Below are 57,398 nucleotides of genomic sequence, written 5' to 3' on the forward strand. Positions count from 1 at the left end.
GATGGCGGTTTCCTGCTCACGGGTCATGGCAATCGGGTTCTCGTGGGAGTACCCGTGCACACCAATCTCGTGGCCCGCAGAGACGATCATTCGGGTCAGCTCGGGAAACGTCTCGATTGAATGCCCCGGAACAAACCAGGTGGCGGGCAGGTCGTACTTGTCGAACAGGCGAATAAGCCTCGGCCCCCCGACCTCGCCGCTGAACATGCCGCGGGAAATATCGCACGGGGAGTCTTCACCGCCATAGGAGCCGAGCATTCCGGCGACGGCGTCGACGTCCACTCCAAATGCGATTTGAATATCTTTCTTCATGAATGTGCCTTTCGTGTGGAGTGAACGTACAGAGAATCGGAGGTTTTGTCTGGCGCTGGAGCGGCGCCGTGCACGGCGAAAGCTTGGGCAATGTCGTCGTGGTCGCGGCCGAGCAGCAGGAGCAGGCTGAGCAGAATCATCGACTGCGACGGCCGCAGGAGGCCAGACGGGATAGCCCCAGCCGCGACCAGGTCGCGCCCCCCGCCGGCACCATAAACCGGGATAACAGGGCCGGCGCTCACCCGTGTGCTCGTCACAACCACGGTTCCGTGACCTGCGGCTTCGGCGACGGCGGAGCACAGGGCGGGGTTGGCATTGCCGCTGCCCGTCGCCTGCAGCACAATTCCGCCAGCCCCCGCAGCAACGGATGCCCGCAGCAAGACGCCGTCAGCCCCCGGGTAGGCAGAGATCACGTCGACTCGCAGGGCCTGGTCACGCGGGACGGCTGGGAGCGGAAGTGGCGGCATCCGCTCGTTCGAGCCAGTAATGACGACGTCACCGACGGCGGTCACGACACCCGCCGAGCCGAAATCGGGGTTGGTGAAGGCATCCAGGGCGAAGGTGTGCGCCTTACGCACGCCACGCGCCGCAAAGATTTCGCCGGCAAAGACGATGAGCGCTCCGAGGCCAGCCGCGTCGGGCGACCCGGCCACCGCTATTGCAGCGGCCAGATTGGCGGGACCGTCGGGATCGGCTGCGTCGGCGGATTTCTGGGCCCCGGTGAATACCACCGGGCTCAGATCGTCATGGGTGAGGTCGGCCAGATAGGCAGTCTCTTCCATGGTGTCGGTGCCGTGCGTGACGACGACGCCGCGCACGGTTGGATCGGCGAGGGCGATCTTGATCTGCGCGCAGATCGCGATCATGTCGTGGAGGGTCAGCAGGTACGACCCCTCACAGGCGACATCAATGACCCGAACCGGGTAGGCAAGCGGGGCGTCGAGGGCGTCGAGAATCTGCGATCCAGCGTCGGCGGCGACGGCCGCACCACCTTCGGCCGGGAAGGCTCGCGACGAGATCGTTCCCCCGGTCGCCAGCAGCACCACGTGGGTGCCGGCACGATCTGTCATGTTTTCTCCGAAAGTCGTTACCCAATCGATTGGGTTATTGGTGAAAAGAATATTTACCCAATGTTTCAGCCGACTGCACGCTTCGTTGCGGGTAAGTAACGTCTGCTACCCAATCGTTTGGGTAGCGAGGTGCTCAAACTATAGAATGGGATCAGCAGGCGCGTCAAGCTTCAGCTCGGGAATGGAAACTGGAGACAGCGACATGACAGACATCAGACCGGGGTCGGTCACCCTCAAAGACCTGGCCGCTGAACTCGGTCTGCATCCGTCGACGGTGTCTCGAATTCTGCACGGGGAATCCGACACAGCGCGGGGGGCTGCCGCTCCAGCTACGGCCCAGCGCGTGCGGGATTTGGCTAAGAAGGTGGGATACTCCCCCGACCCTCAGGCCGCCAGCCTTCGCACCCGGCGCACGCACCTTCTGGGCGTGATCGTTCCGCGGCTCTCCGACCTCGTTCTGGCCGTTATGTATGAGGGAATCGAGGAAGCGGCAGACGACGCCAACTACTCCACCTTCGTCATGAACTCCCGCGACGATACGGCGATGCAGCGGCGCAAGGTGGAGGTGATGCTGTCGCGGCGGGTGGACGGCCTGATCATCGGCGACGCGCACCTCGATGGAAACATTCTCGACGAGCTCAGCGTACGCCAGGTGCCCTTCGTGCTCATGAACCGTGCGATTGCCGGATTCACCTCGGCGACCTGCGACGACACCCTCGGCGGCGCACTGGTGGCCCAGCACCTGTGGGACCGAGGTCACCGAGTTGTCTCCGTCATCGCCGGTGAGAAATATGCCAGTACCGCGGTCGATCGAACCAGCGGTTTCATCTCACGTTTTCGCGCTCTGGGCGGGGCGATTCCCGAGAGCGCGATTGTCTGGGCTCCCTTTGACACGATGGGCGGTCGGGCCGCGGCCGACACCATTCTGCGCAACACAAATCGTCGACCAAGTGCGATCTTTGCGGTCAATGACTTCGCCGCCATCGGTGCCATGGGCGCGGCGAACTCTCTCGGGCTGCTCGTGGGCCGGGATCTGGCGATTGTGGGATTCAATGACACGTCGCTGGCAGCGCAACTGCCCATCGCGCTGTCGTCGGTGCGGTCACCGATGCTCGACATTGGCCGGGAGGCAGTGAAACTGCTCCTCGGCGTACTCAATGCCGACCGGGTAGAGTCGGTTCGACTTGCCCCCACCCTGTGTGTGCGCGCCAGCAGCGATTTTGAGCGGACTGCGACGTAGGGACGGCCGCTCGCATTCCTGGGCGCTGCACCGGTGCTGGCGGCTGGTCGGCATCCGCTGGGACTGGTCGTTCTGATCGGTAAACTGAGTTCGGCTGGCAGCGACGCCTCGTGAGGGCAACGATCGGCTTTACCTGGGGGTTCAATGGTGTCTGCAGCAATTTCGAGCTCGCGAGTGGCCGGGGGCGCGCTGGTCGCGGGCCGACGTCGGAGGGTCGCGTAGCGGCACCCGCTTGCCGCGCCCAGGTCGCCGCACGGCCGCTATTGCCCACCGGTATGCTCGGAAGATATGAGATCACGGTTTCCGCGCAAGGTCTTTGAGGTGGGCGACGAGCCCGATCCGCGCTTCAGCCTCGCCAACGAGCGCACCTTTCTGGCCTGGATTCGAACGTCGCTCGCGCTGCTGCTCGCTGGCGTTGCGTTGGAAGCGCTGGATGCCCCGATTCAGGCCGAGATTCGCCTCGCCTCCGCGCTCATCTTCATCGCCCTAGGTCTGGTGTCGATCGTGCACGCCTGGTGGTCGTGGGCCGCAACCGAGCGGTCCATGCGGCTGATGCAGCCGCTGCCCGGCCTTGCCGTCGGAGCCATCATCACCAGTGGCGCGGCCATCGCCATCGTCGGCATCATCGTCGGGAGCCTGCTGGTGTGAGCGGGATGCGAATTTTCGAGTCGGGGCTGCAGCCGGAGCGCACGCTTCTAGCGTGGCGACGCACCTGCCTCGTACTCGCGCTGGGAGTCGCCGTCTCGATTCGATTCGGTGCCATCGCCGACCCGCTGCTGGCACTGCTGATCGGCCTGCCCGCTCTCGCGCTCGTCGGCGCTGCCTATGCGCTCACGTCGATTCGCTACCACCGGGCCACACGGGCCCTGGTGGACAACCCGACCGCGGCCATCAGCGGGGGCAAGGCCGTGGCCGCGGTGACGCTCACCGCCCTGCTGATCGGGCTCGCTGCGCTCGTCTTTGTCGTCTCCCAGTCGGCTGTGCTGGCGGGCTGGGGCTAGATATCGACGAACTCGTGCGTCGCGCCTACTCGGATGCGGGGAGGACCGCCACCACGTCGATCTCGACCAGAATGTTGGCCAACTGGGAGCCGACCGTGGTGCGCACCGGGAACGGCGCGGTGAAGAACTCCTTGTAGGCCTCATTGAACTCGGCGAAGTCCTCGTTGAGGTGCTGCAGGTGCACGGTGACCTTGACGGAGTCGTCGAGGGTGAGTCCGCGCTCGGCGAGCACAGCGGAGATGTTGCGCAGCACCTGGCGGGTCTGCTCACCGACCGTGGCTGCCTTCTCGCCGGTCTCGGGGTTCTGCGGGCCAAAACCGGCACTGTAGAAGAACCCGTTGGCTACGATGCCCTGGCTGTAGGGGCCAGCCGGCTGGGGAGCGTTGGCGGTTCTGATGGTGATTTTCGTCATGGTGTTCCTTTCGTGGTGGGCGCGCGCCACGACAGCGGCGCGACACCCGTGATCATCCGAGCTCGCGAGAAATGAGCTCGGCAGTCTGTTGCATCAAGGGCAGGTGAGTTTTGAGTTGGGGCAGGTTTTGCACCATGCGGATAGCGGTCACCGACAAGGCACCGACGACACCCATCGACGAGTGGATGGGGACGGCAACGCAGTTGACGAAGTCCTCGAACTCCCGGTCGTCGGCCGCCCACCGCTGCTTCTTGACGATCTCGAGCTCGCGGTCGAGCGCGTCTCGAGAGGTGATGGTGTGCTCGGTGAATTTCTCCCAGGTCGACCCGGCCAGTACCGCGTTGCGGCCGCCCTCGTCGAGATCGGCCAGGATGGCCTTGCCGACGCCGCTGCAGTAGGGCAGCACGGCTTTGCCGATGCGCGAGTACATGCGCACACCGTTGGGATCTTCGACCTTGTCGACGTAGACGATGCTGCTCTCCATGAGCGCGGCCAGGTGCACGGTATTGCCGACCACCTTGTGCAAGCGGCGGATATGGTCGTGCGCTGCCTCTCTCAGGTCGAGGTTGTCGAAGGCCAGTTTGGAGAGCGAGATGAGGTGCAGGCCCAGGGTGTACTGGCCCGACTTGCGTCGGTGCACGTAGCCCACCTCTTCGAGTGATTGCAGCTCGCGGAACATGGTGGAGCGGTGCAGCTCGAACATTTGCGACAGTTCCACGACCGTCTTCGGCCCCTCCGCGATGGAGTCGATGATGAGCGCGGCGCGACGAACGCTTTTCGACATGTGACTACTTTCTCGTCTGAGGACCGAACCGGTTGATGCAAATACTGCAACACTGCGACGTTATCGCCCTATCGGGACCCGTCGTAATCCCCGACCGGCCAATTCGGAGGTGAGCTGGCCGTCGCGCAGCACCGGCCGGCCCGCGACGAAGACATCGTCGATGCCGGTGGCCAGCGCGAGCGGCGCTTCGTAGGTGGCATGATCGGCCACCGCGGCCCCGTCGACGACAATGATGTCGGCGATCTGCCCGGGTGCCAACCGCCCGCGCTCACCGAGTTCGAAGGTGTCGACCGGCCGGGTGGCGAGGTGCGCCACGGCCGCGGTCCAGGTGTAGAAGCCGTGTTCACGCACGAATTCGCGCAGGTAGCGGGCGAAGGTTCCGTGGGCTCGCGGATGCGGGTGCGCACCCACAAAGATGCCGTCCGACCCGCCGACGTGCCGCTCGTGCGAGAGGATGCGACCCAGCTCCTCGACCGGACGGGCGTAGCGCACAGCCATGATGGCGTTCACTTCAAGCCGCGAGGCCAGGAGCAGGTCGAGCGCGAAGTCGATCGTGTCGACGCCTGCCCGCGCGGCTCCCTCAGCGATCGTGAGGCCGTGCGCCCAGGCGTATTCGGGCGCCCGGATGTGGCCGAGGGTAATCATGGTGGGCCAGTCCGGCCCGAGACTTGGCTTCTGGTCGATCTGCGGGAACCACTCCCGGCGGAGCGCCTCGCGCGCTTCGGGCCGGGCCAGCTCGAGCAGAATCTCGTGCACCGGGCGAATCGCCAATTCCGGCGGCAACAGCGGCATGGCCAGCAGCGTGCATCCGCGGGTATAGGGGTACGCGTCAAAAGTGGTGTCGATGCCGGCGCCCCGCAACCGATCCAGCAGGGGAAGGAGCGTGTCGGCTTCGGCGTGAAAGTGCGAGATGTGGGTGCGCACCCCCGAGTGCCGGCTAATCGCGGCGATCTCGTCGACTCCGGCGGCCGAATTGGCCTCATAGCCGCCGCGCATATGGGTGACATACACCGCGCCGACGGCCGCGACCGGCTCGCACAGGGCAGCCAGTTCGGCGGTGTCCGAGTAGATCCCCGGCACGTAGTCGAGCCCGCTCGACAGGCCGATAGCGCCGTCACGCAGCCCCTCGGTGACGAGGTCGCGCATGCGGCCCAGCTGCTCCGGGGTGGCGGGCTCGGTACTGCGCGCCATCACCTCGTGCCGCACGGTTCCTGCCGGCACGAGGTAGGCCACGTTCAGCCGGGTGGTGTGATCGTAGGTGGCGAGCAGGTGGGCAACGCGCGGGCCCCGATAGGTCGGGTGCTCGCCGTTAATCGCGGCGAAGTACTCCGACGCGTAGGCGCCGTCTCCGGGCGCGTAGGAGATGCCGTCCTGGCCGCCGATGATGGTCGTCACGCCCTGGCGCAGCAGCGCGAGCTGCACCGCTGGATCGAAGACCTTGCCGTCGCCGTGCGAGTGAGCGTCGACGAAACCGGGCAGCAGGAGCCGGCCGGTGCAGTCCACATCTATGTCTCCGGGCTCGGCCGGGACCTCGCCGACGGCTTCGATGCGGTCGCCGCGCATCGCGAGGTCGCCGCGGTACGGCTCCGTCGCGCTGCCGTCGACGATCGTGCCGTTACGCAGCACCAGTCGGGTCATGTCAGGGCTCCAGTCGTTTGCCGGTCTCGGGGTCAAACAGGTGAACGGCGTCGCTGGCGAAGGTGATGCGGCATCCGCTATTGGTCGTGAACTGCTCTTCACCGGCGATGCGGGCGTAGTGCAGGCCGCGGCTGGCACCGACCCCCACGTCGACGGTGCTACCGACCGGCCCGGTCTTGACGCCCACGATGGTTTCGGCACCGAGGTGTTCCACCACAAGGGTGTGCGCCTCGATCGAGAGCAGGTCGCCGCTTGGCGAATCGAGCCCGATCTTCTCGGCCCGCACCCCCAGCGACACCGTCTGCAACCCCAGCGCCACAACGGATGCCGCCCAGCCGGCGGAATTTAGCACCGGCACATCGCCGACATAGAGCAGTCCGTCGCGCACCGTCGCCGCGAAGATGTTCATCGGCGGGGAGCCGATGAACCGGGCGACGAATTCGTTGGCGGGAGCGCTGTAGATCTCGGCGGGGGTGCCGTATTGCTGCACGACGCCCTCGTTCATGACGATGATACGGGTGCCCATGGTCATCGCCTCGACCTGGTCGTGGGTGACGTAGACGAAGGTTTTCTGCACGCGCGCGTGCAGGGCCGAAATTTCGGCGCGCATCTGCATGCGCAGTTTGGCGTCGAGGTTCGACAGTGGTTCGTCGAACAGGTAGATCGCGGGTTCGCGAATGATCGAGCGGGCAACGGCCACCCGCTGACGCTGGCCGCCGGAGAGTGCTTTCGGGCGGCGTTCGAGGTAGTCGGTGAGTTCGAGCATCTCGGCGGTGCGCTCGATCTTGGCCTTGATGTCGGGGCGCTTCAGTAGCCGTGACCGCATCAACGCACCCCAGAACGGCAGGTGGTGCCACCAGCGAAAGTTGTCCATGATGAGCGGAAATGCGATGTTTGCCCGCACGGTCATGTGCGGGTACAGCGCGTAAGACTGGAACACGAACGCGATATTGCGCTGCTTCGGGGTGAGGGCGTTCACAACGTCGTCGCCGAATTTCAGGGTGCCGGAGCTGATGTCGGTGAGCCCGGCGACCATGCGCAGCATGGTGGATTTGCCGCAGCCCGACGGGCCGAGCAGAACCAGGAATTCCTTGTCGTCGACCGTGGCGCTGAAGTCGCTGATGACGGTGTTGGCGCCATAGCTCTTGGACAGGGCGTCAAATGTGAGCGATGCCATCGGGGTCAGCCTTTCACAGAGCCGGCGGTGAGACCGGCGACGATCTTGCGTTGCATTAGAAGGAAAAAGATGGCTGCGGGAATCGTGAAGACGATCGCCCCGCTGAAGACCATGTCGAGCGGCGTGGTGAATTCGCCGATGAAGGAGGCGAGCCCGGTGGAGGCGACCCAATTCGCGGTGTCGTGAATGAAGGTGGTCGCGAACAGGTATTCATTCCAGCCGTCGAAGAAGGTGATGACGGCTGCCGCCGCGAGGGAGGGCGCGATCAGCGGGATGAACATGACCTGCAGAATCGTGAGGGCGTTGCAGCCGTCGACCCGCGCAGATTCTTCGATCTCGTAGGGCACCGTGTCCATCGCCGATTTCAGCAGGAACACCGCGACCGGCATGGCGAAGGCCGTGTTCACGAGCACGAGCCCGTAGAGCTCGTTGAGCAGCCCGAGGGTCATGAACATGGAATAGAGGGGAACGATGAGCAGGGCTTCGGGCAGCATCTGGGTGGCGAAGAAGCCGAAGGTCATCAGGCCCTTGCCGACGAACTTGTAGCGGGAGAGCGCGTAGGCGGCCAGGCAGGCCAGCAGCAGACTCAGCAGTGTGGTTCCCCCGGCCACCAGGGCGGAGTTGCCGAGCCAGCGCAAAAAGGGCGAGTCGCTCACGAGCACCTGGAAGATGTTCAGCGTGCGGCTGAAGTCGGGGATTATGCGCTGGTTGTTGGAGTAGAGATCGCCGACCGGCGTCATGGCCGTGTTGATCATCCAGAACACGGGGAAGCCCGCGAGGATGACGAGCACGAGGGCGAGCAGGCTGCGCACCCCGATGCTGAGATTGCGCCTGCCGATCATGATTCGATCCCGTTCGCTTTGGTCGCGCGTTGTTCGACGAAGAAGTAGACGACGGTGACGATGAGCGAGAGCAGCAGCCCCAGCACGCCGGCCGCCGCGGCCAGTCCCAGGTTTCCGTTATTGAAGGCCTGGCGGTACACGTTAATGACGATCGTCGTCGTCGCGTCGACCGGGCCTCCTCCGGTGAGCAGCCAGATGATCTCAAAGCGACGGAACGACCAGATCGTCATGAGCAGGGCGACGACGCGCATGGTGGGCGCAATCTGCGGCAGGACGATCTGTTTGAAGGTGGTGAAGGCATCCGCCCCGTCGACCCGGGTGGCTTCGTAGAGTTCCTCGGGAACGGACTGCAGGGCAGCGAGCACGATGAGCATGACGAAGGGTGCGAGCTTCCAGACCGTGGCAATGACCACGGCCAGCATGCCGTAATTGGGGTCGATGAGCCAGCCGACCTGACCGAGGCCGAGCCCCTGGGTGACGTCGCCGGCGATGCCGTTGGTGTCGTTGTAAATCCAGCGAAAGACCAGTGCGAGGGCAACGGTCGGCACAGCCCAGGGCAGCACCATGATGGTGCGGGCGATCGCGCGGCCGGGCAGAAACCCGTTGATGACGAGCGCAGAGGCCGTGCCGAGAACGAGGCAGCCGATCACGGTCGCCACCGTGTAGATGAGCGTCGTGTAGACGCTCTTCATGAAGGCACCGCTCGTGATGAGAGCGGTGTAGTTGTCGAAGCCCACGTAAGAACCGGCCGAGGGGTTGAGCAGTTTGCTGTTCGTGAAGCTGAGGTTCACCCCGGTCAGCAGCGGGAACGCCGTGAAGAAGAGCAGGTAGAGCACGGCGAGGCCGATGAAGATGTAGGGCGCCGAGCGCACGCGTTTCTTGGTACGAGCGGGCCGCGCCTGGGGCATTACGGAGACCATGCGACTCCTCGAAAAGTCGGGTGGAGAGCGACCCTGCTCGGGTGCGGCGGCTAAAAGCCACCACACCCGAGCAGGCTGTTTTACTGGGTAAGTGCTTCAGCCTGTTTCTGGGCTTCGGCGAGCGCTTCTTCAGCGGAGATGCCCTCGGTGAGCACGCGTTCGATCTGCGTGAGCACGATCGTGCGAATGGCCGCGGTGTCGGCCTCGAATCCGGCGATGATGACGCTGCTGGCGTCGTTGACCTGCTCGTGGAACGCGGCAACCCAGGGGTTGGCGCCCAGCAGTTCGTCGGAGGCGGCAACCTCGGTGGCGATGGCCGACGGGAAGAGCGTATCGGCGAGGCCCTGCTGGGCGTCGTCGGTGAGCATCCACTTGATAAAGTCTTTGGCCGCTTCCTTGTTCTTGGAGTTGGCGTTGACACCGATGGAGAAGCCGGCGTAGGCCGAGCCGCCCTCGGGGAAGGGCAGCACGGCGGAACCGATCTTGTCGGCCGGAACCGCGTCGCCGACCAGGGTCATGACGGCCGAGGAGTTGTCGATGGCCATTCCCAGTTCGCCGGCTGCGAAAGCCGAGCGGTAGGTGGAGGCGTCCTGGCCCTTGCCGAAGCCCGGGGAGTCGTAGACCGACTTGAAGGCCTCGACCGCTTCGATGTTCTCGTCGGAGTCGATGGTGAGCTTCTCACCGTCTGACCACTCGCCGCCGTAGCCGAATTCCCAGTTGGACTGGTCGGTCCACCACGGGGTTTCCTCGTTCATCTGGTGGCGAACCGAGAAGCCGGTCTTGCCGGTGGTTTCGGTGATTGTGGCGGCAGCGGTGATCAGTTCGTCGACGGTGGTGGGCGCTTCGACACCGGCAGCGGCGAGGATGTCGGTGTTCCAGAACAGGGAGTAGGGAACGACCTCCCAGACCAGGCCGAGCTGGCTGCCATCGACGACGTAGTTGTCGTTGATGTTGCGCAACTCGGTTGCTTCGCTGACGACATCGTCGAGCGGTTCGAGCAGGCCGGCATCGGCCAGCTGGGGAAAGTAGGCGTCGGGGATGACGAACACGTCGGGGCCAGCGCCGGCGCCGAACTGCGTGCTCAGAGTCTTCTCGTAGTCGGCGCGAGCGATCTCGACCTTTTCGAGCGTCACATCGGGGTTGTCGGCCGTGTAGCCGTTGATCGTGTCGAACAGTGCGTCACCGCGGGTGGGCTCCAGAAACTGCCAGGTGGCCACGGATAACGTGCCAGCGGCCGCGGCAGTGTTGGCGGCTTCATCGCCACCGCCTGCACAGCCCGAGAGTGCGAGTGCGGCGACCGCTATGACGGCGACCGGGACTGTCTTTTGAACTTTCACGTTTCCTCCTAGTGCAAATGACGCTTGTGCATATGTTGCAACGCATGTTGCAGATGATGTGAATTCAGTATTGTGCAGCCCGAAGTCGGGCGGAAGAGCGGCATGTTGCGGGTTTGTAACATTTGCACGCCATTGTGCGTATATTGCACACTATTTAGAAGTAGGTGCGAACCAGACCCACCACGAGGTCGGACTCCCAGTTCTGCACGACGGGGATACAGCGCCACTTGTCGAACGCGGTGCACGGGTGCGACAACCCGAGCGTCACGACCGAGCCGATCGCGAGCTCCTGCGCCGGGGCCAGCCGCAGAAAACTGTGCTGGTCATTCATCGCGCTGACCGAGGCCCCGGTCAGCGGCGTTGCGGCCGCGCCGAGGTCGATCGCGCTGGTCTGGGGAATGGGAAGCCCCTCGTCGTAGGGAAAGTCGCGCTTGCCAGCGTCGAGCAGGGCGAGCTGCGGTTCCGGGCGCGACAGCACCCGGGCGAGGCCGCGCATGGCCGGTCGCAGCACGTGCGCCGGGTCGGCGTCGCCCAGCCGCGACGCGTCGAGCGGGGAGATTCCCCGATAGAAGCCGTCATCGTGGGTGAGATAGGCACCGGAGCGCAGCACATAGCGAGTGTTCGGCACGGGGTTGTCGATGGGGCCGAAGACTTCATCGACGAGGTCAAAGTAGGCGCTACCGCCGGCCGTGAGAATGACCTCCTGGTCGTCATAGTCATCGGCCAGGCTCGTGTGCAGTTCGAGCATTGCTTCGAGATAGTCGCGCACCGCGGCGAGTCCCTGCTCGTTGCGGTCATGGGCAAGACAGCCCTCGTAACCCGCAACGCCGGCCAGACGCAGCACCGACGACCGACGGATGCGTTCAGCTACGCCCCGCGCGTCGGCCAGCGTGCGCGCCCCCGTGCGTCCGCCGTCGGCGCCAAGCTCAACGCAGACATTGATCGGTCGTGCGATTTCGACGCCGTCGAGCGCGCGCTCCATGACCTCGACGGTGTCGACGGAGTCTGCCCAGCAGCTGAACGAGAAGCTCGGGTCGGCGAGCTGGGCGGCCACGAAACGCAAGGCGCGGGCATCCGTCAGCGCGTTGGCGAGCATGATCGATTCGAAGCCGAAGTCGCGGGCCACTCGCACCTGGCCGGCCGTGGCGAGGGTGATGCCGAAGGAGCCGGTGTCGATCTGGCGCCGCCAGAGGTCGGGTGCCATGGTGGTCTTGCCGTGGGGCATGAGCGAGAAGCCGTGGCGCGCAGTCCAGTCGGCCATGACGCCGAGGTTGTGGGCAAGGGCGTCGTCGCTGAGCACGAGGAGCGGGGTCCAGAACTCGGACAGCGTCGGGCGTGTGGCCAGGAACTGTTCTACGGTGAGGCCGGCCGCGCGAGCCGGGAGGCCCTTATCGCGGGGCGACAGCTGGTTGTTGTCTACTCTGATTTCTGCACCGTACCGATCGAATTGTTGCATGTCGTGCACATGCAGTTGCAATTTCTGTTATCGATTATCTAATCAGAAGCGTCGCCGACTTGCGAGCATGTTGCAGTATTTGCAACAGTGTTGCAATATATGCTCAGATAGTCAACTATGGAGCCATGAGCCAGACTGTGATCACCATTGGCGAGACCATGGTGCTCGTCACGCCCGTTGAGGCCGAGCCGTTGGAGACCGCGAGCGCGTTTCGCCTCGATGTCGGCGGTGCCGAGTCGAACGTGGCGTCACACCTGTGCAATCTGGGCACCCCCACCGCGTGGGTGAGCCAGCTCGGCGACGACGCCCTCGGGCGGCGGGTCGAACGGCTGCTGCGTGAACGCCAGGTCGACACCGGCTGGGTGCGCCGGGTCGCGTCAGCGCCCACGGGCGCGTATTTCAAGGACCCCGGTAACGGCGTGCAATACTTTCGCGCCGGCTCTGCGGCGTCACTCATGAATGCTGTGACTGTCGCTGAGGTTCCGCTCGAAAGCGCTCGGCTCGTGCACCTGTCCGGCATTACCGAGGCACTGTCGGCGAGCTGTGCCGAGCTGGTTGCCACCGTCATCGCTCGGGTTGCCGCCGCGCCAACGCTGCTGAGCTTCGACGTGAACTATCGCGGCGCCCTGTGGAGCGTGACTGATGCTGCTCCCGCGCTCGCACACTCAGCCGGCGGCGCCGACATTGTTTTCGTGGGCCTCGACGAAGCTCACACCCTCTGGGACACGCGCACTCCCGACGACGTTCGGACAAAGTTGGCCCACGTGCCGTACCTGATCGTGAAAGACGGTGACGTCGGCGCGACCGAGTACTCCCCCGCGGGAACCGTGTTCGTTCCGGCTACTCCGACGGCCGTCGTCGAGGCGGTCGGGGCCGGTGACGCCTTCGCCGCCGGGTACCTGCACGCCTTCTTACAGGGCCAGGGCAGCGCCGAGCGCCTGCAGGCCGGGCATGACCGTGCCGTGCTGGTTTTGCAATCGACGAGTGACTTTCTGCACATCCACTGACCGCTTTTGAGAGGCACACATGACCGCACTATCGAATGAATCGCTCAGCCCCCTGCTCGACGGCCAGCCGTTGATGGCCATCCTGCGCGGCTTCGGCGTTGCGCGCAGCCTGGAGTTGGCACGCCAGGCCTGGGATCTCGGCATCGACTGCGTCGAGCTGCCGATTCAGTCCAGCCGCGACATCGACGCGCTTCGCGCCGTGGTGGCGGCCGGGGCAGACCGCGGCAAATCGGTCGGGGCCGGAACCGTCGTGACGCTCGAACATGTGCGCCAGGCCCACGAAGCTGGGGCTGCCTTCACGGTGAGCCCCGGCTACGACCCGGTTATCGTGCGTGCCTCGTTCGATGCCGGCATGCCGCCCCTGCCGGGCGTGGCCACCGCTTCGGAGGTGCAGGCCGCCCTCGCCTCTGGCCTGACCTGGCTCAAGGCTTTTCCGGCCAGCCTGCTCGGGCCGACCTGGTTCACCGCCATGGCCGGTCCGTTTCCGCAAGCCAAATTCGTAGCGACCGGCGGCATGGACGCCGCAAACGCGTCATTCTTTCTCGCCAACGGCGTGCGCACCGTGGCCGTGGGCTCGGCCCTCGGCGACCCAGCCCAGCTGGAGCTGCTCGCCGCCATCGCCCATGCTTGACTACCTGCAGGCCAAGCTCGCCTACGAGGTGGACGTGCTCGATGCCGCCGCGGGGCTGGACTCGGGGGAATTCATTCTCGTGGACACGCGCATGCGGGCATCGTGGGACCACGGGCATGCCCTGGGCGCGATTCGCCTGCGGGATGACATTCCGGCGGGGCGCACCGTGGTCGTCTACGGCTGGGGTCCGGGCTGTAACGGCGCCACCAGAGCGGCCGTTGCGCTCATCGCGCAGGGCCATTCGGTGCGGGAAATGATCGGTGGCTTCGAGTACTGGTACCGTTCAGGCCTCGCCGTCGAAACCGCCACCGGCATCGTGCGTCCGCCGGTGGATCCGCTGGTCGGGGCCTCGGGCGAGTCGCTCTAACTTTCGGGCTTGGAAGTGACGAACGGCGGCGGGAGGGGCCGCTCCGAGATCAGCCCTCTGGCTGAGACCAGCTTTGTGGGGGCACCGCTCGGGTTTGCCGTACTACTGCTGATTCTGGCCGGGGCCGCGGTGGTCGTGAGCCGTCGCCGGAACGTTGCGTGGGGCATCCGCTTGTAGCAACTGACAAAGCGGCCGTCACCACGTTGTATCAACGGGTGGCGGCCGCCTTATTGCGGGCTCGGCGGGGTTAGGCGGGCCGGGCTGCGCGCCAGTGCGTGATTTCGGCCAGCAGCTCGGCCCGGCGATCGTCGTCGATGAAGGCAGCACGCACGCCGTTGCGCGCGAGCACGGCGAGCTGGTCGACGGTGAGGTTGAAGGTGCGCGTGATCGCCGCAAACGTGTCGTCGAGGTAGCCGCCGAAGTAGGCCGGGTCGTCCGAATTGATCGTGACGAGCAAACCACGCTCCAGCATGGCCTGCAACGGGTGATCGGCCAGCGTGTCCACGACACGCAGACGCACGTTGGAGAGCGGGCAGACCGTGAGCGGAATGGCATTCTGCACCAGGTAGTCCACGAGCAGCGGATCCTCCAGGCTGCGAATTCCATGGTCAACGCGCGATACCTGCAGCAGTTGCAGGGCCTGCCACACGTACTCGGGCGGGCCCTCCTCACCGGCGTGGGCAACACACTTGAGCCCGTGCGCGCGGGCCAGGTCGAAGACCTCGACGAAATCGATCGGCGGGTGCCCGACCTCCGCCGAGTCGAGCCCGATTCCGATGATGGGTGCGTTCATGGCGATCAGCTGGGTAAGAGTGTCGAGCGCCTCGGCGGCAGGCTGATCGCGCAGAAATGTGATGATGAGCGCCGACGACAGGCCGAACTGCGCCTGGCTGTCACGCAGGGCCCCCGCCACGCCGTTTACGCAGGCAGCGAGGGAAACACCGCGCACGGTGTGCGCCTGCGGGTCCAGAAAGATTTCCGCATGGCGCACGCCGGCTGCGCTCGCACGACGCAGGTAGGCGCGGGTGAGGTCGGCAAAGTCCTGCGCGGTTTGCAGCACGGCCATATTGGCGTAGTAGAGCGTGAGAAAGGACTGCAGGTCAGTGAACTCGTATCGACTCTTCAGATCGGCGATGTCCCTGTAAGGCAGCGTCACCTTGTTGCGGGCAGCCAACTCGAAGATGAGTTCCGGCTCGAGGGTTCCCTCAATGTGTAGGTGTAGTTCAACGGATGGCAGGTGGGTTGAGGGCATGAGCGGGGTGCTTTCACGTTGAGCGAACGGCTTGCGTTGACAGGTTTCGGTATTACTCAGGCGAGTATACGTTTGGCTCGCTGAACTGTTGCGGCGTCGGGAACGCGAGCAACACCCTGCCGGGGTCGCCGAATCGACGGCTCCGAACAGGCCGCGCGCGGGTGGCGTGGGGCTACTGACCCGAGATCGTGAGGGTCGCGCGCGGGCGCGTGGCCTCGATGAGCTCGGCGTTCTTTCCGTCGACGGACTCGGCCCAGGCCAGCGCGGCCTCGGGGCTGCGTCCGTGGCGCTCGTGCCGGTCGACCAGGCGGCGGAGACGCTCGTTGTCGCTGGTCTCACAGAACCAGGATTCGGCGAGGAGCGAGTCGATCTGCACCCACGGCTCGGTGTCGGCGAGCAGGTAGTTGCCCTCCACCATGACCACACGAGCGCTCGGCAGCACGGCGATCTCGGCAGCGATTCCCTCGTCGACGTTGCGATTAAAGCTTGGCGCATAGACCGTGTGGTCGTACTCGGTGAGGAGGCGACGGAGCAAGGCGACGAATCCCCAGCCGTCGAAGGTGTCGATCGCGCCCTTGCGATCGTGCCGGCCGAGGCGGTCGAGGGTGGAGTTGGCGAGGTGGAAACCGTCCATGGGGAGGTGCACGGCGACATCCGTGCTGCCGAGCAGATCGTTCACCGTCGCGGCGACCTGCATCGCGAGGGTAGTCTTGCCGGCGCCGGGGCTGCCGGCAATCCCGACCAGAATGCGCCCGTGCTCGGGCAGAAGATCGATGACCCGGCGGGCGAGGTCGGTCAGTTGAGCGGATGCTGTGGGCTCGAGGCCGCGGTTCGACATGAGTTGACTATAGGGGGCGGCGGGAGCGCGAGCTGTTCAACACGCGTTAGCTGCTGGGCGGGGGCGCTGACGGGGGGGGGGGGCTGCGGCGGCTGCGGGCGGGACGGGGCGCTGCGAGCGCTGACTGTGGCGGTGGGGGGTCAGGAGCCGGTGGGAGGCCAGATGCCGTCGCATCCGCTTTGCGCACAGGCGAATTGCCAGGTCTCGCCGTCGGGCACGATTTGCATGGGCATGAGGCAGCGCGGGCAGTTGGGGGCACGCACCTCGGCCGGTACAGCGCTGGCCAGCTCGGCCTCGGAGTACGGCGGACCAAAGTACAGCTGCGGGCACGCGAAGTTGGCGCAGCCGTAGTCGTAACCCGTGCCGTGCCAAGTGACTTCCAGGGGATCGCCGCATTGCGGGCAGAGGCGCGGCTGATCGACGTCTTTCTTTTCGAAGACCCATGCGACGTTATCGTCCATGCGCTGAGAATAGTCCCGCCGGCCGGGGTGTGGTGGGCATTTGACGATTTGTGGAAAATCGGGCGACTCGTACTCGGAGCCTCGTGTATAACTGCGGAGAATTTACCATCCGGCGCCGAAGACCATTGGAGGTGACCCGGTTTTCCGGGGTCGGGGCCGCTATCTCGGCAGTTACGAACGGGACGCCCAACGGCCGGGCTAGAGCCAGGTGCGGCCGGCGTCGGTGGAACGGAGGGTGGCGTCGCCGATCCAGAGCCAGAGCGTGTCATCGGCGGCGGCGACGGCGACGTTGCCGGCCAGGGCGGCGGGAGTTTGCTCGGTCGGGTAACAGCCGGTGACCGTGGGCGTGAGATCGGCGGTGAGGGCGACGAGGTTCACACCGATGCAGTCGGTGGCTGTGGTTGTGCCGGTGGTGGTCGCGACGGCCAGGTAGCCGGTGGACGTGGCAGTGACGGTGACTATTCCGGCGACGGTTACCGGCGGCGACCAGGTGGTGGCGGCATCCGTTGTGGCGAACAAGCGGCCGTCGGCGCAGAGCACGGCTGCCGAGTCCGCGTCGCTGCTGGGCGCGAGGGACACAACCGCATCGCACGGGGCTGGCTGGAATCCCGCTGGCCCGTGCAGTTCGGAGCGGTCGGCCGGGTCGACAAACCACATGGTGTCGAGCTCGTCTTCGGAAGATGAGTAGTTATCGCCCGCAACGAAGGTGCGCACGACCTGGGGCGAGCAGTCTTCTTCGGCGAATCCAACGAACTGGGCGACCGACTCGTTGGTTGCGTCGATGCTCTGCAATGCGGTCACCTCGGTGGGACCGTTCGCGTCGGTCGCGGTCCAGGAGGCACCACCGTCGGTGCTGACGGCGGGCTCGGCGAGCGGGTCAGGGCAGGTGCCAGTGACGGCCCGCCAGGCGATGGTCGACGACACAGCAGAGAGAATGCGCGTGAGCGGCACGGGGCTGACGCTGGCGGCCACCGAGCCGGTCGGGCTGGGAACGGGAGTGGCGGTGGGAACAAGCGCAGCGGGCGGCGGGGAGTCGGGGAGGCTGGTCTCGGCCCGGGTCGAGGTGAGAGCGGTGGCGACAAGATAGATGTCAGCCAGGAGGAACAACCCGACGGCGAGATAAACCCAGAGGCGACGACGCGAGGAATCGCGCGGGCTCGTGCGGTGAAAACGGCGCATATCAGCTCTGCCGCAGGGCGGGGGCCAGAGCCGCCGCGATCGTCGTGACCGAGTCGTCGATGATGGCGGCGACTCGGGTGTACACCACCACCGACTGCCGGAATGGGTCATCGATATCGTCGAGGGTGGCGGGAGTCGGCGACGGGTGCAGGCCGCGCGTCGCGGCGATCGAGGCCACGAATGCCGAGAAAGCGGATGCCGCCGGCTGGGTCGCCGAAGCGGGTTGCGGCGCAGCCTCAACCGGTTGCCGATCCTGTTGAGACACGACCGGAAGAGGGGACTCGGCGGTGGCGGCCGAGGTCGGTACATCCGCTCGCCGGGCCCAGGTTGGGGAACCGGGCCCAGGTTCTAAACTCGGCCCGGTTTCCGGGCCCGGGCCCGGAATGGAAGAAGAAGGAGGGTCGGAGGGGGATTCCACGGCGGAAACCAGACGGGCGAACTGGTTCAGAGTGAAGGTGTACCGGGTGGCCTTGGGGAGCAGCGTGACGACCTCACGGCGGTGGTCCCGGGTAGCCGTGAGAATGAGGTCGGCCTCGCCAACGAGCTGCTCGGTGACCTGCCGGGCCGCATGCTCGGTGTCATGGGCGCCGTGCTTGAGCGAGAGCGCGGCCGCCTCGGCCGTCATGGGGCTCGCCACCATGGCCCGGGTGCCGGCGCTGTGCACCTCGACCAGAAGGCCGAGCGCGTCACAACGAGCTCGCAACAACTGCTCAGCGAGCGGAGAGCGGCAAATGTTGCCCGTGCAGACCAGAAGAATGCGGGGGGCGCTCATGCTTTGGCTCTCGATCGGCGGGCGTAGGACGGCGGGACCATGTCAGGTTCGGCCCCGACTTCACCATAGCTGTGACCGTAGCCGTACGGACCATAGTGTCCGTAACCATAGGCATCCGGCCCGGTGATTTGCAGCATGGTGAGGACGAGCCCGCTGATCGGCGCTCCGACGCTGTGCAGGGCGGCGATCGCCCCCTTGAGCTGGTTCTTCTGGGTACGGCCAGCGGCAACGATGAGAATGGCAGCGCCGACGCTCTTGGCGAGGATAGCGGCATCCGTCACGGGCAGCAGGGGCGGGGAGTCGAAGATGACGACGTCGAAGGTGCTGTTGAATTCATCGATCAGCGTGGCCATGCCGGCTGAGCCGAGCAACTCGCTCGGGTTCGGCGGAATGCGACCGGCGGGAAGCACGAACAACTGCCCGAGGCCCCACGGCTGGATGACATCGCTGAGCTCAGCCCGCCCGATCAGCACGTCGGTGAGGCCGACCCCGCCCTCGATATCCATGTATTCGGCGATTTTCGGGCGACGCAGGTCGGCGTCGACGAGCAGCACCCGGGCGCCGGCATCGGCCAGGGCAATGGCCAGGTTGGCACTCGAGGTGCTCTTGCCCTCGCTGCCGATCGACGACGTGATGACGAACGAACGGTCAGCGCGGCCCAGATCGAGGTATTGCAGGTTGGTGCGCAGGGTGCGAAACGATTCGGCTCGGGGGCTGCGCGGGTCCGCGTGCACGATGAGCGGGCGCTCGGTGGCTTTCGGGTCGAACACGATGCCGCCGATGACGGGCATGTCGGTGACCTGTTCCACGTCGCGCTGGCTGCGGATGCGGATGTCGAGAGTTTCGCGCAGCACGGCCAGCCCCACGCCGAGGGCGAGGCCCACGAGCGCGCCGAGCGCGAGGTTGAGCGGCACGTTCGGGCTCACCGGCGCGTTCGGCACACTGGCCACCTGCACCCGGGTGAGTTTGACCGGCGCGGCCGCACCCGGGTCGTCGGGCTTCTCGATCTGCTGCACGTTCTCGGTGAGGCTCTGCGACACCGCGTTGGCGATATCCGCAGCCCGCACGGGGTCGGCGTCGGTGACCGTGATGTCGATAATGGACGTGTCGAGCGGTGCAGAAACGGAAATCGCATCAGCGAGAGCGGCCGGTATGAGGTCGAGGTTCAGGCCCTCAATGACCGGCAGCAACACGAGCGGCGTGGTGGCGAGGCCGGAGTACGTCTTGACCCTCGCCACGGTGAAGCTGTTGCCCTGCACCAGGTCAGAGGTGGTGCCGCTCGATTGCGTCGACACGAAAACCTTCGAGATGGCGCTGAACTTGGGCGTCGTCGTGATCGAGAAAACGGATGCCGCGGCGACGGCAACGAGCGTCAGCGCGACAATGAGAAGCCAGCTCTTGCGCAGGATGCGAATGTAGTCGCGGAGTTCCACGTGGCGACCTTTCGTTGCGATACATAACTGCTCTCCGTAGTCTCCCACAGAAAGAACGCCCCTTTACTCCCACGCCTGCCCCGTAATCAGGGGTGCAAAACCCTAATTCAGGCGTGCTGGCCGCGCACCCAACGGCGGCCGATCAGCACGAACGCCAGGCCCAGCGCGAGTACACCGGCGACGGAATAGAGCACCAGCGCTGGCACCCCGAAGCCGGCTGACGGCAGGGTCGCCGAGCCATCGGCGGCGACAACCGTGATCGTCGCCGTGCCCACACTTTGCGATTTTAGGCCGGTGGCGGTGAGAGTGTAGGAACCGACGGCATCAGCCGGCAGCACGATGGTGAGTTCGAGTGCGCCGAGGTTGGTCGCCGTGCGCTCCGTGTCGGTGGTCACGGCACGCACGATGCCGATCGTCACGGCGCCGTCGCCGGTGACGGCCACGGCCACCCGCTCCGCCTTCTCGAATGCACCGCTTTGGAACCCGACGCTGACCTCGCCACCGGGCTGCTGGTCGCCACTGACCGAGACGAGGTCGGCAGCGACGTAGCCCGCCGCCTGCGCGGCGACCGGCACAGCGAGCAGGGCGACGGCAGCGATCGCGAGTGTGGCGAGAAGTTTCTTGAGCACGTGCTTACCCCCCGGGGTGGTGCTGAATTAGATCATTGTGACGAACCCTGACAACTGAAGTCTAGTTGTGTCGCCTCGTGCAGCGCGATGAGGGGGGTGCTGCGCAGCTCGAGGGCACCGCTGAATGGCCGAGCGCCGAGCCAGTTGAAGCGCAGCACGGTACTCTCCCCCGGGGCCAGTTCGACGCCCACCGTGCTGACCGGAAAGGTCGCATCGGTGGCCGGATGGTAGGGAACGGTGGCCCCGTCGCGGGTGACGCCGAGATTTTGCACCTCGGGAGTGCCGTACCCGCTCACCATGGTCTTGATATTGCCGAGCGGCACGCCGAAGGAACCGCCGCCGGTGACATAAGCGGGAAGGCTGGTGGCGGCATCCGCTGGGGCAGTGTTGGTGAGGGTGACCTCGACCGCGTACTGCGGGCGCTGGTCTGCGCGGCAGGTCTGCTGGCCGATGGCGGTGTGCACGTCGAGGTAGAGGTCCATTTTGGCACCGGTGGCGTCGTTCAGGTAGAGGCCGAAACGGTTCGTGGTGCTGTCGCTGACCGGGCGCGCTCCGGCGAGGGTAGTGCCGGCGAGAACGGCCTGCTCGCCCTCGTCGGCGTTCCAGACCAGTACCCGGTTTTCTGCGCCGGCGCGGACGAGCGCGGTGAGCAGTTTGGTCGGATCGGCGCGGCCACTCTTGACAGCGTCGAAGACCGCGCCGGCGGCGGCGGCGAAGAAGGCATCCTGCTGGGCCGGCACCTCGTAGCGTGCGTAGACGTCGCTGAGCAGCAACTGCACGGCGTTGTCGGCGGTGAGCTCATCGCCAGTGGCCAGCGTGATCGGCCCGGTGGCATCGAGCAGGTAGCTGAGCGCGACCGGATCGACCGAGAGTACGCCGTTGGTCTCGACGCCGAATGCGAGGCGCCACATTTCACGCGTCAGGGCGCCGCTCTGGGCGAAATCGGGCGTCATGGTGACGTTCTGGATGAACTGACCGGTGATGTCCCCGTAAATGCTGCGAATCTCGTCGCCGAGAGGGAGTACCGGCTCGTCCGGCTGCGCGAACGATCCGGAACTCGCCTGCTGCGTGAGCTCGATGCTGCCCTGGTCGGTGTGCAGCAGGGCGAGGGCGCCGGGGATGCCGCCGGTGGAGCGCAGCTCGGCGGGATTCTGAAACAGCAGAATGTAGTCGCGGGGTGCGTCGGCGCCGAGCATGGCCGGCACCAGGGTGACGGCACGTTGCATGCCGTCGAGGGTGACCGCGGTGTCGACCGTGACGGTTTGCAGCTGGGTGACCGAGCTGCGCACGACCTCGAGCACGTTGCCGGTGTCGATGCGGTCGACGTTGGCGGCCGCGCGGGTGAGAGCAGTGTTGGCCGCGGCGACCTGCGGTTGCGAATCGATCAGGGGCTGCAGGGCGATTTTTCCGTCAACCGGTTTGAAGGCGTTCAGGTCGAGGGTGCCGGCGAGTGCGGCGAGGGGCATCACGGCATTCCGGGCGACGTCGTCGACCACCGCGGCGACCTCGCGCACGGCCACCAGGTTGGGTCCGAGAAACGGGAGCAGCTCATAGGCGCGCCAGACGGGGTCGCTCGTGCGGGACCGGGCGGTGTCGGCGAATTCGGCCAACTCGGCCGCGCTCAGGGCAGCGGCAGCACCGTTACCGGCGACGACCTGGTCTTTGAGGCTCATGGCGAGCGGCACGGCCGCCTCGAGGGCGTCCTTCGCCTGCAAGCCGCGAATACCCACCCAGGCGGTGGCGGCGATAAAGACAACGAGCAGCCCGAGCACAACCGGGCCCACGGTGGTGCGCGTTCGGGAGCGCTTCGGCCGCGCTGCGTGTGCCGATCGGGGAGAAGACATTGCCCTATTCAAGCAGAACGCGGGCCGGTCACGGCTTGACGCGCGAGCCGCGGGTTCGCTCCGCGGTGGGTGTCGGCACGACGGCCGGTACCGTGGTGTCGCCGTAACCATAGCCATACCCGTAGTGGCCGTACCCGTAGGCATCGGGGCCCTTGGTCGGCAGCATCGTGAGCACGAGTCCCGAGACGGGAGCGCCCACGTTGTCGAGCGCGGCGATAGCCCCCTTGAGCTGGTTCTTGTGGGTGCGACCGGCCGCCACGACGATCAGCGCCCCGCCCACGTTCTTGGCGAGAATCGCGGCATCCGTCACCGGAAGCAGCGGGGGTGAGTCGAAGATGACCACGTCGAAGGCCCGGTTGAACTCGGTGATGAGTTGGGTCATGCGGGTGGAGCCGAGCAGCTCGCTCGGGTTCGGCGGCACGTGGCCGGCCGGCAGTACGAAGAGCTGCGCTTTTCCCCAGGGCTGGATGACGTCGGCCAGGTCGGCCCGTCCGATCAGCACGTCGGTGAGCCCGACCGCGCCTTCCACGTCCATATAATCGGCAACCTTGGGGCGACGCAGGTCGGCGTCGACGAGCAGAACGCGCGAGCCGGCATCTGCTAGGGCGATTGCGAGGTTGGCGCCGGTCGTGCTCTTGCCCTCGCTCTCGATCGAGGAGGTGATGACGAAGGAGCGGTCGGTGCGGCCCACATCGAGATACTGCAGGTTGGTGCGCAGCGTGCGGAACGACTCGGCGCGGGGGCTGCGCGGGTCGACGTGCACGATCAGCGGCCGATCCTTGGCCTTCGGGTCGAACACGATACCGCCGAGAATGGGCAGGTCGGTAAGCTGTTCGACATCGCGGGTGTTGCGAATGCGGGTTTCGAGGGTTTCTCTCAGTACCGCGAAGCCCACGCCGAGGGCGAGGCCCACGAGGGCGCCGAGGGCGATGTTGAGCGGCACGTTCGGGCTGACCGGGGCGGTCGCGACGGTCGCTTCCTGTGCGCGCGCCAGCTTGACCGGCGAGGTCGCGTCGGTCGTGTCTGGTGTTTCGATTTCTTCGACCACGAGGGTGAGGCTGGCCAGAACAGCGTTGGCCGTGTCGGCGGCCCGCACCGGATCGGTGTCGGTAACGGTCACTTCGATGATCGAGGTCTCCAACTGCGACGACGCGGTGACCTTCGTGGCGAGTTCCTCGGCCGTGACACCGAGGTCGAGCGCGGCCACAACGGGCAGCAGCACGATGGGTGTGGTCACGAGGGCCGAATAGGTCTTCACGCGCGCCACCGAAAAGTTATTGCCCTGGGCCAGGTCGGCGGTCGAACCACTCGACTGAATCGAGACGAACACTTTGGACGTGGCGCTGTACTGGGGCGTCTGCAAAATCGACAAAGCGGATGCCGCGCCGACGGCCACGAGAGTGCACAACACAATGAGCACCCAACTCTTGCGCAGCATGCGAATGTAGTCGCGAAGTTCCATTCGACGGCGTTCCCCTCAGGTGTTCTGTGGGAATTTCAGCTGGCACCAGCGCTTTGTGCACCGCACGATCGCACGGCTCCCCTCACCTTAGGATATCGAACTTTAGTCGCCAACTCTGACCGTGCACCCCTAACGGGTATTTGGGTAGCTTTACCGTATGGGTATAACAACAGAAACAGCTGGGCCGTCGAGGGTTCGACCGCGCCACGTCGGGTCAGCACTCACGCCGGCCGCCATCGGCATCGTGCTGGCGATGGTGCTCATCGTGGTTGTCGACAGCACGCAATTCGCCGATGCCCGGTGGGCACTGCCGCTTAGCTACCTGTGCGTGTGGATACCCCTGCTCGGAGCCATCGTGGTGGCCGGCTGGGCCCACGGTGCGAGCTTCTGGCGGTGGCTGCGATTCTCGGTTCGGGGGATCGACCTGATCTGGGGGCTCGGCGTTGGACTGCTGGCGCGCACCGTCGCGAGCCTCATCGAAATTCTGGGCTATGGCAGCATCGGCTCGGCCGGAGTTCGCCTGGGCGACACTGTCTACGACGCCTGGTGGCTGTTCGGTGCACTACTCGCGCCCGTACTGCTCGCCCCCGTCATCGAAGAGCTCTTCTTTCGTGGTCTCGTGCTGCGGGCCGTCTACGGCCGCGTGGCGGCACGATGGGCGGCGCCGATCGCGATTGCCGTGAGCGGCCTCACGTTCGCCCTTATGCACCTCGTTGCCCTCGACCTCAGCGACCTGGCCACCGTCGCGGTGGTGGGGAGCTCGACGCTGATCTTTGGCCTGGCTGCAGCCTCGCTGTCGCTGGCCACCGGGCGAATCGGCGGCGCGATGATCGCGCACGTGACGTTCAATGCTCTCGTAATTGTGCCGGCTCTGCTGTAGTTCGTGGGGTTCGGATGCGCTGCCCCCTGCTTTGGGGATAGGTTTAAGCTAACTTGGCGAGGGACTTTGCAAATGCCTTTACTAGTATCAGCACGAACAGCACTTACCCGCGCTCTGAAAGAGTGATCAACACCCGAGGTTTTTCTGCGATACGGCCTGCCCGCCGGTCGGAGTGACCTGCGAACGATAAGGCCAGAACATGGGCAAGCTAACCTACGATTCGTACCTGACGGCCGACTTCGATGACCGCGTTCTGGCGCACATCCAGCTCGTCATCGGAGCCAAACTGCGCCGCGGTGAATCGTTCTACTTCTCGTGGCGCGACGACCCCCTCACCGGCGGCGGTCGCAGCACAGTGTGGATCCACCCGGGAATTGCCCTGGCCTACAAGTATTTCGGCAGCAAGATTCCCACACTTAACCGGGAGTGGGTCGAAGCACTGTCGCTCTCGGCGAACTCAGCCACCGGGCTGCAGGTCGTTGCCGAACCGCCGTCGAGCACTGCGTAGCCGGTAACCACGGCCCTGCTGCCGTGGCCCTGGGCGCGCCCGGGTACGTCGCGCGCGCCGGCAGCGGCCCGCCCACGTACCCTCGTGGGCGCACAAAACGCCCCGACACCAGACGGCAGTCGAGGCGTTCCGTGCGAGCAGCCAGGGCTGCCCGGAAAAGCTGGTTACGCGGTGGCCTGCTGACGGCGAACCGAGATGCGCACGACGACGAGGGCGACACCGAGCACGAGGATGCCAGCGGCACCCCAGATGACGAGAACCGGAGCATTGTAGCCGGTCGACGGGAGGCCCGTTCCGGATCCGGCGTCGGCTGCAACGATGTCGAGGGTTGCGGTGTAAGTAGCGGAGGCCGCGGAGGCGGTGACCGTGTAGTTGCCGACGGCCTCATCGGGAATCAGAACTTTGACCGAGGAAGAGCCGTCTAGCTCAGCACGCTTGGTGAGCGACTGGGTGACGGCAGCCTTCACGACGCTCAGCGTGGCGGCGTGCGACCCGGTGACTGTGTACTTGACGCTTTCGCTTTGCTCGAACGCGTTTGCGGCAAAGGCGATGACGGCAGTTTCGCCGGCGATGGGCGGAGCCGTAATGGTCACAACCGCAGGGTCCGACACGTAGTCGGCGGCGACAGCGGCTGGCGCGAACGCGAAGACGGCAATGACGGCGAGTGCGGCCGTGGCTAGGCTTTTCTTGAACATAGTGAGGTTCCCCCTGGGTGCTAGATGGTTGCGACGTCGGTTTCAACGCTTCCCGGCACATCGTCATGAAATACCTAGGCTGCTTCTACGCTAGCGGCCATCTGGTGCAATACATAGGTAGATTGGGGATCAATCTCAGCAAAACGCCGTCATCGCACCCGAAGTGGGGGTGATTAATGCAGAACGCGCGTTCATACCTCCCGCACCAGGCCGTTCCGGGAGATGACCAGCAGCCGGCTCATCGTGATGGCGTTCACGGTGGTCTCCACGATGATCGTCGCGAATTCCGGCCGGCCGGGCGGCAGTACCCGCACCGTCAGTCGCCCCTGCATCAGTCGGTCGAGCTCGCCGCCCACGATCGCGGCCGTCAGCGCAACGGATGCCGGTGGCCGATCGCCGCTGTCGTCGAGCAGCACGACCTCGACCCCGCGGGCGCGTGCCGCCCAGGCTGCCCCGATGATGGGTTCGACGAACAGACAGCGCGCGCGAATGGCGTCGCGCAGGCTGGCCTCCACCAGCAGGAACTCGTCGCGCTGAAAATCCGTCACCGGGTCGATGCGGGTGAGACGTTCGAGCGAGGGTCGCGCCAACGCGTTCAGTCGGGCGACCTGCACCTGACGTTCGGAGGTGGTCGCGCCGGTGCGGGCCACAAAGGTTTCCCTCTGCAACCGATCGCGGTACAACTCGTCGAGATTGCGTGAGTAGTGCCGCAGGGCCACGGCGAACAAGGTGCCCACCAGGAGGGTACCCGCGTGGCGGCTTGCCTGCAGGAGGCCGTCGCCGACGGTGAGCCCCGTGTGCACCGCCACAGCGATGGAGCTGAAAGCCATCATGGCGTATCCCGCCCAGGCCCAACCGGTGCGTCCGCGGGCGACCAACACGACGAGCAGCAGCGTGATGGCGCCCAGGTGCCAGTGGGCGAACGGTCCAACCGGCCCGCTCGGAATGTGGAAGAACATCAGGACGGCAGCGACCGTGCAGAGCAGGAGAACACCTACCGTGCGGATCATCGGCATCGGATCAGCGGCGTCACCGGTGACCAGAATCGCCGCGCTGGAGAGCGCGAGAAAAGCAAAGATGCCCAGCGGCATGATGGTGATGCGATCGGAGTTGGCGGCGGCGAGCACCGAGTGCACGACGATGAAGAGCACGACGTCGAGCCGGGACAGGCGCACGGAAAGACCGAGCGACGCCGAGAACGACAGGGGACGCGGTGCCGCCCCTGGTATGCGGGCGAAAAGAGCCGTCGCCGCGGTCACGGCCGCCGGAGTGGCCGCTGGCGAGGCCCCGATCGGCGTTATCGTTCGAACCCAGAACAGATCGACAGTGACTCCGTGACCCGGCCGGCTCGTGATGACGGCGCTTCCGCCCGGCACGCGTTCCATGCGACCGACGATGCTCTCCACGATTCCCAGCCGGTTGTCGGGCACGCGGGCGCTGTCGAAACCTACCCCGTCGTCGGTGACCGCCAGGTGAATCGCATTCCGGTCGGCGCTCAGCGTCACCCGACGGCGCACCTGATGCGGATGCCCAACTCCGGCGGCGGCGACCGAGTTGCGCAGTGCCTCGCCGGCGGCACCGAGCAGCGCGAGTACGACCGGAGCGGGGATCGGCTTGAGATCGTTCTGCAGAATCGTGACGTGCACCGCGGCCGCGAGCTGCTGGCACTGGTGCCGCAATTGATTGGCGAAGTCAGCCCCGCTGACGGGGGCCGTCCGGGCATCCGTGCCGAGAGCGTCGAGCTGGTCCAGCGTGAAACGCGCTTGGCGGGCGACCACGGTGGGCGAGGCCCGGTTCAGGCCCGCCATCAGCAGGGTGGAGAGCACGCTGTCGTGCACGAGGGCATTGATGGTCTGCCGCTCCGCGCGCCGGGCAAGCCGGGCGGCCTGCTCGGATTCGGCGGCCCGTCGCACGTATTCCTCCCCGTCGACTCGAGCGGCGCTGCGTCGGATGGTCAGCGTCAGCCCCACCAGAACGCTCGACAGAAGGAGCATATAGAGAGCGTCCTGCAACCCCACGAGCAGTGGGTCGGCTTCCGGCGAGGTCGCGCCGCGAATAAGTCCGCTCGCGATAGACGCCAGCACGGCATAGATTCGCGCTGTCCAGGGCCGCACGCTGATGGCGATGGTAACCGTGGGAATGCCCGACAGCATGAGCACCCACGGCACATCGGTGCCGGCCGGGAGGGGTTCGAGCCGCATGACCAGCCACCAGCAGAGGATGAACGAAAAGGTGAAGCCTTCAGTGAGAGCGATGCGCCGTAATACCCGCAGCGGCACCAGATGGGAGAGAAAACCGAGGGCGGCCGGCAACCCCACGATGAACAACCAGCCGACGGTCGACGCGACCGGGAACGGGTTGTAGACCTGGCGCAGGAACACGTCGAGGGACAGCACGCCGAAGATCAGCGCGGTGGCGCCGACGCCGAGGTAGAGCATGCGGGTGAGACGTTCGGTGGCGGATACGTCGTCGAGCTCGGTGGCGCAGGCGCTGGCGGCCGTGTCGGCGTCGGGACGCGCTCTCGGCGGGCGAGGCGGAGCATCCGCTTCGTGCGAATTTCGCTGGGGCATTAGGAGCGGCCGGGAACGGGCAGGATGCCGTCTTCCAGAGCGCGCTTGTATAGGTCGATCTTGGTGTTGGCCGGGCGTCCGACGCGCTCGTACTTGGAGCGAACGCGGCGGATGTAGTCGATGACGGTGGCCTCGGAGAGTGCGGTGCGGGACGCGACGAGGGGCGCTTTCGCGCCGGCCGCGTAGAGCGCGAGTACCTCGCGCTCGCGCGGGCTGAGGCCCGCGTCAGCGAGGTCGGGGTCGCCGTCGAGGGCGGCGGCCCAGTCGGTGGAGGCGATGGTTTCACCGCGCGCGGCCCGGGTGATGGCGTCGAGCAGCACGGCGGCCGGCTCGGATTTGCGCACGACGCCGAGCACCCCGGCGCGGGCTGCGGCCCGCATGAGCTGTGCGTCGTCTCCCCCGGTGAAGGCGAGTACGGCCGCACCCCGGGCGCGAAGCCGGTCGACATTGCTCATGACCGTTGAGCCGTCGGAGAGACGCAGGTCGAGGATGACCAGGTCGATGCGGGTGCCGTGCGGCGTGGTTTCAAGCAGTTCGGTCACCGTGGCGACGGTGCCAGCAACGTGGATCTCGGGGATAGTGGAAAACAACTCGGCGAATCCGCGCGCGACGATCTCGTGATCGTCGATGAGGGCCACTCGATAGCGGTACATGGATTTTACCCTAATGTCTCCTTTCACATCCGACCGCACCCCATTGTGGGCTTTGGGCGCTGTGCCCTGTTTGGGGGCCCACAGAACTGGCGGCTGGACCGGTCTGCTTCGAATTTCTAAGCTGGAAGCGGGGAACTGGGGGGACAGGGGGTGCTCGCGACGACGACGAGCGTCCCGACCGCGTCAGGCGGGCTGTGCGCTCGGCGCTTTATTCGGGCGGATTATTCGGGCGCTGGCCGGCTGCGATTGTTGAGCACTCCGTGGCTCTCGTCGAGATAGCAGCTGCCGCAGAGCGACTCGTAGGTGACCTCTTCGCCGTCGATGGCCACCTGGTCGCCGTCGAACACAAACGCGCCGTCGATCTTGCGCCCGTTGAACACCGCTTTGCGCCCGCAGCGGCAGATGGTTTTGAGCTCTTCGAGGCTGTGGGCAACCTCGAGCAGGCGGCGGCTTCCGGGAAAAGCGACGGTTTGAAAGTCCGTGCGAATACCGTAGGCCAACACGGGCACGTTCTCGAGAATCGCGATGCGCAGCAGGTCGTCGACCTGGGTTTCGGTGAGAAACTGGGCCTCGTCGAGCAGTAGGGCGCTTACGTCACGGCCGGACTGTTTTAAGACCTCGCCGCGGTGCTGCTGGAACGCGGCGTAGGCATCCGTTTCGGGAGTGAGCAGAAAGTCGACGGCGCGGGTGACGCCCAGCCGGGAGAGGATGCCGCGGTCACCCTTGGTATCGACGCTCGGCTTGGCGAGCAGCACGTGGTGGCCGCGCTCCTCATAGTTATAGGCCGCCTGCAGCATGGACGTGCTTTTACCGCTGTTCATGGCGCCGTATCGAAAGTACAGTTTCGCCATTATTTGATGCCTTTGGTCGTGGTGCGCTCAGCGTCAAATTCTAGCGTGAGCAGCGGATGCCGGCTGGTCACCCGCACCCGGGTGAACACGGCGCGCAGCACACTGAGGTACGGGCGCAGGGCTCGGCGGCGGTGAAACGGCGGCAGGGAGATGCCGGCCTGGATCGTGATGGTGTCGATGGCGCTCAACCCCGTTGTGCGCGGCCTGGGGGCGGTGGCGGCGTGCACCTGGGCCTGCGCGCGGGCCTGGGCCTTGGCCTGGGTCGCGGCCTGCTCTTCGGCGGCGGTGACGATGGCAATGGTCGTGGTGTCGGCGGCCGGTGTCGGCCGGGCTCCGCGGTGGCCGAAGGCCTGGGTGATCTGGTCGGTGTCGGCGGGGGCTTCGCCGGATCCGTCGATCTGTACGACCAGGCTGGTGGGGTCGAAGCCCTTGAGTCGGCAGAGGGCCACGATCAGGGCACCGACGGCGGCGCGCTGATCGGAGTCGAAGCCGGTCGCGCGGCGCTCGGGGTCGGCGATCACGCACAGCGGGTTGAGGCCGCGCTCGGTGAGTTTGAGGCGTTCGCGGTCGATGAGGTCGTCGAGCCAGGTGTGGTCGACCTCGGCCACGAGCACCCGCCGCACCTGGAAGGCGAGGGAGCGCGCCCGTTTGATGTCGGCTGCTGTCAGGGTTTCTCGCTCGAGTACGTCGGCCAGAAAGGGGAGCACATCGGCGCCGAGGTTTTTCAGACGCTGATCGACGACCTCGGTGGCGAGGAGACCCCGGCTCTCTTCGGTGCGCGCGCGGATGGCGCGGCGGGCATCCGTTTGCCAGCGGTGAATGGAGTTGACGACCTGGCGCGAATACGCCGCCGAGGCGAGCGCGGGGGCGAGCACCTGGGTCATGGCGATGATGGCGAAAAGGAAAGGCGGGGTCTGGATGCCGAGAAACGGAGACTGGGCCAGGGCCGTGACGCCGACGACGACGGCGGAGGAGACGCCGAGCGTGAGGATTTCTTTCCACGGACGGAATGGGGCAAGGGCGAGGAGCAGCAGGCCGAGTCCGATCGGGGCGAAGTCGTCCTGGATCATGCCGTTGAACTGCCAGGTGCTCGCCGCGGCGAGCAGGTGCGCCGCGAGGCCGAGGGCCACGATCACGACGGCGCGGGTGCGGGTGAACGGCGCCAGATCGGGGCGGGCGGCCCACACCAGCACGGCGGCCGCGATCATGAGCACGGCAACGGAGGCCGCGGCGAGCTCAGTGATCTGGATCTCGTGCATGCGCGATATCGTCGCGACGATGGCGTAGGTCACGACGATGAGGGCGACGACCGGGGCGAGGGGCCACGCGGCGAGGCCGCCGATGGGGTCGAGGCGCTGCTGCGAAGCGGATGCCGGCGCGCGCGGCCGGCGCGGGGTGGGGGTCGCGCGGGTCATCGGGGGTTCCGTGGGGTCGCCGGGTTGTGGCTGGGCGGGGTCGCGCGGGTCATCGGGGGGTTTCGCGGGGTCGGGCGGTTTCGCGCGGTCTGGCTGGTGGCAGGGTTCGTGGGCGTGTGTGTGGCGGCCGGAACCGTCAGGCGCACGCTCGTGCCGGCGCCGGGGCGGCTCCAGATCAGCACGGATCCGCCGAGCTGTTCGATGCGGCGCCGCACCGACTGCCGCAGACCGAGGCGGTCGGAGGCGGATTCCGATTCGGTGAAGCCGCGGCCGGCATCCGTTATGAGCAGTGAGATTGTGCTCAGGTCGGATTCGATGGCGACCTCGGCGGAGGCGACTCCAGCGTGCAGGATGACGTTGACGAGGCACTGCTCAACGGCGAGGCCCACGTCGCGGTCGCTGCCGGCGTCGAGGCACGCGAGGGCATCGCGGTCGCCGGTGACTTCGACAACGAGTCCGCGGTCGCGTGTGCGTTCGATGGCGGTGTAGACGGCGCTCGACAGCCAGGCGTCGCTGACGGGTGATTTCGGCGTGTTCTCAGTGGCTGTGCCGGTGACGGTTGGTCGCGGGGCGGTGTTGGTGCGGGCGTCGATGTCGGTGAGCCAGTTGGTGTCGTGCAGGGTGGCCAGCGTGTAGTTGAGGCTCGCCCGGAGGCCCGGCGAGAGGGCGCCGGGTTCGGCCAGGGACAGGGCGACGAGCTGGGCCACGGTCGTGTCATTGAGTAGGGCGATAGCGCGGGTGTCGAGGGCGTCGCGGAGCTGGCGGTTGGATCCGTCTTGCACGGCACGGTGGATTGCGGGCTGGGCGGCGTTGCTCGCGCGGCGGTCGATTCCGGCGAGCACCATGACGCCGACGAGCACGAGGTAGGTGGAGAGGGTGAACAGGTCGGGCCGGTACGGCACTGCGGTACCCAGGATGGCGAGGAACGCGGCGGTCTCGGCGAGGATGAACGCCGCGGTGCTCCAGAGCACGCCGGCGAGGGCGGTGGTTCCGGCGCCGCCGACCATGACGAGTGCCATCTTCGGCAGGGCAACGAGGAACATATTCGACGCGGGGAATACGTCGGGAACGCCGAGCACGGTCGTGGTGAAGACGTAGACGCCGAGGGTTCCGACGATGAGATAGGCGACCGCCAAAGTGATGCGGCGGTGCCGGGTGAAAAGAATGAGCAGGGCCCCCATGGCGGCCACGACCACGATGGTGATCCAGAGTTCGGGGCTGCGGGTGAGGCTGAGAATGCCGACGGACACGACCGCGGCCATCAGGCAGGTCAGCGCGAACCAGTGTGCGGCCCGTGCGAGGGCGCGCGCGAGCGTCAGCTGCACTAAGTGGCCGGGTAGACCCAGAGACATATTTTCCCCCTGGTCAAGTATGCCACCGGGTTGAATGGGGGCGGGTGGCGTGGCCGTGGGTCGAACATGTGCCCAGTTTCCCGGCCCCGGCCCGGAAAGTCTGACCGGTCAGAACAGGGTGGGTGAGAGTTCGGGCGGGAGCTCGGCGGCGATCAGCGACCGCGGGGACTCGGAGCCCGGGGCCCACCTTGTGGCCCCAGGCCCAGTTTCTAAACTGGGCCCGGGGACGGGGCCCGGGCCCGGGCCCCGGGAAGCGCCCGGTGCAGAGGCCAGCGCAGAACCCGAGCCCGGCGCAGGGAGAAGGGCGGGCGCGCGGGAGTCGGGCGCGGGCATCCGTTCCGGGGAGGACGGAAGGGCGCTGGAGCGCAGCCCGCCGGTGGAGGGGTCGACGATCCCGCGCTCGAGGCCGTGCGCTCGAATGAGTGGTTTGATGCGGGCGGCGAGCCAGGTGCGGTATTCCTTGGGGGCGTACTGACCGCGGGCGTAGAGCTCCTGGTAGCGGCCGACCAGTTCGGGATGCTCGCGGCCGAGCCACTGCAGGTACCAGTCCTTGACTGCGGGCTTCAGGTTGAGCCCCGAGTAGAGCACGCTCGTCGCCCCGGCAGCCTTGGCCTGGCGCAGCGCCTCGTCGAGGTGGGCTCGGGTGTCGGTGAGAAACGGCAAAATGGGCATGAGAAAGATGCCGCAGTCCAGGCCGCGTTCGCGCACCGCGGTGACCGTCGCGAGGCGTGCCGTGGTGGTGGGGGTGCCCGGCTCGACGGACTGCTGCAGCTCGTCGTCGTAGATCGCGATGGACATGGCCAGATCGACCGGAACATGCTCGCTCGCCTCGACCAGCAGGTCGAGATCGCGGCGCAGCAGGGTGCCCTTGGTGAGAATGGAGAAGGGCGTCTTGCTGTCGGCGAGGGCCGCGATGATGCCCGGCATCAGCCGGTAGCGTCCCTCGGCGCGCTGATAGGGGTCGGTGTTGGTGCCGAGGGCCACCGGATGCCTCCCCCACGTTGGTTTCGCCAGCTCTTTTCGCAAGACCTCGGCCACGTTGACCTTCACAATGATCTCGCTGTCGAAATCCTTGCCGGCGTCGAGGTCGAGGTACTGATGCGTTGGGCGGGCGAAGCAGTAGGTGCAGGCGTGGGAGCATCCGCGGTAGGGGTTGATCGTGTAGCCGAACGGCAGCGCGCTCTGCCCGGGCACGTGGTTGAGCGCCGACTTGGCGAGGATCTCGTGGAACGTGATCCCGGCGAAGTCGGGCGTCTGCACGCTGCGCACGAGGTTGTTCAGGCGGGCCAGCCCCGGCAGGGCGCCGGGCCGCTCGGTCTGTAGTTCTTGTGAGCTCCACCGCATGCCCCAAGTCGAACATAGGTACGACTAAATTGCAAGTGTCTGCCGAAAAACCCGGAGTGAGCGGATGCCCGCAGCCCGCGCCTCCCGCGCCCCGTCGCCCGTGCGCTTCGCGGCACGTGTTGGAGAAGTTGGCACTAGTTTGAACAGGAGCCGTCTTCCTAAGGACATGCCACGGGGCGCGCGGGGTTCGCGGCACCCGCTATCGAAGCGGGCACTCCTACCTAGGAGTGTCGAGGTCGTCGACGTGGGGGCCGAGCCGGCCTAGTTTGCCAGCGGATGCCGCGGCCCCGCTCCCTCCCTCGTCTCACGGAACGTGCCCGCGGCCTGCAGGAGGTGCGGGACGGCATCCGTCGGTCTACGGGGGCGCGGACCGACAGATGCCGCGACTTGGAGGCCGTGCCTTAGCGAACCAGACCGGCGCGACCGCGTCGACGCCCGGCAACGAGCAAGGCGGCGCCGAGGGCGAAGACCAGGCCCGCGAGCAGGGTGAACGGCAGCGGGTCGGTTCCCGTGCCGGCCAGGGCCTTCTTCTCAGAAGCAGTGGACGCACCGGTGCCGGCAGGCGCACCCGGAGTGCCTGCGGGCTGGGGTACCGGGCTGATCGTCACGTTCGCCCAGCCGACGACAACGCCGGCAGCATTCGTGACCACGATGCGGTGTGCCTTCAGGAGCGTCGTCGGAACCCGAACCGTGATGGTTCCGGTTGACGAAGCGGTCTGCCACGAGGTCGGGACCGGAGTCGACATGAAGAAGGCGAAGTACTGCTCGCCCGGTGTCAGCCCGCTGACCGTCACCGATTCACCCTGGATGAGGTCGATCGATGAAGGAACGATCTCATCCTTGCTGTCCTCGGTCAGGTCGGCCTCGATCGGATCCGTGGGCAGCGTGCGCACGATGCCGGAATCGGCCGAGTGCGCGCTGGTGCCCACGGCATTCGTCGCGCGCACGGTGGCCGTGTAGTCGGTCGCTGCGTCGAGGTCGGCGAACGTCGCGGTCGTGGTGGCGGCATCCGTTGTCTGCTCGGCGATCAGTTCACTGCCTTGGTACACCGAAACCGAATACGCGGTGAGCGCTAAGCCGCCGTTGTCGGCGGGGGCCGACCAGGTGGCCGTCATCTCGGTGGCCGAGTTCGCAGCGAGCTTCAGCGCAGTCGGCAGACCGGGAACGGTCGCCGCGGTTGACGCCGCAGCCGAACGCTCCGAGGCCTCCTGCCCGCCAATCGCGTTCAGCGCGACGACCTCGGCCGTGTACGCCGTTGCCCGGGTGAGGCCCGTGAAGGCGAAGGTGAGGGTGTCGGCATCCGTTTTCTGGAAGGACACCAGCGCAGAGCCCTGGTAGAGGTTCACCCGGTAGCCGGTGATAGCGGATCCGCCGTCGTCGACGGGCGTCGTCCACGCCATGGCAATCTCGGTGGCCGACAACGCGGTGAGCGTCGGCGCGTCGGGAACGCCCGGCACCGCCAATGGGATGGTGCGCGCCTTGGATTTTGCGGAGGCATCCCCCGAACCGATCGTGTTGGCAGCCGTCACGTCGGCCGTGTACGCGATGCCGCGAGTGAGGCCGGTGAAGCTGACCGTGGTCGCTTCGGTGGTCTTCGTCGCCACCGGGGTGCTGCCGTCGAAGAGTCGCACGGTGTAGCCGGTGAGGGCTGATCCACCGTTATTCGGCGCGGTCCAGGTGACGTCGAGTGCCGAAACGGATGCCTGCACCAGCGTCGGCGCGGCCGCCGCGTCGGGCACTGTTGCCAGCGTCGTCGCCACCGTGGAGCGTTCGGAGCCGGGCCCTGTACCGACCGAGTTCGTGGCCGAGACGTCGAACGTGTAGGCGGTGGCCCGGGTGAGGCCGGTGAAGGTGAAGCCCTGGCCGTCCGTCTCTTCGGTGTTGACAAGTTCGGTGCCCTGGTACAGCTTGAGCGTGTAGCCGGTGATCGACTTCCCGCCGTCGTCTTCCGGCGCCGACCAGGTCACGGCGATCTGGCTGCGCGACGTCGCTCCGATGTTCAGCGCCGTGGGAGCGCCGGGGCTCGTCGCCGGAGTCGAGACCGCCGCCGAACGATCCGACACGGCACTGCTGCCGATGGCATTGGTGGCCACTACGCCCGCCGTGTAAGCCGTGGCGCGGGTGAGGCCGGTGAAGGTGAGGGTGCGGGCATCCGTTGTCTTTGTGGAAACCAAAGCGTCACCCTGGTAGAGGCTGACCAGGTAGTTGGTCACCGGGGTGCCGCCGTCCTCGGTCGGCGCAACCCACGTTGCCGTGACCTGCGTGCTGTCGACAGCCACGAGTGTGGGCGCAACCGGGGCGTTCGGCACCGTGAAGGCGACAGTGCTGAGGGTGGCCCGTTCGGATTCCGCCCCTGCTCCCTGGCTGTTATTCGCGGTGACGGTGACCTCGTAATCGGTGCCGTTGGCGAGGCCACCGATCGGGGAGGTGAGCACCACCCCGGTGGGAATCGAGCGCACCAGGGTTAAGTTCTCATAGACCTTCACGGTGTAGCCGGTGATGTCGGCTCCGTTGCTCGCGGGAGCAGCCCACGAGACGGTTCCACCAGCGTAGGTCTCATTGGTGAGCGTCGGCAGGGCCGGGGCATCAGGGGCGGTGATCGGGGCCAGAGCCGTGAGTGAGGCCGACTCTGTCGTGCGGGTGTCGCCATCCTGGGTGAAGACCGCGCGGTAATTCACCGGGGCGTCACTGGCGGCGGGAGCTGTGACATTGAGGGTCGTCGAGGTTTGCCAGAACAGGTCGGCCCACTCGCCGGATGCGTCAGTCTGCCACTGAACTGTCGGCAGCGGGTCACCGGAGGCGAAGGCGGTGAAATTGGCGGTGTTTCCACTTTCGATCGACTGGTCGGTCGGCTGCTGAGTGACAGCGAACACGGTGCTCAGTGTCTGCTCGGGTTGCAGCGCGGTTTCGTTCTCGGCGAGTGGCTCGACCGCAGCATCTACTTCGATATTCTCGCCGGCTTCGACGACGATGACTGTGGCCTTATCGAGGGTGCTCTGACCGTTGTACCAACTGGTCTTGTGGTCGTTTTCGTAGACGAAGAGCACGTAGCGACCAGGTTCGACGGTCGGCAACCGGTAGGACCCGTCGGACCCCGTGTAGGTTTCGATGCCGAGCAGCTCGCCGCCGGCGACCCGGGCTCCCGCCGTGCGCGCTGCAGGCTGGGATGGTGCGGTGGCGAGGCCGACCCGAGCATTGGCGATCGGCTGGCCGTCGGAACCGGTGATCGTGCCGACGATCGCGCCGCCGAGGGTGAGCTGGGCGTCAACGCTAGTCACGGGGTCGATGCCCACATTGACCGCGGTGGATTGGGCACCGGAGGCCGCGTTGTCGAACCACTGGGTGACGTACTGGCCCTGGCTGTTTTCGTAGCGCAGGTAGTACGAGCCGGGGAGCAGTGGCTGCGAGGTGAAGTTGCCGCTGTAGTCGGTATACGCGGAGTTATACGACCACCAGTTGTCGCTCGTTGAGGATATGAAGACGGTGACATTGGACAGCGGCACACCATTGTTGGCGGCCGTCACCGTTCCCGAGATGACGGTCCCCGCGACGAGCTGCGCATCAGCGTTAGGCAGGCCTTCGGCGGGCACGTCAAAGGCGACATCGGCGGGGTTCACATGGGTGCTGCTCTGCACGCGGAATTGGTAACGGCCCGCGGCGGCGACCGTCGACGAATAGTGGCCGTTCGCATCGGTGACGATGGAATAATTCGACCACCCTGAAATCGACGCGTTGGCGATGGGAGCGCCTGTAGCGGCATCCGTCACGGTTCCGGAGATGGCGATGCCGGGCTGCAGGGCAGCATCGACGTTCGTGGCCGGGACACCGTCAACGACAGTGATCGCAGTGGCCGAGTCGAGGTCGGCGGCGTTGGTGTACCACTGGGTACTGAGCGGCTTAGCATTCGAATAGCCGTCGAATTTCAGCTTGTAGTCACCGTCGGGCAGGTCGGTGAATACATAGCTTCCGTCTGACCCAGAATATGCGTGGTAGCTGCTGTAACTCTCCTTCGCACGGTAGGCATAGACGCTGCCGTTGGCGACGGCACTGCCATCGACAGCGGATGTCACGGTGCCGCTGATCGAGACACTCTGCGCGAAATCGACGTTCTCGACCCATTCGCCCGCGGTCACCGTGATCAGCGTGGCGGTCTCCAATGAGGTGGCGTTCTTCCACCACTCCGTGGTGCCTGAGCTGCTCAGCTGAACCTTATATTCGCCGGCGGGCACTCCAGCCAGACTCCAGGCGCGCGCATCCGAACCGTCGGATGAATAGGCGTAGGCACTGGTCACCCAGCTGTTGTCAGGGCTGTAGAGGTAAATATTGGCAGAGCTGGAGGTCGTGAGTCCGGTTATGGTTCCACGTAGACCACCACCCTCCGTGAGAACGATGTCTGCACTGCTGTGGTCGGCGTTTGCCTTGAGGTCGATGGCGGTGGCGTCGGCTTTCTTGCCGGAGGGGCCGAACCAGCGTTCCGTGAGAAGGGTACTGCCCGAGGCGACCTTGATTACATAGTTGTCTGGGGTGAGCCCGTCAAAGGTGTACGCGCCCGAATCGTCGAGGGTGACCGTTCTGATCGAGTTGAGGGTGTTGTTCGCCCGATATAGAGTGGCCACGGCGCCAGAGACTGAGGCGTCGGCCGTGACTGTTCCCGAGATTGTTCCGCCGACGAGACCGAAGTCGGCCGCAAATATGTCGCCGTCAGCGACGACGATGGGAGTTGCCTCCTCAAGCGTGAAGACGCCGTTGTAGTACTGGCCGATCGTGTTGTTCTCGACTACGCGAGCCATATAGCTGCCGGGGTTGACTGCGACGGAGTACGTTCCGGAACCGGTATAACCGGTCGCGACGACCTCAGCGCCATCGAGGGAGAGAATCTCGACCTGCGGGTAGGAGCCCGCTGCGGTCGCTATTGTTCCGCTGATCACCGCGACAGCGATCGTCACGTCGATGCCGACGAGGTCTGCTGTTTCGACGTTGGGAACGGTCAGCACGGTAGCCTCTGCCTTGGTGTCGCCGCCGTAATACTGAACAACGCTGCCCACGGTGAACTTCAGGGTGTACTCGCCCGGGGCAAGGTTTTGGATGATGTAGCTGCTGTCGGCACTGTTCCACGAGCTGCTATCGGACACCGTTCCATCAGCCGATTCGGCGACAACGCTGACGTAAGTGTTAGGGATTGACGGCATCTGGACCGTGCCACTGATGCTGTACCCGGGTGCGATCGTGGCATCGATGTTATCGTAGGTGCGAGCTGTGCCAGCGACGAATGCCAGCGGAGTTGCCAGATCGCTGGTCGCGGCGTCGTCGTAGAACTCGCTCATACCATCGCCCGGCCGCGGGATGAACTGCAGAATGTAGTTGCCACCCGCGAGGTTGCCGATGACATACTCGCCCTGGTCATCGGTGTAACCGTACGTGTAATTGCCGGAGCCTGATGCCGGTCGCGCTTGTACGCTCACGTTGACGAGTGGGAGGCCCTGGTCGTCGACAACCGTGCCACGAATCAAACGATCGCTGTAGCTGAGGGTTGCGTCGACTCCCGGAACTGTGTCGCCGACTGCGACGGTGATGGATTGAGACGCACCCTGGGTAGCCACGTTGCCCGCGCTGTTCCACCACAGTGCGTTGGTGGCGTTGTACGCGCCGGAGAATTGCACGTTGTAGGTTCCGGGGAGCACAGCCAGGTGCCACTGCGTGGGCGTTCCCGGCGTGAGCTCAACTGAGGCATAGCCGTAGCCCGTGTTTCCGGAAACGGGCACGGCCGAGATAGACGTCGTGAAACCCGAGGCGAGTCCAGCTGGCGGGGTCAATGTTCCCGAGATGATCGCGCCGCGCACGATTTCGATGTCTGCAACATCAAAGTTTTCGCCGAGGACGGCGTCGATGTCGTCCGAGTAGGCACGAACGTAACCGCGAGCATCATTGGACGCCTCGACGCCGTACCAGGTGGCCTCGGTAACGATGAATGCGAACGCACCCGCGTCATCGGTCGTGCCCTTCTGTCGCGACAGCGCATCGGTTTCACCGTTGTAGCGTGCGAGTTCCACGGAGAAACCCACGAGCGGCTCTTTGGTAACGGAGTCGATCAGGCGACCGTAGATCGCGGCAGTACCGTCGGCCGGCGCGGCATGCTCGTCCGCGGCGCGAGCGGCGGGGTTCGGAGCTTCGGTGGCCTCTTCGGTCGTCTCGGCGCTGGGTTCGGTCGACGGTTGGGTGCTCGGCTCGGCGATCGGCTCAGCGCTGGGCGCGGTAGACGGCTCGCTTCTTGGCTCGACACTCTCGGGCGCCTCGGGAGCGGGAGTGTCCGTCGTCGCGGGAGCGGGAGCTGGAGCATCCGTTGCGGACGGCTCGGGCGTCGGCTCGGCCACGACGATCGTGTCGGCGGGTGCCTCGGTGGCGGAGGCGGACCCTACCGCGGCGAAGCCGAGTCCGAACAACAGGGCAATCGATGTGCTGACGGCGACTGCCCGTGAGCGTGCGCCGCGAATTGACAGATGTTTAGCCACGAAATTCCCCCGATAAGCACCTACAAGTCACAGGTGTTTCCAAGGATTAACTTTGGTGCAGCGGGCGGCGCGCGCATCAGCCCCACTCTGGAGGGCACCCAAAAGGGGTGTCCGCTCGGTTTCGCGTCGTGCGTCTCAAACGGACGCAGCGGCGCACGCCGGGCGCGAGCAGTGGCATCCGCTCGCAGCACGCGTTAGGGAAGTTGGCACTGGTTTGAACACGTGCAGGCTTCCTCAACACGTGCCACGAGGCCGCGCCGGGGGTGGCCACGTGGCGGACGGGCGTGGGACAGGCCGCGCCGCAGCATCCGCTCGGAGGCGAATCGCACTATTGTGCCGACATGCGATCAGAAGCCACACCGGCATGACCCGGCTGCGACGCAGTGACCCGACCCGGCCGGGGTACACGCGAAAGCGCGCCGGCACGGGCTTCAGCTACCGCGACCCCGCCGGGCAGAAGGTGACCGAGACGGTGCTGCGCGAGCGGTTCGCGGCGCTCGCGATTCCGCCGGCGTGGAGCGACGTGTGGATCTCGCCGCACGCGAACGGGCATATCCAAGCGATCGGCATCGACGCCGCCGGGCGCCGCCAGTACATCTACCACCCGGTGTGGCGCGAACAGAAGGACCGCCTCAAGTTCGAGCGCGCGCTGCAGCTGGCCGAATCGCTGCCGCGGGTGCGCGGCCAAGTCACCCGTGAGCTTCGCGGCGACGGCCCGCCGCGCACCCGGGCGCTCGCCGCGGCGTTTCGCATGCTCGACCTCGCCTCGCTGCGCATCGGCAGCGAGCGCTACGCCGATACGTACGGCAGCCACGGCCTTTCGACCCTGCTCTGCTCCCACGTAACGGTGCGCGGCGACGTGGTGCGGCTGAATTTTCCGGCCAAGAGTGGGCAACAGTTTCAGGGCGTCATAACGGATGCCGACCTCGCGTTGTATCTGCGCGCCCGCCTGCGCGAGCGGCCGGCCGCACCGCTGCTGTCCTGGGTACTGGATGACATCGAGGACATCGTGTCGGCCGCCGACATCAACGATTTCATCAAGGAACGAACCGGCGGGGAGTTCACGGCGAAGGACTTTCGCACCCTGCGGGGCACGGCCGCCGCCGCGCAGAGCCTGGCGGCCAGTCTCGCCGAGAGTTTGAAGGTGACCTCGGAGGCGGGCGGCCGGCCGGCGGTATCCGGTGTGGCGGGCTCTGCCGGGCGGCCACGATCGTCTGGCGGCACGGATGGCGCGGGTGCTGCAGGTGCGCCGGGTGCGCCGGGTGCGCAAGCCTCAGCTGCTGGGCCGGCGGGATCGGCCGCGCCCGCGGCATCCGCTGCCCGGCCGCCACGTGCTGCGACACGCAGCCGGCGCCAGGACAACCGTGTCATCGCCGCAGCCATGCGTCAGGCGGCGGATGCGCTGGGCAACACGCCGGCGATCGCGCGCACGAGCTACGTGGATCCGCGCGTGGTTGACCTCTATCTCGCCGGTGAGACCATCGACCCCGCGGGCCGAGTCTCGGTCGAGACGGCGCTGCGCACACTTTTACTCGGCGAAGCGACCTGATGAATCTCACCCGTTCGGGGTATAACTTGAGTGCCGCCCGCCGGTCGCCGCTGCGACCGGCCGTCCCCATGAGAAAGGTAGACCTGTGACTTACGACTCCGACCCCGACAACCAGCCGCCGCTCGATGCCCCCGACACCCCAGAAACCGAATCGGCGCCCGAGGCCCCGGCTTCGCCGACCAACCCCGATCAGCTGGTCGGGCCGGATGGGCCCGACGGGCCGGACGACGAATACGCGGGCTCAGCCGTTCCGGTCGCAAGCGCGGGCACCGGTCCCGATGGGCCGGCCCCGAGCGACGACGGCTCGACAGCCGGGGAGGCCGCCGCGCCCGACAGCGATGCCGAAGACGATCAGGACAACGTCGACAACGAGCCCAACCTCGACGACATCGACCCCGCAGACAACCCGTCAAACCCCGATCTCGTCGGGCACGACGTCGACGCAGAAGACCCCCGCCTCGCCGAGCCCACCGCGTGACGTCCCCGCACCCCGCAACCCCTAAGGAGTCCCCATGAAAGGCAAGTTCTTGTTCCTCGCCGGTACCGCGACCGGCTTCGTTCTCGGATCCAAGGCCGGCCGCCAGGCCTATGACCGGCTCAGCGCGAAAGCCCACGAAATGTGGGGCGACCCCGCCACGCAGAAAGTCATCTCGCAGGCCGAGACGATTGCCCGCGACGCCGCCTCCGTGGCACAGAACAAGGTGAGTGACCTGCTCGACCGCACCGAAGCATCCGTCAAGAAGGAGCAGCACCACACCAATCCCACCACGGGTGCCGACGGCCACGAAATGTAGACCGCGGGCCGACCGTCTCGGCTAGTCCGTGACGCGTGAGACCTGGCGGCTGCCGGGCCGCATTGGTGCGCCCGGGCCGGGTGCAGCGCGCACCAAAAAACTGGCTTGGGCCCGGTCGAAGGATGAGTAGAACCACCTCGTGGTGAGCACGCCGAGCTTGGTCACCTCATAGGCGTCCCCGCTCTGCTGGATCACTCCGAGCAGGGCGGCCGGGTCGCCATCGAGCATGTGCGAATCTCGCACCAACCATTCGGCCGGGGTGAGCTGGAGAATGCCGAGTTACGATACGCGCAGATTCTGGGCATCCGAAACGCCATTGTTCGGGTTCACGTGCCGCCTCTTGGCCGCCATTGGGCATTAAGTAGACATCCGCTAACTCCCGCATTCAAGGGGTTGACAGCGCCCTCCTACGCGATCCCCACCCGGCTCCAATCTTCCTTCCGCGAGAGCGCAAAAAGTGCCCGATTGGACACTCCAATCCGGCACTTTTTGCGCTCTCCCGAGGCGAGCTGGGACTAGTTCGTGAGGTTCAAGACCTCGGCGGTCGCGGCGAGGGACGCGGCAGCAGCGGCGGGGTCGTCGGAGAGGCGGGTGCCGTAGCTGGGGATCATCTGGCGGATCCGCGGCTTCCAGCCCTCGATGCGGTCGGGGAAGCAGCGCGCCAGCAGGTCCACCATGATCGGCGCGGCCGTCGAGGCTCCCGGCGAGGCGCCGAGCAGGCCGGCGATCGAGCCGTCGCTCGAGGTGATGACCTCGGTGCCGAACTGCAGCACTCCCCCGAGCTTGGGGTCCTTCTTCATGACCTGAACGCGCTGGCCGGCCGTGATGAGCTCCCAGTCCTTCGAATCCGCGGCGGGAATGAACTGGCGCAGGGCCTTGATCTTGGCGTTCCGCGACGCGAAAACCTCGCCGATCAGGTATTTCATCAGGTCGAAGTTGTTCTTCGCGACGGCTAGCATCGGGCCGAGGTTGTGCGTGCGAATGGAGAACGGCAGGTCGAACCAGGTGCTCGTCTTCAAGAACTTGGGGCTGAACCCGGCGTACGGGCCGAACAAAAGCGACATTTCGCCGTCGACGACGCGGGTGTCGAGGTGCGGAACCGACATGGGCGGGGCGCCCTTGGCCGCCTTGCCGTAGACCTTGGCCTGGTGCTGAGCGACGAGCTTCGGGTTGGTGGTGCGCAGGAACTGGCCACTGATCGGAAAACCACCGAAGCCCTTGATCTCGGGAATCCCGCTCTGCTGCAGCAGAGCGAGTGCGCCGCCACCGGCTCCGACGAACACGAAGCGGGCGTTGATGGTACTGCGGGTCTGCCCGACCTGGCGCAGCAATTTAAGGTTCCACGTGCCATCCGCTTTGTGCCCCAGGCCCACGACCTGCTCGTTCATGTGCATCGTGACGCCCTGCTGTTCGAGGTTCTCGAACATGAGCCGGGTGAGGGCGCCGAAGTCGACGTCGGTGCCGCTCGTGATGCGGGTGGCGGCGATCTTCTGGCCGGCGGGGCGCTTGCGGGTGAGCAGCGGAGTCCAGGTGCCGATGGTGGCGGTGTCATCGCTGAATTCCATGCCGGCGAACAACGGCTCGGGAGCGAGCACGGCGTGGCGCTTGCGCAGGTATTCCACGTTGGCTTTGCCGTGCACGAAGGTCATGTGCGGGGTGGAGTTGATGAACTTCTCTGGCTCGGGCAGGGCGCCGATCGAAACCAGGTGCGCCCACAGCTGGCGGCTGATCTGGAACTGCTCGTTGATAACGACGGCCTTGTCGGCGGTGACCGAACCGTCCGCAGCCTGCGGCATGTAGTTGAGTTCGCATAGCCCGGCGTGGCCGGTGCCGGCGTTGTTCCACGGGTTCGAGCTCTCTTGGGCCAGCTCGCCGAGGCGCTCGTACACCTCGATGCGCCAGTCGGGCTGCAGCTCCTTCAGGAGCGTGCCGAGGGTGGCACTCATGATGCCGCCACCAATGAGGACTACGTCAACGGTTCCCTGAGAATTCACACTGTCGAGTGTATCGCTGCGAGCGGATCCGCCTGACCGCGCACTCACCGCTCGCCCGCGCGCCGAATGACGATGACCGTGACATCGTCGGGGGCGCTGAGCCCGGCCCGCAGCATCAGCGAATCCACAGCGTTCTGGGCAGTCGGCGCCCCACGCACCAGCCGGTCGACCGCGTCGAGGGAGGCGAGCGTGCCGTCAAACAGGTCGAGCACACCGTCGCTCACCGACACCAGCGTGCTGCCCGGCGCGAGCACGACAGTCTGCTCCTGCCAGGGCGAGTCGTCGCCGGCGCCGAGCGGCAGCCGCAGCGACGTGAGCCGCTCGGTCGTGCCGTCGGCGTGCACGACCAGGGTGAGGCCGTGGCCGGCATCGACGTAGCTCACGACACCGGTGTCCATGTCGAGTCGGGCGTGGAACAGCGTCACGAAACTGCCCGCCTCGTCGAGGTCTGGGTCGAGCGTCGCCGCCGCGATACGCGCGACCTCGGCCACACCATCGAGACGAGATCCGGCTCGCAGCACTGCCCGCACGGTCGCCGCGATGATCGCCGCACCCACCCCCTTGCCCATGACGTCAGCGAGGGTGAAGGCCGCGCCCTCCCCCACCGGATACCAGTCGTAGAAGTCGCCGCCGACGGCGCGCGACGGCGAACAGGCCCCGGCCACCTCGAACCCCGGCAGGCTCACGAGTTTCTTGGGCAGCAGGCCGTGCTGTACCGCGGCTGCCTGGTCGAGTTCCTGCGAGGCGTTCAGCTCGTTCTGCACCCAGAACGCCAGGTCGCGGAGCAGATTCTGCTCGAGCGCCGAGAACTCGCGCGGCACGGTATCGAACACGCATAGGGCGCCGATGCGTTCGCCGCCTTGCGCTTCGAGAACATGACCGGCATAAAAGCGGATGCCCGGTTCCCCGGTCACATAGATATTGTCGCGAAACCGCGGGTCCAGCCGGGCATCGGGCACGATCAACGTGCCGCAGGCGTCGATGGTGGAATCGCAGAAGGCACTGGACCGCGGATACTCGAGGGGCTGATCGGGCTCGATGCCAGCGCTGGACTTGTTCCACTGCCGGTCGTGGTCGATGAGCGAGATGATGGCGATCTGCACATGGAAGAGCTCTTTGACCAGCCGGGTGATGCGGTCGAAGCGTTCCTCCGGCGCGGTGTCGAGGATATGCAGGTCGTCGAGCGCGCGCTGGCGGGTGAGTTCGGTGTGCTGGAAAATAGCCGACGCAGTCATGACCGCAGCGTTCGCACGATGTGCCAGCGGTTCACGTCGCCGTCGCGGGTGTATTCGAGCTCGTCGACGAGGGCCTGGATGAGCGCGATTCCCCGGCCCGATTCGCTCAGCGCATCGGGCATCTCACGGCTGTCCACCGCACCGTCTGATGCGGGGTCGGCGGACGCCGCGAGCAGCTCCACTACCGTCCCCCCGGTATCGCTCAGCCGCGCGTCGATCGAGACAGCGCTCACCTCGAGCCGCAGTGCGCAGGTCACACCGCTGCCGGTGTTGCCGTGGCACAGCACGTTCGAGGCGAGTTCGATCAGGGCCGTCTCGAAACTGAAACGGTCTCTCGGGGAGACGTGCGCGGCATCCGCCCAGACCGTTTCGAGCAGGGCGTGCACGGTGTCCACGTCGTCGGGCGGTGAGACCAGCGTGAGGGTGTGCGCGCTCACGCTAACCATGGAACGCGCTGCTCGCGGCGGGATACGCGGTGAGGACGCGTTCCATGTTGGTCAGCTGCAACACCAGGCGCACCTGCTCGTTCGGCGCGGCGATGCGCAGGTCGCCGCCGGCCTGCCGGGTGACCTTGAGGCCGCCGATGAGAGCGCCGAGGCCCGAGGAGTCGATGAAATCGACGTCGCTCAGGTCGACAGCCACCCGATTCTGGCCGGCGGCGACGGATGCTGCCACCACCTCCCGCAGGCGCGGTGCGGTGACCATATTCAAACGTCCCATGATGTGCACGACGGCGATGCCGTCGCCCTGGTCGGTGACCGTGAATTGCATTAGCGGCTTGTCTCCTTCGGGGTAAAGCCTTGATAGCGGGCGGCGGGTACCAGCACGCTGAGAATGACGAGGTCGAACACGACCCAGGCGAGGTTCACGAACGTGCCGATGGGTTCGCCGACGCCGAGCGCCAGCCGGGTCACGCCGATGATGGTGGCGACGACGAGCACGATGGCGACGATGATCTGCGGCCGGATCAGGTGCCAGGGCGCAGCGCCCTCCTGCCGGGTTTTCGGGGTGACCGCGAAGCCGAGCGGCCGGTGGAAGACCACGTTGGCGACGGCGGTCGTGGTGGCTTTGATCCAGACCGGGAACAGGGCGAGGCTGTACTGCTGGCCCCGCCAGGTCGAGATTCCGTGGCTGGACAGGATGAACAACAGCTGGTTGGCGATCATGAACGGCAGAAAGCGCAGAAAGAATTCGAGGGCCGTCGTATTGACCGGCAGAATGCCGAAGCAGAGAAAGACGGCGGGGGCGGCGAAGTAAACCAGCGCGGCGTAGCCGCTGAGATAGCTCCACATGGTCGAGAAGTACATCAGTCGCTGCGGCAGGGTGAGGCCGCGCTGCACCAGCGGGTTCTCGCGCATCATGACCTGCATCGTGCCCTGGGCCCAGCGCAACCGCTGGGTGAGCATGGTGCCGAGGTCTTCGGGAGCGAGTCCAATGGCGAGGGTTTCGTGATGATAGACGGTGCTGAAGCCGAGGCCGTGCAGGCGCATGCTCGTAGCCATGTCCTCGGTGACGCTGATCGTGGCGAGCGGCATGAGCGGCTGGGCCTCGTCGGCGCGGTCCACGTCGATCGACCGCAGCAGCACCTGCACCGATTCGAGGGCTCCGAGCGGGGACAGGTCGCGGGCGGCGAGTAGCTCGAGGCTGTGTGCGGGAATGGCGCTGGCGGCATCCGTTTCGAGCTGCAGTTCGGCGATGACGGCCAGGTCGAGGGTGAGTAGGTGCAGGTCAACGGCCACCAGGTCGCGCGACACCGCCGTGATGCGATTCTGCAGCGTGTAGGTGGCAGGCCCGATGGTCTCGCCGGCGGCGATCGCGGCGCGCGTGTCGCTGATGGCCGCGCCCACCTCGTGCAGGGCGGCCTGGACGAACGGGTCCTGCGCATCGTCGGCCCGGCCGGCCCGGGCGAGCACCCGGGCGGCGCCGGTGAGGGCGCGGGTGACGGCGCGCTCCATTTCGAGCACGTAGCGGGTGATGCCGAGCTGCATGAGCGCTTCGCGGCGCAGGAGGGCATTGGAGCCGCAGAAGAACGCGGCGTTCCAGCCGTCTTTGCCCTGCTGGATCGGTCCGTAGAACAACGGAGCCTGGCTGCCGAGCGGATCGGCGGCGCCGACGTTCTCGAACACCTGCGGCGTCTGTACCAGAGCGATCTTCGGGTCGGCGAAGTAGCCGAGAGTGTGGTCGAGTATCTGCGGCAGCGGAACCTGGTCGGCATCGAGAATGAGTAGGAACTCGCCCGCGGTGCTCATGAGCGCGTTATTGAGGTTGCCGGCTTTGGCGTGCAGCGGGCGATTCTGCCAGTCGGCTCCGCGGGTGATGTAGCCCACGCCGAGCTGGTCGGCCGCCTCGCGCATCTCGGGGCGGTTGCCGTCGTCGAGGATGAACGTGGAATGCGGGTAGCGGATGCCGCGCGCCGCCAGCGCGGTACGCCGCACCATCTCGACGGGCTCGTTGTAGGTCGTGATGAACACGTCGACGGTGAGGTCGGCGGCCGGCGCGGTGGGAAGCTCGCGCTCGCGCGCCCGCCACATGGTGAGGCCGAACAGGGCGACGTCGATCAGGCTGTAGGTTTCGGCGAGCACGAGGGCCACGGCGATCCACCAGGCGTCCCAGTTGAGTGAGAAGAACCAGCGCCACAGAATATAGTTCGCGCCGAGGGCGACGGTGACCAGCACGGCCACGCGCACGAGCAGTAGATGCGCCGCGGATCGGGCGGGGCGAACCGGTTTCCCCACATTGCTCCCTGATCCCAGGCCGCTAAGACAGGCGGATTCTGACACCAGAATAAACCCGCACCGAGCGCCGTGGGCATTCCCGAAATGGGCATTGTGCCGGCCTAACGGATGGTGCTAAGGTCAGCGATGCCACATGGGGGATATTAAAGGTATGGTTTCTGACAACGACGAGCGGCGGGTGGCCGTCATCATTGAAGATGACGCCGACATTCGCAACCTTCTGGAAGCCGTGCTCACCCAGGCCGGGTTCGAGACCATCGCCACGAGCAACGGCCTCGACGGCATCGCCGCGGTGCGAGCTTACGACCCGATCGTCACCACCCTCGACGTGAGCATGCCCGGAATGGACGGCTTCGAAACGGCCAAGCGCTTGCGTGCGTTCAGCCCCACCTATCTCGTTATGCTTACCGCCCGCGACGACGAAATCGACACGCTGCAGGGCCTCGAAGCGGGCGCCGATGACTATCTGACCAAACCGTTTCGCCCTCGGGAACTGCGCGCCCGCATCGAAGCTATGTTGCGACGCCCCCGCCACACCGTCACAGCGGATGCCGCCGCCCGGCCGGTCGCGTCACCTCCCGATGCCGTTGCGATCGAGCAGCCAGTTGCCGCACCCGCTCGTTCCGATGCGCCCGAGGCCGCCGAGCCGACCCCGGCCGCGCTGATTCGCACCGCCCCGACTCCGACATTTCGGACGACTACGGTCGCGTCCGCGCCGACCTTCGTGCCGGCCGTCGACGCCGCGAGCCTGCTTCCGGGTGCCACGCTGCGCAACGGCTGGTTTGAACACAACGACCTGCGGCTGAACCCGGCGGAACGCCTCGTGCAACTGGCCGGCGCCCAGCTCGAACTGACCCGCACCGAGTTCGACCTGCTCGCCGCGCTGCTCGAATCCCAGCGGCGGGTGCGCAGCAAGAACGATCTCGCCCTGCTGCTGCGCGGCGAGGCCTACGCGAGCGCCTACCCGGTGAACGAGGCCGATCGGCGCGCCGTCGAAGTGCACATGGGCAACCTTCGCCGCAAACTCGGTGACAGCAGCGCGACCCCACGCTGGTTGGAAACCGTGCGCGGCGTTGGCTACCGCCTAGCAGCCCAGGAGTAGCGGCCCCGGATAGCAGCCGGGCACTCTGCGCCCTGCCGCGCGCTGAAGGACTCCAGGCCCACCTTGCAACCATGGGCCCCGTCTACAAACTGGGCCCGGGGACGGGGCCCAGGCCCCGTCCGAAAAAAGTGGGGCCAGACTACGCACGGGGCTACGCGGCGAGGTGCCGGGACAACGCCAGGCAGGTGTCGGCGCCCACCTCGGCGAGCACGGGCAATTGCTGCCGGCAGCCAGACAGATCCCGGTTCTTCAGGGTGCTCTGCAGCCGGCCTGCGGTGTTCTCGAGGCGCACAGCTCCCAGCATTCGACTGCTCGAACGAATGCTCAGCAGCACGACGTCGGCTTCCTCGAGGTCGGCTGAGGCAAGGGCAGTGCGCAAGCGCGACTCGCGGCTGTGCCAGAGAGCCAGAAAATCGTTTACAAACCGGTTCTGTACGGCTTCGTCCCCGCCGAGGTCACGCCGCAGCCGCTGCAACGAGGCTGGGTCGACCAGCGGACTCACGTTAGGCATCCGCTGGTCGCGGTTGCATCAGTCGTCGACAAGGTCACTCCTCCAACTCTGACAGATCGCACCCCGATCTGGGTGCACTTCGGCTCAAGATCGGATCAAGATCGGGCACTGTCTGTCGCCGCGAGCTCGACCGCGATGTTGTTGCCTCCGGCCGTCTTGACGGTGTCGATGGCGGTGTTGACCGCCGCGCTGAGCGCGGTCAGGGTAAAGCCGTGGTCGAAGGTGTCCGCGATGCCGAAACTCGCGGTCAGGCGAATCAGTGAAGCCTCCGTCAACGTTTCGTCAACGAGGGTGGTCTGGATGCGTTCGGCGAGCGCGCGTGCTTCCGCCGCCGATGCCGCCCCGGCCAGCACGAGAAACCGTCCGCTGGCCCGGTGTCCGACGATCGAGAGCACCGGCGCGCTCGCGCGCAATTTTGTGGCGAATCGGGTAATGGCCTCGTCGCCCGCGACCCGGCCGAAGGCGATGTTGATCTCGGGCAGGTTGTCGATATCGGCGCCAATCAGGGCCAGGCCGACTCCGGCATTCTCGGCCCGATCGAGGTGGTCGGTCGCGGCCTGCACGAATGCAGCGGCCGACAGCACGCCCGCTGCCGAGTGGATGCCGTCGGTCACGTCGCCGACAGCGCTGCCCGACCCCTGCTGGGCGCGCAGGGCGGCAGCGGCAACGGTCATCAGCACCACGAGGCACAGGCTGAGCGCCGCAAATTGTGCGGTGCTGAAGTAGGTCGCGAACACCGCTCCGCCCACACCGTCAACGGTGAAGACGACGGCGCGGGCCGTGGCCGCCACCGCGGCGGTCCAGAGGGCGACGGACAGAATGCGACCGCTCAGGTTGCGGCGCAGCAGTCCGCGCGCCGCTTCGAGCGCGCCCAGCGCAGCGAGCACCGCGAGGCCGATCCACAGTTCGGCGGCGCCGGCCCAGCGACCGGCCGCTTCGCCGTGCAGCAACGTCGCGGCGAGCACAAGCACACTGAAAGCGGCGATCACCCAGAAGCTGCGGCTGCGGCTGCGGCCGTTGTACCGACGCAGGCCAGCCCAGACCGACCCGACGGCGACGGTCAGCGTCACGTTAGCCACGACGATGGCCCACCAGATCATCTGCCCGGTGTCGGAGGCTCCGTGCGCGATGGTGACCATCATGCCGGCGATGAAGGCCAGGCTCCAGATGCGGCCGACCGAATCGTTCCGATTGAACGCGGTGTTCAGAATAAATACCACCCCGCACAGCGCGATGACGACGCCGTTCAGTTGGAGCAGTGTCATGGTGTCCAGTTGCATGCGCCCATTCCTTGAAAGCCGTTCATGATGTGCGCGGCAGCGTCGCGATCGCGGTGGTGCCCTTGCCCGGAGCCGATTCGAGCCTCAGGTCGCCGCCGTGCTGGCGGCAGATGTCCCGGCTGATACTGAGTCCGAGTCCGGTGCCGTGGATGCTCGATCCGCGCACGGAGTCGGCGCGGTAGAACCGATCGAACAGGTTGACCTGCTCGCCGAGGGTCATGCCGCGGCCGGTATCGGCAATGCGCAGTTCGACCTGGCTGGTGGAATCGAGCAGGCTCACCTCGATGCGGCCGCCGGTGATGTTGTACTTGACCGCGTTGGATAACAGGTTGTCGATCACCTGGCGCAGGCGCAGGGCATCCGCTTGCAGTCGCACGGTCGGCAGCACTGAGAGCACGAAGCTGATGTCGCGCTCGGCCGCGACCGGCCGCAGCGATTCGATGGCATCGGTGACGATCACCGACAGATCACAGGGAGCCAGCGTGATCGCGAGCTCGTGCTTCGTCGCGGCGGCCGTGGTGAGCAGGTCGGCGACCAGGGCCAGCAGTCGGTCGGAGTTCTTCGACGCCACCTCGAGCATGCGCCGGGTCGACGGGTCGAGTGTCTCATCATCGAGGGCCAGTTCGAGATAGCCCAGGATGGAGGTCAGCGGGGTGCGCAATTCATGCGAAACGGATGCCACCAGGTCGTCGCGCGCTTTGATCGCGCGCAGTTCGGCGGTCACGTCCCGCGACACCATGACGCCGCCGTCGTAATTGTCGTTCTCGTCGAGAATGGGCCGAGCCGAGATAAGCACGGCGGCCTGCTGCTGGCCCTGCTGCCCCACCCAGAGGGTCATGCGGTCGACCGTCTCACCACGCATCGCCCGCTGGAACGGCCGGTCCTGCTCGGCGAAGGGAGTCACCTGGTCTTCGTGGTAGACCACGATGGAAGAGAGTTGGCCGTCTTTCACCCCGAAGCGGGAGAACATCTCGCGCTGGGCCCGGTTGATGAAATTGGGCTTGGCCTCGCGGCTGAAACCGACCACGCCGAAGTCGACGGTGTTGAAGATTGCGTCGAGGGTGCGTTCCTCGCGCCGGGACCGACGCAGGGCCCCCTCGAACAGCACGGACTGCTGGGTGAGCAGCACCCGCTGGGCCGCGGCACGCTTCGTCGTCGTATAGGTGGTGGCGGCGACGAAGGCCAGCACGATGGGCACGATGGCCAACCGCGGAATCTCGTTGCCCGAGACCGGCTCGGCGCGCAACAGGCCGGCAGTCCAGAGCAACGCCGTCGTGAGGACGACACCGCCGATCGCGCCCCGGCCGCCGAAGTGCGTCGACAGCCAGATGATGGGAAAGACCAGCAGAAACGTCGTGCCGAGCAGGGGCTCGCCCTCGCGGGCGATCACCAAGCCGACCAGGTCGACGATGGGCAGGGCGATGATCCACTTCTTGTCGATCTGCCGCCAGGGAACCCCCGCGGCGACCGCGGTGGCAACTAAGATGATGAGGATTCCGGCCAGGAAGAGCTGGTTGGTAAAGAGCTGAAGGTCAAGCAGCCCCGACACGGCCACCAGCAGCAGGGTCGCTGACCCGACCAGCAGTTGTGAGAGAAAGACGGATCGTTCGACCCGGTGGCGGTGAGCCCGGTCGGGTCCCGGGCCGCTCTGATTCATGACGGCGTCACCGTGGCGTGCGCTGTCTGGGTGGTCAGTACGGCCTTGGCGCCGAATTCGTCGAGCCGGGCGACGGTCTCGGCGAACCCTTGTGGCACCCCGAAGTGAAAACCCTGGGCGCTGCGAATGCCAAGCCTTGCCAGTTGCTGAGCCATATGCTCGTTCTCGACCCCCTCAACGATCATGGAGTATTCGAGCTTGTCGCCGAAACTCTGCAACGCTGTGAGCACCTCTCGTTGGCGAACGTCGGCAAGGTCATCGACCAGGCTGCGGTCGATCTTGAGAATGTCCATCGGCACCCGCACCAGCGAATCGACCGACGAGTCTTCGGAGCCGTAATCATCGAGCGCGATCAGAATCCCAAGGTCACGCAGTCGGTTGGCCTGTTCACGAATCTCGGCCGTCACCCGCACAGCCGAGCGCTCGTTCAGTTCGAGGCAGAGTGAGATTGCGGGGTACCGGTCATTCAGCTGCTCGACGAACTGACCGAGGCGTTCCGGCGCCAGCTGTCCGGCTTCCACGTTGATGGTCATGCAGACGATGCCCGGTTCGACCAGGCGAAACTCGGCGGCCGCGGCCATTGCCGTTTCGGCGATCTGCCTCGTCAGCTTGTCGAATCGGCCCAGGCTCTTAGCCTTCTCAATGATGGACGGCGGTGAGATCGCGCCGAGTACCGGATCGGTATAGCGCAGCAGCGCCTCGAACGCCCAAATGCTGCCCGTGATGAGGCTGACTATGGGCTGGTAGGCCAGGGGCAGCTGGTTGTCGTCGATGGCGCGGGCGACCGTGTCGTTGAACTGCGAGGAGCGATGGCCGGAGACGTTGATGCTCGACTCTCCGCCGATGCTGCCGCGACGGCGGCTTTTCTTGACCATGAGCATGCTGTGGTCGGCGTCGTGAACGAGGGAGGCGACATCCGTTTCGACTGACACGGAATAGGCGAGGCCGATGCTGAGGCTGGGATTGAGGGTGTCGGCGCCGACTGCGAGCGGCAGAGCGGATGCCGTGAGCACCGTTTCGGCGATGGCCTTAGCTTCGTCGAGGGTCGCCAGCCGGGTGAGGATGATGACGAATTCGTCGCCGCCGACTCGCGCAACGACGTCGTGCGGCCGCACGGACTGGCGCAGGCGCTGGCCGAGAACCCGCAGCACCTCGTCACCGGTCTGATGCCCGTAGGTGTCGTTGAGGCGTTTGAAACCGTCGAGGTCCATGAAGAGCACGGCAATGGCCTCGGCGTCGCTGCGGGTGCTGTTGATGGTGTCGAGCGCCTCCTGGAAGGCACCGTAGTTGGGCAGGCCGGTGAGGGGGTCGGTGTTGGCCTTGATTGTGAGCCCGGCCACGTTCTGCCGGGCCTGCACGGAGAGTTCGGCGGTGGCGGCGAGAGCCTGCAGTGCGCGCCGGTCCACGCCGGAGAACGAGCCATCCATCGGGTCACGGCGGGCGACGAGAAAACGTGGTTCACCGGGCGTGAACATGAACGGCGCGCCGATCGCCGCGCCCTCAGCGGGGCCGACCTCTACGGTGATCGACTGCACCCCGATCGCATTGGCCGCAGCGTCGCAGAGCATATCGGCCACGTTGTCTGCTCTTCGGGTGGTGGTCAGCAGGCTGCTGCCGACGACGATGCCGTTCAGACGACGCCGCATGTCCGACAAAATGCGCACAACGATCGCGATCAACGCCACCACGAAACTGCCCAGGAGGGTGCCGACCGCGGTTTCGAGGCTGGTGCGGCCCTGGCCGGGGGTGGGCAGGCCGTTCTCGGCCCAGGATGCCGAGAACGCGGTCAATGCCGCGACCACGAGCAACAGCGCCCCCACGCGCAGGGGGGATACGAGCGGTCGGCCGCCCCGGTCGGCCGGTGCACCGATCAGGCGAATCCTGATGAGTTCGATCGCCAACACGAAGAGCACATACCCAACGGATGCCGCGGCGACCGCCGGCAACGCCGCCACGGTGGACGTCGCCAGCACCCAGTCGATGAAGAAATAGACCATGCAGCCGACACCCGCCAGGCCTGCGCTGTAGACCGCCACCCCGATGCGGCGGGATTCGATGATCAGTGCGAGAAGGATTCCCAGCATGACGACGCCGATGATGGCCTGGTTGGGCAGCACCGGAACCAGCGCCGGCACGGCCAGCACGGGCACGCTGATGGCTGGCGTTCGATGGGGCACGCTGCCGACGCGAATCCAAGCTATTTCGAGGGCTCCGACGCACACCACGCCGATCAGCGCGACGGCGATTCTGGCGCCCGGATCCTCGAGAACAATGGCGATCGCACCGGGAATGAACACCAGACCTACGGCCGTAAACACGCCGAAAGAGATGCGCTGCAGCACGCCCCACACCCCACTTCGGCTCACGCAATCAAATCCTACGCGAGTTGCCCCCCGACCGGGGCGTATAGGCGGAAATTGGTCGGGTTGGGGCAGGGGTGCGCCGGTGGCCGTGCCCCGACGTGCTCGGGGTCGTGCTCCGACGTGCCCGCGCTCGTGGACGTGCTCGGGGTCGCGCTCGTGCGAGGTCCGGGGCTCGGGCTTGCCCAAATCGGGACGGGGCCTGGGCCCCGTCCGCTAGAGGGGGCGGTTACTCTACGACGAGATCGGCGGCGATGAGCTCGGCGATCTGCACGGCGTTCAAGGCCGCACCCTTCCGCAGGTTGTCGTTGCTGATGAAGAGGGCGAGGCCACGGCCATCCGGTACGCCTTCATCTTGACGGATGCGACCGACGAAGCTGGCGTCCTGCCCGGCGGCCTGCAACGGGGTCGGGATGTCGGTGAGTTCGACGCCGGGGGCCACCTTCAACAGTTCCTCGGCGCGGGCGACGCTGATCGGCTTGGCGAACTCCACGTTGATCGAGAGCGAGTGCCCGGTGAAGACGGGCACTCGCACGCAGGTTCCGGAAACCAGCAGTTCGGGCAGTCCGAGGATCTTGCGGCTCTCGTTCCGCAGCTTCTTCTCTTCGTCGGTTTCGAACTGACCGTCGTCGACGATGCTGCCGGCCAGCGGAATCACGTCGAACGCGATCGGCCGCGCGTAGATGGTGGGCTCGGGCAGGGTGACGGCGCTTCCGTCGTGCACGAGCTGGAACAGGTTCTCATCCTGCGCGGCAACCCGCACCTGGCTGGCCAGTTCGAACGCGCCGGCCAGGCCACTGCCGGACACGGCCTGGTAGGTGCTCACAATGAGGCGCTTGAGGCCGGCTTCGTCGTGCAAAACCTTGAGCACGGGCATGGCGGCCATGGTGGTGCAGTTCGGGTTGGCGATGATGCCCTTGACGGCCTGCTTGATGGCTTCGGGGTTGACCTCGCTGACGACGAGGGGAACGTCAGGGTCCATGCGCCAGCCGCTCGAGTTGTCGACGACGAGCACACCGGCCGCGGCAAACCGGGGCGCCTGCGCTTTGGAGAGCGTGGCGCCGGCCGAGAAGATAGCCACGTCGAGCCCGGTCGGGTCGGCAACCGAGGCGTCTTCGACCGTGATCTGCTCACCCTTGAAGGTCAGCGTGGTGCCGGCCGAGCGTGCTGACGCGAAAAAGCGGATGCTCTTCACCGGAAAGTCGCGCTCCTCCAGCAGACGACGCACCACGGCGCCGACCTGTCCGGTGGCGCCGACGACGCCGATGTTAATGCCGGGGGTGTTGGCTGAGCTGGTCACGTGTGGTTCCTAACGTCTGTGGGGCTGTCTCCCGTGGCTA

At 66.2% G+C, this 57,398-nt stretch carries 51 protein-coding genes (1 of these 51 only partly in view); 13 read left to right on the forward strand and 38 right to left on the reverse strand.

The genetic code is table 11. The features are described 5' to 3' along the window. Both BLS91_RS08320 and BLS91_RS08325 read right to left on the reverse strand, forming a co-directional pair. On the reverse strand, window positions 1–312 hold the start of the coding sequence (locus BLS91_RS08320) for a polysaccharide deacetylase family protein (RefSeq protein ID WP_092340270.1). The gene continues 579 nt to the left of window position 1, outside the view; 312 of the gene's 891 nt are visible here — the first part of the coding sequence; the start codon lies at window positions 310–312; its stop codon lies off the left edge, out of view. After that, entirely contained in the window at window positions 309–1,382 is a 1,074-nt protein-coding gene (locus BLS91_RS08325) for an asparaginase (protein WP_241983086.1), read from the reverse strand. Before BLS91_RS08325 ends, BLS91_RS08320 begins: the two co-directional genes overlap by 4 nt. A gap of 202 nt (window positions 1,383–1,584) precedes the next feature. Between BLS91_RS08325 and BLS91_RS08330 the strand changes: the two genes are divergently transcribed. The 3 genes from BLS91_RS08330 to BLS91_RS08340 all read left to right on the forward strand — a co-directional run bounded on the left by BLS91_RS08330 (window position 1,585) and on the right by BLS91_RS08340 (window position 3,623). After that, window positions 1,585–2,622: a LacI family DNA-binding transcriptional regulator gene (locus BLS91_RS08330; RefSeq protein WP_092340271.1), complete on the forward strand. Its 1,038-nt coding sequence runs from the start codon at window positions 1,585–1,587 to the stop codon at window positions 2,620–2,622. Between the two features lie 288 nt (window positions 2,623–2,910). Next, a complete protein-coding gene (locus BLS91_RS08335) occupies window positions 2,911–3,270 on the forward strand; it encodes a YidH family protein (RefSeq protein WP_092340272.1) in 360 nt (119 codons plus the stop codon). A 5-nt stretch (window positions 3,271–3,275) separates the two neighbouring features. Beyond that, on the forward strand, window positions 3,276–3,623 hold the full coding sequence (locus BLS91_RS08340) for a DUF202 domain-containing protein (protein WP_092340273.1): 348 nt from the start codon (window positions 3,276–3,278) through the stop codon (window positions 3,621–3,623). Between the two features lie 25 nt (window positions 3,624–3,648). Here BLS91_RS08340 and BLS91_RS08345 read toward each other — a convergent pair whose 3' ends face one another. The 8 genes from BLS91_RS08345 to BLS91_RS08380 form a co-directional block, all read right to left on the reverse strand. After that, on the reverse strand, window positions 3,649–4,035 hold the full coding sequence (locus BLS91_RS08345) for a RidA family protein (protein ID WP_092340274.1): 387 nt from the start codon (window positions 4,033–4,035) through the stop codon (window positions 3,649–3,651). A 52-nt stretch (window positions 4,036–4,087) separates the two neighbouring features. Continuing rightward, window positions 4,088–4,819, reverse strand: coding sequence for an IclR family transcriptional regulator (locus BLS91_RS08350; protein WP_092340275.1), 732 nt, complete (start codon window positions 4,817–4,819; stop codon window positions 4,088–4,090). Window positions 4,820–4,879: 60 nt separating this feature from the next. Further along, entirely contained in the window at window positions 4,880–6,457 is a 1,578-nt protein-coding gene (locus BLS91_RS08355; protein WP_092340276.1) for an N-acyl-D-amino-acid deacylase family protein, read from the reverse strand. A 1-nt stretch (window position 6,458) separates the two neighbouring features. After that, on the reverse strand, window positions 6,459–7,634 hold the full coding sequence (locus tag BLS91_RS08360; protein ID WP_092340277.1) for an ABC transporter ATP-binding protein: 1,176 nt from the start codon (window positions 7,632–7,634) through the stop codon (window positions 6,459–6,461). Between the two features lie 5 nt (window positions 7,635–7,639). After that, window positions 7,640–8,476: a carbohydrate ABC transporter permease gene (locus BLS91_RS08365; RefSeq protein WP_092340278.1), complete on the reverse strand. Its 837-nt coding sequence runs from the start codon at window positions 8,474–8,476 to the stop codon at window positions 7,640–7,642. Then, complete coding sequence (locus BLS91_RS08370) at window positions 8,473–9,396, reverse strand: carbohydrate ABC transporter permease (protein WP_092340279.1); 924 nt, start codon at window positions 9,394–9,396, stop codon at window positions 8,473–8,475. The genes BLS91_RS08365 and BLS91_RS08370 overlap by 4 nt, the downstream gene beginning before the upstream one ends. 80 nt (window positions 9,397–9,476) lie before the next feature. Then, window positions 9,477–10,733 (reverse strand): ABC transporter substrate-binding protein, encoded by a 1,257-nt coding sequence (locus BLS91_RS08375; RefSeq protein ID WP_159433840.1) that lies wholly within the window; start codon window positions 10,731–10,733, stop codon window positions 9,477–9,479. A gap of 154 nt (window positions 10,734–10,887) precedes the next feature. Continuing rightward, the gene (locus BLS91_RS08380; RefSeq protein ID WP_092340509.1) at window positions 10,888–12,189 is read right to left on the reverse strand and encodes an alanine racemase; all 1,302 of its coding nucleotides are present in this window, start codon (window positions 12,187–12,189) and stop codon (window positions 10,888–10,890) included. A 125-nt stretch (window positions 12,190–12,314) separates the two neighbouring features. On the opposite strand from BLS91_RS08380, the gene BLS91_RS08385 reads away from it, so the two are divergent. Genes BLS91_RS08385 through BLS91_RS19920 form a run of 4 tightly spaced genes read left to right on the forward strand, consistent with a single transcriptional unit; the run spans window position 12,315 to window position 14,371 of the window. Continuing rightward, window positions 12,315–13,196 carry a sugar kinase gene (locus tag BLS91_RS08385; RefSeq protein WP_092340281.1) on the forward strand — a complete coding sequence of 294 codons (882 nt, stop codon included), beginning with the start codon at window positions 12,315–12,317 and terminating at the stop codon, window positions 13,194–13,196. 19 nt (window positions 13,197–13,215) lie between these two features. Then, window positions 13,216–13,827 carry a bifunctional 4-hydroxy-2-oxoglutarate aldolase/2-dehydro-3-deoxy-phosphogluconate aldolase gene (locus BLS91_RS08390; protein ID WP_092340282.1) on the forward strand — a complete coding sequence of 204 codons (612 nt, stop codon included), beginning with the start codon at window positions 13,216–13,218 and terminating at the stop codon, window positions 13,825–13,827. Then, the gene (locus BLS91_RS08395; protein WP_092340283.1) at window positions 13,820–14,194 is read left to right on the forward strand and encodes a rhodanese-like domain-containing protein; all 375 of its coding nucleotides are present in this window, start codon (window positions 13,820–13,822) and stop codon (window positions 14,192–14,194) included. The genes BLS91_RS08390 and BLS91_RS08395 overlap by 8 nt, the downstream gene beginning before the upstream one ends. A 9-nt stretch (window positions 14,195–14,203) precedes the next feature. Then, window positions 14,204–14,371 (forward strand): hypothetical protein, encoded by a 168-nt coding sequence (locus tag BLS91_RS19920; protein WP_159433841.1) that lies wholly within the window; start codon window positions 14,204–14,206, stop codon window positions 14,369–14,371. A gap of 70 nt (window positions 14,372–14,441) precedes the next feature. Here the strand turns inward: BLS91_RS19920 and BLS91_RS08400 are convergent, their stop codons facing one another. The 9 genes from BLS91_RS08400 to BLS91_RS08440 all read right to left on the reverse strand — a co-directional run bounded on the left by BLS91_RS08400 (window position 14,442) and on the right by BLS91_RS08440 (window position 24,064). After that, a complete protein-coding gene (locus BLS91_RS08400; RefSeq protein WP_092340284.1) occupies window positions 14,442–15,446 on the reverse strand; it encodes an adenosine deaminase in 1,005 nt (334 codons plus the stop codon). 172 nt (window positions 15,447–15,618) lie between these two features. Then, on the reverse strand, window positions 15,619–16,284 hold the full coding sequence (locus BLS91_RS08405) for a nucleoside/nucleotide kinase family protein (protein ID WP_092340285.1): 666 nt from the start codon (window positions 16,282–16,284) through the stop codon (window positions 15,619–15,621). A 140-nt stretch (window positions 16,285–16,424) separates the two neighbouring features. Next, window positions 16,425–16,745 carry a TFIIB-type zinc ribbon-containing protein gene (locus BLS91_RS08410; RefSeq protein ID WP_092340286.1) on the reverse strand — a complete coding sequence of 107 codons (321 nt, stop codon included), beginning with the start codon at window positions 16,743–16,745 and terminating at the stop codon, window positions 16,425–16,427. A gap of 198 nt (window positions 16,746–16,943) precedes the next feature. Continuing rightward, window positions 16,944–17,924 carry a hypothetical protein gene (locus tag BLS91_RS08415; protein WP_092340287.1) on the reverse strand — a complete coding sequence of 327 codons (981 nt, stop codon included), beginning with the start codon at window positions 17,922–17,924 and terminating at the stop codon, window positions 16,944–16,946. Between the two features lies 1 nt (window position 17,925). After that, on the reverse strand, window positions 17,926–18,696 hold the full coding sequence (locus tag BLS91_RS08420; protein WP_092340288.1) for an arsenate reductase/protein-tyrosine-phosphatase family protein: 771 nt from the start codon (window positions 18,694–18,696) through the stop codon (window positions 17,926–17,928). Beyond that, a complete protein-coding gene (locus tag BLS91_RS08425) occupies window positions 18,693–20,129 on the reverse strand; it encodes a tyrosine-protein kinase domain-containing protein (RefSeq protein ID WP_092340289.1) in 1,437 nt (478 codons plus the stop codon). Before BLS91_RS08425 ends, BLS91_RS08420 begins: the two co-directional genes overlap by 4 nt. Before the next feature lie 107 nt (window positions 20,130–20,236). Further along, window positions 20,237–20,758 (reverse strand): hypothetical protein, encoded by a 522-nt coding sequence (locus BLS91_RS08430; RefSeq protein ID WP_092340290.1) that lies wholly within the window; start codon window positions 20,756–20,758, stop codon window positions 20,237–20,239. A 32-nt stretch (window positions 20,759–20,790) separates the two neighbouring features. Next, entirely contained in the window at window positions 20,791–22,602 is a 1,812-nt protein-coding gene (locus BLS91_RS08435) for a DUF4012 domain-containing protein (protein WP_159433842.1), read from the reverse strand. A gap of 28 nt (window positions 22,603–22,630) precedes the next feature. After that, window positions 22,631–24,064, reverse strand: coding sequence for a tyrosine-protein kinase domain-containing protein (locus BLS91_RS08440; protein ID WP_092340292.1), 1,434 nt, complete (start codon window positions 24,062–24,064; stop codon window positions 22,631–22,633). A gap of 157 nt (window positions 24,065–24,221) precedes the next feature. On the opposite strand from BLS91_RS08440, the gene BLS91_RS08445 reads away from it, so the two are divergent. Both BLS91_RS08445 and BLS91_RS08450 read left to right on the forward strand, forming a co-directional pair. Then, window positions 24,222–24,944, forward strand: a complete 723-nt coding sequence (locus BLS91_RS08445; RefSeq protein ID WP_092340293.1) for a CPBP family intramembrane glutamic endopeptidase — start codon at window positions 24,222–24,224, stop codon at window positions 24,942–24,944. Window positions 24,945–25,143: 199 nt separating this feature from the next. Further along, window positions 25,144–25,452, forward strand: coding sequence for a DUF7882 family protein (locus BLS91_RS08450; RefSeq protein ID WP_092340294.1), 309 nt, complete (start codon window positions 25,144–25,146; stop codon window positions 25,450–25,452). A 164-nt stretch (window positions 25,453–25,616) separates the two neighbouring features. Here BLS91_RS08450 and BLS91_RS08455 read toward each other — a convergent pair whose 3' ends face one another. From BLS91_RS08455 to BLS91_RS08490, 8 genes are all read right to left on the reverse strand, one after another. Next, entirely contained in the window at window positions 25,617–26,147 is a 531-nt protein-coding gene (locus BLS91_RS08455) for a hypothetical protein (RefSeq protein ID WP_092340295.1), read from the reverse strand. 191 nt (window positions 26,148–26,338) lie between these two features. After that, complete coding sequence (locus BLS91_RS08460) at window positions 26,339–28,717, reverse strand: sensor histidine kinase (protein WP_092340296.1); 2,379 nt, start codon at window positions 28,715–28,717, stop codon at window positions 26,339–26,341. Beyond that, on the reverse strand, window positions 28,717–29,370 hold the full coding sequence (locus BLS91_RS08465; RefSeq protein WP_092340297.1) for a response regulator: 654 nt from the start codon (window positions 29,368–29,370) through the stop codon (window positions 28,717–28,719). The genes BLS91_RS08460 and BLS91_RS08465 overlap by 1 nt, the downstream gene beginning before the upstream one ends. Before the next feature lie 221 nt (window positions 29,371–29,591). Next, window positions 29,592–30,221, reverse strand: coding sequence for a thymidine kinase (locus tag BLS91_RS08470; RefSeq protein WP_092340298.1), 630 nt, complete (start codon window positions 30,219–30,221; stop codon window positions 29,592–29,594). Further along, a complete protein-coding gene (locus tag BLS91_RS08475; protein WP_092340299.1) occupies window positions 30,221–31,636 on the reverse strand; it encodes a hypothetical protein in 1,416 nt (471 codons plus the stop codon). Before BLS91_RS08475 ends, BLS91_RS08470 begins: the two co-directional genes overlap by 1 nt. Beyond that, window positions 31,633–32,988, reverse strand: a complete 1,356-nt coding sequence (locus BLS91_RS08480) for a sensor histidine kinase (protein ID WP_092340300.1) — start codon at window positions 32,986–32,988, stop codon at window positions 31,633–31,635. The genes BLS91_RS08475 and BLS91_RS08480 overlap by 4 nt, the downstream gene beginning before the upstream one ends. A 108-nt stretch (window positions 32,989–33,096) precedes the next feature. Then, window positions 33,097–34,332, reverse strand: coding sequence for an Rv2578c family radical SAM protein (locus BLS91_RS08485; RefSeq protein ID WP_092340301.1), 1,236 nt, complete (start codon window positions 34,330–34,332; stop codon window positions 33,097–33,099). 401 nt (window positions 34,333–34,733) lie between these two features. Beyond that, window positions 34,734–40,841, reverse strand: coding sequence for a fibronectin type III domain-containing protein (locus tag BLS91_RS08490; RefSeq protein WP_092340302.1), 6,108 nt, complete (start codon window positions 40,839–40,841; stop codon window positions 34,734–34,736). A 364-nt stretch (window positions 40,842–41,205) separates the two neighbouring features. Between BLS91_RS08490 and BLS91_RS08495 the strand changes: the two genes are divergently transcribed. From BLS91_RS08495 to BLS91_RS08505, 3 genes are all read left to right on the forward strand, one after another. Then, the gene (locus BLS91_RS08495) at window positions 41,206–42,390 is read left to right on the forward strand and encodes a DNA topoisomerase IB (protein ID WP_092340303.1); all 1,185 of its coding nucleotides are present in this window, start codon (window positions 41,206–41,208) and stop codon (window positions 42,388–42,390) included. 85 nt (window positions 42,391–42,475) lie between these two features. Further along, entirely contained in the window at window positions 42,476–42,868 is a 393-nt protein-coding gene (locus BLS91_RS08500) for a RodZ family helix-turn-helix domain-containing protein (RefSeq protein ID WP_092340304.1), read from the forward strand. A gap of 34 nt (window positions 42,869–42,902) precedes the next feature. After that, a complete protein-coding gene (locus tag BLS91_RS08505) occupies window positions 42,903–43,184 on the forward strand; it encodes a hypothetical protein (protein WP_092340305.1) in 282 nt (93 codons plus the stop codon). A gap of 21 nt (window positions 43,185–43,205) precedes the next feature. Here BLS91_RS08505 and BLS91_RS08510 read toward each other — a convergent pair whose 3' ends face one another. From BLS91_RS08510 to BLS91_RS08535, 6 genes are all read right to left on the reverse strand, one after another. After that, complete coding sequence (locus tag BLS91_RS08510; RefSeq protein ID WP_092340306.1) at window positions 43,206–43,412, reverse strand: hypothetical protein; 207 nt, start codon at window positions 43,410–43,412, stop codon at window positions 43,206–43,208. Window positions 43,413–43,699: 287 nt separating this feature from the next. Continuing rightward, window positions 43,700–45,178: a malate:quinone oxidoreductase gene (locus BLS91_RS08515; RefSeq protein ID WP_092340307.1), complete on the reverse strand. Its 1,479-nt coding sequence runs from the start codon at window positions 45,176–45,178 to the stop codon at window positions 43,700–43,702. Window positions 45,179–45,222: 44 nt separating this feature from the next. Further along, a complete protein-coding gene (locus BLS91_RS08520; RefSeq protein WP_092340308.1) occupies window positions 45,223–46,413 on the reverse strand; it encodes a PP2C family protein-serine/threonine phosphatase in 1,191 nt (396 codons plus the stop codon). Then, window positions 46,410–46,850 (reverse strand): ATP-binding protein, encoded by a 441-nt coding sequence (locus BLS91_RS08525; protein ID WP_158252862.1) that lies wholly within the window; start codon window positions 46,848–46,850, stop codon window positions 46,410–46,412. Before BLS91_RS08525 ends, BLS91_RS08520 begins: the two co-directional genes overlap by 4 nt. 1 nt (window position 46,851) lies before the next feature. Further along, the gene (locus BLS91_RS08530) at window positions 46,852–47,184 is read right to left on the reverse strand and encodes an STAS domain-containing protein (RefSeq protein WP_092340310.1); all 333 of its coding nucleotides are present in this window, start codon (window positions 47,182–47,184) and stop codon (window positions 46,852–46,854) included. Beyond that, window positions 47,184–49,148 (reverse strand): glycosyltransferase family 2 protein, encoded by a 1,965-nt coding sequence (locus BLS91_RS08535; RefSeq protein ID WP_233197451.1) that lies wholly within the window; start codon window positions 49,146–49,148, stop codon window positions 47,184–47,186. The genes BLS91_RS08530 and BLS91_RS08535 overlap by 1 nt, the downstream gene beginning before the upstream one ends. Before the next feature lie 151 nt (window positions 49,149–49,299). On the opposite strand from BLS91_RS08535, the gene BLS91_RS08540 reads away from it, so the two are divergent. Beyond that, window positions 49,300–50,250 (forward strand): response regulator transcription factor, encoded by a 951-nt coding sequence (locus BLS91_RS08540; protein ID WP_092340311.1) that lies wholly within the window; start codon window positions 49,300–49,302, stop codon window positions 50,248–50,250. 151 nt (window positions 50,251–50,401) lie between these two features. Here the strand turns inward: BLS91_RS08540 and BLS91_RS08545 are convergent, their stop codons facing one another. From BLS91_RS08545 to BLS91_RS08565, 5 genes are all read right to left on the reverse strand, one after another. Further along, entirely contained in the window at window positions 50,402–50,752 is a 351-nt protein-coding gene (locus BLS91_RS08545) for an Hpt domain-containing protein (protein ID WP_092340312.1), read from the reverse strand. Window positions 50,753–50,856: 104 nt separating this feature from the next. After that, window positions 50,857–52,041 carry a GGDEF domain-containing protein gene (locus BLS91_RS08550; protein WP_092340313.1) on the reverse strand — a complete coding sequence of 395 codons (1,185 nt, stop codon included), beginning with the start codon at window positions 52,039–52,041 and terminating at the stop codon, window positions 50,857–50,859. 22 nt (window positions 52,042–52,063) lie between these two features. Beyond that, window positions 52,064–53,698: a sensor histidine kinase gene (locus BLS91_RS08555; RefSeq protein WP_092340314.1), complete on the reverse strand. Its 1,635-nt coding sequence runs from the start codon at window positions 53,696–53,698 to the stop codon at window positions 52,064–52,066. Continuing rightward, window positions 53,695–56,064, reverse strand: a complete 2,370-nt coding sequence (locus BLS91_RS08560; protein WP_134505231.1) for a putative bifunctional diguanylate cyclase/phosphodiesterase — start codon at window positions 56,062–56,064, stop codon at window positions 53,695–53,697. Before BLS91_RS08560 ends, BLS91_RS08555 begins: the two co-directional genes overlap by 4 nt. 223 nt (window positions 56,065–56,287) lie before the next feature. Next, window positions 56,288–57,358, reverse strand: a complete 1,071-nt coding sequence (locus BLS91_RS08565; RefSeq protein WP_092340316.1) for an aspartate-semialdehyde dehydrogenase — start codon at window positions 57,356–57,358, stop codon at window positions 56,288–56,290. Between the last annotated feature and the right edge of the window lie 40 nt (window positions 57,359–57,398).

This window comes from Cryobacterium flavum (assembly GCF_900103805.1).
Lineage (GTDB): Bacteria > Actinomycetota > Actinomycetes > Actinomycetales > Microbacteriaceae > Cryobacterium > Cryobacterium flavum.

Coding starts and splice junctions, on each gene's coding strand:
- BLS91_RS08325 (WP_241983086.1), bottom strand. CDS start 1,382: ATGACAGATCGTGCCGGCACCCACGTGGTGCTGCTGGCGACCGGGGGA.
- BLS91_RS08330 (WP_092340271.1), top strand. CDS start 1,585: ATGACAGACATCAGACCGGGGTCGGTCACCCTCAAAGACCTGGCCGCT.
- BLS91_RS08335 (WP_092340272.1), top strand. CDS start 2,911: ATGAGATCACGGTTTCCGCGCAAGGTCTTTGAGGTGGGCGACGAGCCC.
- BLS91_RS08340 (WP_092340273.1), top strand. CDS start 3,276: ATGCGAATTTTCGAGTCGGGGCTGCAGCCGGAGCGCACGCTTCTAGCG.
- BLS91_RS08345 (WP_092340274.1), bottom strand. CDS start 4,035: ATGACGAAAATCACCATCAGAACCGCCAACGCTCCCCAGCCGGCTGGC.
- BLS91_RS08350 (WP_092340275.1), bottom strand. CDS start 4,819: ATGTCGAAAAGCGTTCGTCGCGCCGCGCTCATCATCGACTCCATCGCG.
- BLS91_RS08355 (WP_092340276.1), bottom strand. CDS start 6,457: ATGACCCGACTGGTGCTGCGTAACGGCACGATCGTCGACGGCAGCGCG.
- BLS91_RS08360 (WP_092340277.1), bottom strand. CDS start 7,634: ATGGCATCGCTCACATTTGACGCCCTGTCCAAGAGCTATGGCGCCAAC.
- BLS91_RS08365 (WP_092340278.1), bottom strand. CDS start 8,476: ATGATCGGCAGGCGCAATCTCAGCATCGGGGTGCGCAGCCTGCTCGCC.
- BLS91_RS08370 (WP_092340279.1), bottom strand. CDS start 9,396: ATGGTCTCCGTAATGCCCCAGGCGCGGCCCGCTCGTACCAAGAAACGC.
- BLS91_RS08380 (WP_092340509.1), bottom strand. CDS start 12,189: ATGCAACAATTCGATCGGTACGGTGCAGAAATCAGAGTAGACAACAAC.
- BLS91_RS08385 (WP_092340281.1), top strand. CDS start 12,315: ATGAGCCAGACTGTGATCACCATTGGCGAGACCATGGTGCTCGTCACG.
- BLS91_RS08390 (WP_092340282.1), top strand. CDS start 13,216: ATGACCGCACTATCGAATGAATCGCTCAGCCCCCTGCTCGACGGCCAG.
- BLS91_RS08395 (WP_092340283.1), top strand. CDS start 13,820: ATGCTTGACTACCTGCAGGCCAAGCTCGCCTACGAGGTGGACGTGCTC.
- BLS91_RS08400 (WP_092340284.1), bottom strand. CDS start 15,446: ATGCCCTCAACCCACCTGCCATCCGTTGAACTACACCTACACATTGAG.
- BLS91_RS08405 (WP_092340285.1), bottom strand. CDS start 16,284: ATGTCGAACCGCGGCCTCGAGCCCACAGCATCCGCTCAACTGACCGAC.
- BLS91_RS08410 (WP_092340286.1), bottom strand. CDS start 16,745: ATGGACGATAACGTCGCATGGGTCTTCGAAAAGAAAGACGTCGATCAG.
- BLS91_RS08415 (WP_092340287.1), bottom strand. CDS start 17,924: ATGCGCCGTTTTCACCGCACGAGCCCGCGCGATTCCTCGCGTCGTCGC.
- BLS91_RS08420 (WP_092340288.1), bottom strand. CDS start 18,696: ATGAGCGCCCCCCGCATTCTTCTGGTCTGCACGGGCAACATTTGCCGC.
- BLS91_RS08435 (WP_159433842.1), bottom strand. CDS start 22,602: ATGTCTTCTCCCCGATCGGCACACGCAGCGCGGCCGAAGCGCTCCCGA.
- BLS91_RS08440 (WP_092340292.1), bottom strand. CDS start 24,064: ATGGAACTTCGCGACTACATTCGCATGCTGCGCAAGAGTTGGGTGCTC.
- BLS91_RS08445 (WP_092340293.1), top strand. CDS start 24,222: ATGGGTATAACAACAGAAACAGCTGGGCCGTCGAGGGTTCGACCGCGC.
- BLS91_RS08450 (WP_092340294.1), top strand. CDS start 25,144: ATGGGCAAGCTAACCTACGATTCGTACCTGACGGCCGACTTCGATGAC.
- BLS91_RS08455 (WP_092340295.1), bottom strand. CDS start 26,147: ATGTTCAAGAAAAGCCTAGCCACGGCCGCACTCGCCGTCATTGCCGTC.
- BLS91_RS08460 (WP_092340296.1), bottom strand. CDS start 28,717: ATGCCCCAGCGAAATTCGCACGAAGCGGATGCTCCGCCTCGCCCGCCG.
- BLS91_RS08465 (WP_092340297.1), bottom strand. CDS start 29,370: ATGTACCGCTATCGAGTGGCCCTCATCGACGATCACGAGATCGTCGCG.
- BLS91_RS08470 (WP_092340298.1), bottom strand. CDS start 30,221: ATGGCGAAACTGTACTTTCGATACGGCGCCATGAACAGCGGTAAAAGC.
- BLS91_RS08475 (WP_092340299.1), bottom strand. CDS start 31,636: ATGACCCGCGCGACCCCCACCCCGCGCCGGCCGCGCGCGCCGGCATCC.
- BLS91_RS08480 (WP_092340300.1), bottom strand. CDS start 32,988: ATGTCTCTGGGTCTACCCGGCCACTTAGTGCAGCTGACGCTCGCGCGC.
- BLS91_RS08485 (WP_092340301.1), bottom strand. CDS start 34,332: ATGCGGTGGAGCTCACAAGAACTACAGACCGAGCGGCCCGGCGCCCTG.
- BLS91_RS08495 (WP_092340303.1), top strand. CDS start 41,206: ATGACCCGGCTGCGACGCAGTGACCCGACCCGGCCGGGGTACACGCGA.
- BLS91_RS08505 (WP_092340305.1), top strand. CDS start 42,903: ATGAAAGGCAAGTTCTTGTTCCTCGCCGGTACCGCGACCGGCTTCGTT.
- BLS91_RS08510 (WP_092340306.1), bottom strand. CDS start 43,412: ATGCTCGATGGCGACCCGGCCGCCCTGCTCGGAGTGATCCAGCAGAGC.
- BLS91_RS08520 (WP_092340308.1), bottom strand. CDS start 46,413: ATGACTGCGTCGGCTATTTTCCAGCACACCGAACTCACCCGCCAGCGC.
- BLS91_RS08530 (WP_092340310.1), bottom strand. CDS start 47,184: ATGCAATTCACGGTCACCGACCAGGGCGACGGCATCGCCGTCGTGCAC.
- BLS91_RS08540 (WP_092340311.1), top strand. CDS start 49,300: ATGGTTTCTGACAACGACGAGCGGCGGGTGGCCGTCATCATTGAAGAT.
- BLS91_RS08550 (WP_092340313.1), bottom strand. CDS start 52,041: ATGCAACTGGACACCATGACACTGCTCCAACTGAACGGCGTCGTCATC.
- BLS91_RS08555 (WP_092340314.1), bottom strand. CDS start 53,698: ATGAATCAGAGCGGCCCGGGACCCGACCGGGCTCACCGCCACCGGGTC.